The following is a 57,671-nucleotide window of genomic DNA, read 5'->3' on the forward strand; positions in this document are numbered from 1 at the left end:
TGCTACTATTTATCCCTTTTTAATTCCTTCCAATTATTTTGCGGTTACCAGCCTTAAACAAATGGCTGAAATGTATCGCACTATTGGTAAAGATACCGATACCGCTACTGAATGTGAGGCTTTAGCAACTGAAGTTGAAACAGCACTTCAAAAATACGCTACTGCACAGCACCCCGTTTATGGTAAAGTATTGGCTTATGAGGTTGATGGATATGGTAACCAGTTGTTTATGGATGATGCCAATGTGCCAAGCTTACTGGCTATGCCTTATTTAGGGACATTATCTGAGCACGATCAGATTTATCAAAATACAAGGAAGATGGTTTTGAGTTTAGATAATCCTTACTTTTTTAAAGGTAAAGCTGCTGAAGGAATTGGTGGCCCGCATGTTGGGATGAATTATATATGGCCTATGAGTATTATTATGCGTGCATTAACATCAACTGATAAAGCTGAGATTGTGAAATGTATCGGATGGCTTAAAAATACACACGCAAATACAGGTTTTATGCACGAATCTTTTAATAAAGACGATGCTTCCGACTTTACACGCAAATGGTTTGCGTGGGCTAATACCTTATTTGGCGAATTAATAATTAAAATTCATAAGTATTATCCTGAAATATTGTAAAAAAAAACGCCCTATATAATTTTGTCTATTGATAACCTTAAATAATACAATTAATTAAGTATTAATGTTTTTTTGCGAATTAGTTTCGTTTTTTTTAATTATAGATTTATTTATGTGTAAATAGCTCAAGTATTTGTTTTTTTGTATTAATATTAATATTAAATATATTATTGTTTATGTTTATTTAATATGTATATCATAGGCATAATGGGTCTAAAATGTGGAAAAAAACCCTTTTTAAGGCATTATTTTTTATGCATCAAAAGTTTTTATTTTAGAAAAAACAGTTTAGATTAGCTCTATAAAACAATAAACCTCAATTTTAAAAGGAGTAACTGAAATGAAAAAATTTACTGAAGTAAAAGAACTAGTAGCTTCTTTGGAAGCAGATGCTGACAAGTTTTACAACAAAGGTAACAGCGCTGCTGGTACCCGTGTTCGTAAAGGAATGCAAGATCTTAAAAATTTAGCTCAGGCAATTCGTTTGGAAGTGCAAGACGCTAAAAACAAAGAGTAATCATAAGGAAAAGAAAATCTTTACTTTATTACAAGAAAAAGCCCTTCGCAGTATTTTGCTGAAGGGCTTTTTTAGTATGCCGGATTTGTGTGTCTTATTAAGATAGCTTATCCGTTTCCTGTATGATGCGTTGCGCTATTCCGCTGCTTACCTGAACTAATGCTAAGCGAACAGTATCTCCGCATATATTTAAATGCTTTAAGGCTGTTTTTACACCAGCCGGACTGCCTTCCACAAACATTAACCGGGTAAAATCAATTAATGCGGAGTGTGGTTTTTGAGCGGCTTTGAAATCGCCTGCAAGGCAAAGTCTTACCAGGTCTGATGTTTGGCGTGGTAAAGCATTTCCAACTACCGAAATTACACCTACTGCGCCTAAAGCCATCATGGGCAAGGTTACAGGGTCATCGCCTGATATCATTAAAAAACCCTCAGGCTTATCGCGCATAATCTGGTTGATCTGGTCAAAATTGCCTGATGCTTCTTTTATACCGATGATATTTTTAAAATCATTAGCCAGTCTGGTAACGGTATCAGCGTTTACATTGCTGCCTGTACGACTGGGTACATTATATAAAATTACAGGCAGGGGAGTGGCCTCTGCGATAGCTTTATAATGCTGATAAATACCTTCCTGCGTTGGTTTGGTATAGTTAGGACTTGCCGATAGTATGGCATCATAACCTGTAATATCAAATTGTTTTATGGTTTCAACCACTTCTGCAGTATTATTACCTCCAATACCCGCAATCAGTGCCACACGACCTTTAACTATTTTAGATGTGAACGCAAAAACCTGCTTTCGTTCTTCACTGCTTAAGGTGGCACTTTCACCTGTTGTACCCAATGATACAAGGTATTCAACGCCACCTGCAATTAAGTGATTGATCAGTTTTTCTAATCCTTCGTAGTCAATCTTTCCGTCAGCTTGAAAAGGGGTAACCATTGCTATCCCAGTTCCATAAAATTTATTCATCTTTATTATAAAAAGATGCTAATATAGTAATAGTTCATAGATCATGGTTCATAGCAGTACAGTAATTTGTCTGTTTGTAATATTGATTAATCTTAATTTCGTCTATGAACTATGAACAATCAACTAATCAAAAACTCACCCCAAGCCTGATGGCCGACTTTATATTACTGTTGCCGTTAAAGGAAGTGCCATACATTATTCTGAAATTTAAGTATTGCAGTCCGAAACCTAACTCGGTATAATTTTTTATGGTAGGAGTGCTCAGGTAATTTACATCAACAATTTCCTGTAGTTTCAGCTTTCGTATCAAGGGGATCTTATTCAATATAAAGCCCGAAAAATTATGCTCCAGGTGCCCTTCAATATATTGTGTGTAAGTACTGAAGTTGTAATAATTCAACAGTAAAAAACTATCAATTCCGCTTTTGTAAAATAATACCTCGTTGCCTGCAAATTGTTTATAATCAGGATAAAAAATACTGCTGTTATTCAAGAATTTGCCTGCCGCAATATAAAAGGATGTGCTTCCAAATACGCCCATGCTGATATCTGATTTAGATATATCGGCTGATATCTGATCGTAATTTACGTCAGACCCTAAAAAGTTGCTGATCCCTTTATCGTAATTAAAACCTACTGTTGGGTATGGCGATGGTAAATACCTTTTCCCGTTGGGATAAGTCTCGTATTTATCGCTGAAATCATAAGTGGTACGGAAGGTGATCTTGAACGATTGGTTTTCCTGGAATAAGGGGGCATCCTGATTAGGCAGCAGCGGGTTATTAGAAGTATAACTCCGGTTCGCCGGGTCAAAAAAACTATAGGCTGATGAATTTGGGAGCCACTTTCTATCTGCCCATTCTGCACCTGCTGTGGCAATCCAGCCACCAGTAATACGTTTGTTTACTGATGCTGATAGGAATTGTTTTTGATATAGTTTTTCATAGTTCTGCTTTTCAAACAAACTATAAAGTGTGTTGATAAACGGAGAAACCGGGTTGGTATTATTCAGATCAACGATGTCTGATCCGCCATTAAATCCAAGTGTAAATGAACCAACAGGTATACTGGTATTCACCACGCCCTTAAATTTATGATCCGAAAATCCATAACCTAACTTGGCGCCAATAGTGAGGTAACGGTTATTTACGGTATCAACCCGTTTGCGGTACGAAGCCCCGTAATTGAGGCTAAACCCTTCAACCGTGTTGAATTTTATGGAGGTTAAAAGTGGGTTGAGGTTATAATATTCATGATCATACCTGTTTGTATGCTGATAACCACCTAACAGAAACTTATTATTTACCTTATCAAGCGAATCAAGATATGGTTTTGATTCACGTTTTTGGGCTAGTATAGCTTTCTTTTGGTAGTCTGTTTTTTCTTCTTCGGTTAATGGGATGGGTCTTTCTTGTTCCCAAAAAGCAGAATCTTTTTTATTAACGCCTTTAGTGATGCGCAATACTTCCGTAAATTCATTTTTAGTAAAAACCGGGTTAAGGTCATAATCTTTATAGATAGAAATAAAATATCCGCCAATTTTAAATCCAAATAATCCCCCGGTAAATTCAAACTTTACTGATGATGGCATCCACACTTTTTGACTAACCGGGAAAAATTGTTCATTTACCCTAAGGGTGTCTACAAAGTTGATGTTCTGTTTTTTGGTGATGAAAAGATCGAACCCGTAAATGCGCCAGCTATCTTCCAGAATGTAAATATAGCCCTGGAAACAAGCATCATAGCTTCGTTTAGGGATGACTTTTATTTTGTCGATGGTTTCACCATTTTCAACCGAAAAACCAATGTATTTGTAGTTGTAATAAAACAAGGCGTTATCAGCAATAGGTGATATTACGGGCCTGTTGCTCAGGCCACCCCAGTTTTGGAAATTCTCATAAAAATCAACTTTTACATCCGAAGCCCTGTTGTAACTGAATGCCCGGTTATTACCGGATACTTTAGATGAAATGAGTTCTTCATGCACATTATTAGGCCGTTTAAAACTATATTTTGATTCAGATTCTGATAAATATATTATCCCTTTCCTGTTGGAGTCCAATCCGTTTTCGCGTGCTGCTTTCTGAACATCAAAACCCATGAATTTTTTAGGAGCAGCTAGTAGTTTTTGTAATCCCTTAATGTATACCTCGCAGGTGTAGGCATCAACCTCGTTTAAATGAGCTTTTCGTTTTTTAATAGCCTTGCGGATAATGGCATAAGCCGGATCTTCGCCGCCACCTTTTACAACAACATCATTTAACTGATAGGACTCTGCCTTCAGTGTAACATTAACCGATTGATTGGCATTGATGTTCAACTTTCTGCTTTGCTGCCCATAGCCAACTGCTTTATATTGAACTTCGTATGTGCCTGGTTTTATCTGCAAAGTATATTCACCATCACTGTTTGCTGATGTGCCTTTGGTTGTGTTTTTAATATAAACACTGGCAAACGGAATAGCTTTGTTTTGATCATCAGTTATCTTTCCGCTGAGAATAACTTGTTGCGAAAATGCGCCAATACTGATAAAGAGTAATAGTATAAAAGGTAAAGTAAATTTCATTTAGCAGGTGTTTATGCTAAGATGAATTTTATTTGTTGAAAGTTACAGCAGCTTTACGTTAATTATTGTTAAAGTGCGCAATACAATTAACCATCAGATACTTTTGGTGCTTCCTCAGTAAATTAAGTACCTATCATTGTTAGCAATTCTTCGTCACTAATAATCGGAATACTTAGTTTCTGGGCTTTTTCCAGTTTGGCAGGACCCATATTATCGCCAGCTACCAGGTAATTCAATTTGGCCGAAATGCTGCTTACTATTTTACCTCCGTTTTGCTCAATAATGTCCTTTAGTTCGTCCCTCGAGTATTTTTCAAATACGCCTGATATAATAAAGGTTTTACCACTAAGACTTTCACTGGCAAGAGTTACTTCTTTTTCCTCCATCTCAAACTGCAGCCCCTGTGCTTTTAGCTTTTCAATTTCAGCTTTATGTTGCTCATCGGCAAAGTATGTGGTTATACTGTAGGCTATACGTTCGCCTATTTCTTCTGCGGTAACCAACTCTTCCAGGCTGGCATCAGCTAGGTTATCAATGTTTTTAAAATGTACTGCCAACTTTTTAGCTACTGTTGCGCCTACATACCGGATGCCCAAACCAAACAATACCTTATCAAAAGGCATTTGCTTTGATTTTTCGATGCCATCCAGCATGTTATTGATGGATTTTTCGCCAAAACGGCCTAATTTCTTTAACTCATCACCATGTAAGTGCAAATCATAAATATCACTGATGCGATGGATAAACTCTTTTTGATATAGCGTTTCTATCGTTTCATCGCCCAAGCCATCAATATTCATGGCTTTACGGTTAATAAAATGCTGCATTTTGCCCACAATTTGCGGCGGGCAGCCATCTTCATTAGGGCAATAAAAGGCAGCTTCGCCTTCTTTACGCTCTAAGGTGGTTCCGCAGGCTGGGCAGGTGGTACGGTAAAATATAGGTTGGGCTCCGGGCTTGCGCTTGGCTAAGTTAACGCTGATTATTTTAGGAATAATTTCACCGCCTTTTTCAACATATACCCAGTCTCCTTCATGTAACTTAAGGCGTTTTTCTATTTCATCTGCATTGTGCAGGGTGGCCCTTTTTACGGTAGTACCGGCCAATTGCACTGGTTGTAAATTGGCCACAGGAGTTACAGCTCCTGTACGGCCCACCTGATAGCTTACGTTAAGTAATTCGGTTTCGGCCTGCTCGGCTTTATATTTATAAGCAATGGCCCACCTTGGTGATTTGGCTGTAAAACCCAACTCTTGTTGCTGAGCATAGCTGTTTACTTTTATAACTATACCATCAATATCATAGCTCAGATCAAAGCGTTTTTTATCCCATTGCTTAATAAATTCAAAGACCCCGTTAATATCATTACAAAGGCGGCTATGCTCATTGATATGAAAGCCCCATTCTTTTACGGCCTGCAGGCTTTCCCAATGTGTTTTAAATAAAAGCTTATCGGTATAAAGAAAATAAAGGAAGCAATCCAACGGACGCTTGGCAACTTCGCCCGAATCCTGCATTTTAATGGTGCCTGAGGCAAAATTACGCGGATTGGCATAAGGTGGCTCCCCATTTTCAATACGTTCAGCATTAAGGCGCTCAAAGGCCTTAAGGTGCATGAATACTTCACCGCGTATTTCAAAATGATCAGGATAGTTACCCGCTTGTAAACGTTTGGGTATGGTGTTGATGGTGCGCACATTGGTGGTTACGTCGTCGCCCTGAATACCATCGCCACGGGTTACAGCCCGCACCAGTTTGCCACCTTCATAAGTTAAGCTCATGGAAAGTCCGTCAAACTTAAGCTCGCACACATATTCAAAATTATCGCCAATGGCCTTGCGGATGCGTTGGTCAAAATCAAGCAGTTCCTGCTCATTATAGGTATTGCCTAATGAAAGCATGGGCCATTTATGCCTTACGGTAACAAACTCTTTGGTAATAAAGCCGCCTACTTTTTGTGTCGGCGAATCAGGATCAGCAAATTCAGGGAACTGCTTTTCAAGGGCAATTAACTCTTCCAGTTTTTTATCAAAATCAAAATCGGCTATAGTAGGCATAGCCAGTACATAATAGTTGTAATTATGCTGTTTTAATTCTGATGAAAGGGATTCAATCCGGTTTTTTGCTTCGGCAGGTGACATACAGCGAAGATAAGGATTTTATAAAATACTATAATAACCCTGGGATAGTTTGGTAATAATTGATATGATGAATTAAATATGGGCTGAATTGTTTGTGAATGTAATTGATTGATTTTTAGTGTGATGTAAGGAAATTGTAAGTTGCATTAAACCCGCCTGCCTTTTTTTTATCTTAATAACAAAACAAACACTAATACAATTATGAAAAAGTTAAGCAGAATTTTAATGTTGTTATCAATTTGCTCAGTATTTGCATTAAAAAGCAAAGCTCAGGAAATTGTAGTTAGAGCGCGTTTGGGTCGTCCGGCTGGGGTTGTTGTAGCAAGGCCTTACAGGCCATCACCAAACCATGTTTGGGTTGCAGAAGAGTGGACACCGGGTAGAGGCAGCTATGTTTATCATGCCGGTTATTGGGCATTGCCTCCTCATCCTCGTGCTATATGGATTGCAGGCCACTGGAGAGGTCGTCGTGGTGGTTATGTATGGATACCGGGACATTGGAGATAATTATAAAAAGAGAAAAGCCTCCGGTAGTTTTACTGGTGGCTTTTTGTTTACTTATCAGTAGTAATAATATCCGTATTAAAGGTCATCGGTATGGTCATTCCCCCTGGTAGCTGAGGGTTATCTTGTATCTCAATACTTCCTTTCATTATCTGCTTTAATTTTACTTCGCTAATCCAACCGGTATTCCTGTTTACTTTTATATCGGTTAGTAATGAGCCATTCAGATCATATTTCATTGGCATCCCGTTTATCTCTCCCGGTTTTGCGTTTTTATCCGTCGCTAATGTTCCATCCCCATGAATCAGATAAAAATCAGGTGTAATATCAGTTAGCTGATAAACCGTTTGCACGTCAGCTTTTGTTGGTGCTTCCATGTTGGTGTGAATGGTCCATTTCTCATCTTTACTTACAGCCCCCGACGGAAAAATGGCTGTCCCCATTTCCAGGCTTCCCCTGAAGGCATCGGCACCGAAAGATTGCATAAACTGTTTTTTAAGCTGCTCTTTTTTTGTTTGGTCAATTTTGGGAAATTCATCAAATACCGAGTTTATTATTTTTTCAATGTTATCAACAGATTGTACTTTACCTCTTTTGGTAAGGGTAATGTTAAATGGTTTGTTCATCATTGCTGCCATAAAAGATGACGGGATATCCAATGAGTCGGGTTTCAGGGAATTCAATTCGATAGACTTTCCACCGGTTTGTATTTTCATATCAATAGACTGATAGCTTACTTCCATATTGTAAACAGTATCTTTTATATCAATTACTTTAAAAGCCATTTTGAATGTAAAAGTCAGGTTTAACGTATTTTCTTCGCTGTTTAAAGTTTGTACTATAGCAGAATTAGCACTGCTTATCATATAATAGGTATTGCCTTTTTTTAAATTAAGTGCAGGCTTTACTTTTTGGGCAATTGAGGTACTAATGGTAATAAATAATAAAAACAGGATATAAGAGTATTTCATTGGGGAAATGTTAATCGCTTTAAAGATATGTAAAGTATAAGATTTAACGAATCATCAAATTTAAAGGCTGATGAATAATGCTGTTATTTAATTTAGGATTAAGAAGGGAGGCCTGAAATGCCAGGGTATTAGTTGATTGGAGTGATGTTTTCGAGGCGTTATAAAATGAGAATAGCCAGGCTCTCAACCCCGGCTACTACTCAAATTAGCATTATCATTAATTTTTCACTCACCTGCTTTTACGTAATTTTTTGTGATAGGTTACATTCCAAAAAAAATGCTCTTGCGTAAAACACAAGAGCAATACTTTTTCATAAATGAAAAGGTAATATCAGACGTTTTCTTATTTAAGAAAGTCTTTTACGCTTAATCATAGAAATACTTGTCTTAATGATAAAGAATACAGGGATTGCCTGAATTAAGATACCAACGATAGCTAATAAACTCATGATAATACTAATTTGAGAGTGAAATAATAACATGGAATTTAGTACAAAAATCATACCCCGTTCTGAAAAAACAGGTCTTTATTCTCTATTCTAAATATATAGCTTTATTTAGGGTTTTAAGTGATTAAAATTGAGTGTTTTATGTGTAAATATTTGCCCGAATTGCGCAAAGTTATGCCCTGTTTTGTGGACAATAAAACTGAGTTTTCTTTAACTGAATTTTAAAGGCAATACGTAAACTTAATTGCTAGTGTTATTTTCGCTATAATTAAAAGTTTCCTGTCGGTTTATGCGCTTTTTTGTCAGCTTTTTTACTGTTAACTTTTTATTATGAAGAAACCTGATAGCAAATTGCCGGCCAATTATGCCCGTATTGGGAAATTAATTGCCCGGCAATTGAATTTATAAAGCTTTTAGCTGATTTAATGACCCGTACTGCTATCCTTTTCTTTTGCTAACATGGCATCTTTAATCAATTTAACAGGGGCGCTGCCATAGCTTAAAAATTTCTCATTGAAATCCTTCAATTTATATTTATCGCCCATCTTTTTCTTATACTCTTCGCGCAGATTTGTTATTTCTTTATAGCCTGTAAAATAGCTGTCCAATTGTACGCTGGTAACACTTACCCGCTTCCATTTACCCTCAGCTTCTGCCTGTTGCTGAAAAGCTTCGTGGGTAAGTAACTTTAAAGCATCTTGTTTTTGCATATTTTGAGTATGAACGCCATAATCCAGAATAGTATTACAAACAGAACGTAAATGCCATTTATACCACATCAGTCTTATTTCCGGGCTATCGCTATCATAGCCATTATCCAGCATCATTTCTTCGCTATAAACTGCCCATCCTTCAATCATGGCACCATTTCCAAAAATGGACTTAATTAAGCTTGGTGCTTTATTAGCATAAATTAATTGAACATAGTGACCCGGGATAGCTTCATGAATACAAAGTATCTGCAACGTGTATTGGTTGTATTCGCGCAAATAGCTTTCGGCTTTTTCTGCAGGCCACCCGGCAAGGCTGCCCACATTAAAGTAAGAGTTGCCATCCTTGTCATATGGGCCAGGCGAGCTCATTGATGCTCCGGCTACACCAGCCATATATCCAGGTTCTTTACGTACAACCAATGGTTTGGTTGGATCCATAGTCAACAGATCTTTATTGGTTACAAAAGAAGTTAATTTAGGAATCAGATTCTGTATGGCTGATTGAAACTCGTCAGGAGCTACGTGTTTGGACGAAAGGGTATCAATTACCTGTGCAATTAAATCTAACGAATCAGCAGGCATTGGCTTTGTTCCAAAATATTTTGGCCAAAGCTTTTTACTGATTTGTGCCATAGCATGATGGACATATTTTTTACGTTCAACAGCAGCATTATAAATTTGCTGCGCTGTTTGTGCCGACTGGATATTAAATTTGAATTTGTCTTCATACAGTTCTTTACCCAGCCTGAAACTTCTTGGATGATCATTCTTTAATGCCTTTAACCATTCGGCATAGCCCTTTATAGCCTCGGCAGACAATCGTGCCCTTTCCAGCATTTGTTTTTGTTCAGCTTGTGGGATATTGGTCTTTTTTAATGAATCGGCAAAGTCTTTTTCTATTACACTAACTCCACCCAAATGCTGTTCAATGGCCAGGTTGGTTAATTCAACAACCGGATTTTTAACCTGCTTCTCTGCTTCTTTGTAATAAGCCGGAATATTGGCCATTTTTTGATAGAAATTACGCAGGCGCTTTGCCAATGGTTCGTAATGTTCATTAAGTATATACGCAAATGTGCCAATTACATTGTATTGAGATGGATCCCATTCATAGGCTTTTAACGATTGGTTGGTCCATTCGATTGATTCCATTTGATTTTGCATCAGGTGGTAATCAATTTTATTTGCTTCGCTCAATATGGTAGGGTCAAACCTGCTTAATGAGTCGAGTTGTACCTTTGCATAAGTAACTATTTTATCCCTTTGCTTATCATCAGGTACAAAAAGTAAACTATCATATTTATGATACCCAACAGATGTAGCCCAGTCGGGATTTAGTTTCCACAAACCATCCAGAAATGAGTTTTCATAGTTAGTAAATGCAGCATCGTCCTTGGCGCCATTGGGGCCTACTGAGCCATCCTTTTTGCATCCGATAAATGCAGTTGTAACTAAAAGTGCTGTGTATAATAGTTTTTTGATCACGGGGCTAATTGTTTAACTATGGAGGTATAAACTTAAAACATTTACCTGAAATAAATTAACAGAATGTTGATACATTATTATAACTGTTACAATTAAGATTTAGTTTAAGGCGATAAGATCGCTGTTTCAAAAGCGTTTCAGAGGTGTTCGCTCCTGAAACGAACGCAACAACACAAATATCCAACACGTCATCGCGAGGTACGAAGCGATCTCTACGGAGGACAATCGACAGCACTTTATTACGTCATTGAACAAAATCTATCTTCCCTGATCTGCATTAGCTTATAGATTGCTTTCCCGAAACAAGTTCGACACAGGCTGTTCCTCGCAAAGGCGCGCGGAGGAATTACTGTTTCAAAAGTGTTTCACAGGTGTTCGTTTCAGGAGCGAACAGTAGTGAAACAGTTTTGAAACACTTTCTCTCTTACAGAGATGACGCTAGGGAAGTGGCTTGTGTTTGTTTTTGTAGCGGCGCATAATTTGTGACAAATGGCAGAAAAATTATTCAACCATTTTGATTGATATTTGTTGATACATAAAACTTCACCTGATGAATTATCAGCATAAATTAATTACCAAAGAACTAACCAAATTGTTATTGGGCGGCAGTGCCCATGTTTCTTTAAAAGATGCGCTGGACAACCTTAAGCCTGAATTAAGGGGTATTAGACCTGAAAATATGCCTTATAGCATATGGCAATTAGTTGAACATATCAGAATAGCCCAATGGGATATGCTTCAGTTTAGCAAAGATGCAGAGCATAAATCGCCCAAATGGCCCGATGAGTACTGGCCAAAAGAAAATGCTCCTGAAGATGATGATGCCTGGAAAGGTTCATTAAAACAAATAAACAGCGATCTTGATGAATTTATTGAATTGCTGGAGCACAGTGATATATGCCAGGAAATACCGCACGGTGAGGGGCAAACTATTTTAAGGGAAGCGCTTCAACTAGCGGATCACAATGGATACCATATTGCAGAAATTGTTGCGCTAAGAAGAATGCTTAAAGATTGGAAATGAAACCCGTTACAGGTTTCATTTCAATTTAGTACTTATAAATTCAACTATGCCGTTAACCAATTCGGGCTTTAACGGCAGGTTGGGTTTATCATAAGTAGCCGTATTTTGATCGGGATCAGCAGGAGCATCTTTTAAAATATGGTTCATATTTTTTATCTGCATATAAGAAGCATCTGATTTTGCTTTTTTAAACCTGTCTCCATTGATTACCGGAACAGTTAAGTCTGTAGTTCCCTGTAAAATCAGTATCGGTACTTTAATTACTTTTAAGCTTTTAATAGGATCATAACGACAAAACGACATAACAAATGGCTGAATAGATGGCCTGGCTATATAATATAACGATGGGTCAACTTTATCGGTTGTTTTACCTTTTTTAAGGCTATCCATAATGGCTTTAAACTCATCGGCCAAAAACTTAGGCTTGTCTTTCATGGCATCGGTCATTATTTTTTCGCCTCTGTCGGCAAATCCTTCCGCTATAATAAATCCTTTTTCTGATTGATCGTAGCCAGCAAGCATCGCTACAAGTGCGCCTTCTCCGTGGCCAAATAAAACCACCTTCGAAAAACGTTGATCGTTATCTAATAAGTTTATTAAACTAACGGCGTCATCGCTATAGTCTTCAATATGCAATTGCGATTCTTTAATACTAGTTGTAGTTGCACCTACAAAACGTTTATCATAACGTACAGTGGCAATGCCTTTTTTTCCCAATTCAATTGCCAATAACTTATAAGTATTACCTGCAATACCAGTTTTTGCGTTGTTTCCATCGCGATCGGTAGGGCCTGCATCGCCAATTATTATTACCACCGGAATTTTATCTTTTACATTCTTTGGCATTACCAGTGAACCTGATATGGTGCTTGATAATGTTTTTGCCGAGATAGGCGTTTCAGTTAATGAGGCATCGATAGTTACATCCTGAGCAATAGCCTTTATACTGAAAATTATGAATGGGAGGATAAAAAAAGCAATTTTTTTCATTTAGTTATATTCAGGGGATATTATTAACGCTCCGAAATTAATAAAAAACATTTGATCGGCATTATGTTTCATTCAACCAATTGCTCAAACAGTTTGTTTAGCGTTTCCAGCGCATCAATGCAAAACCCCGGATGTACTTTTGAGGTTTGTACAATGGTGCTACGGGTTGCGGTAAGCCAACGAAATCTGGAAGCAATATCGAGCTTGCCTATTGGGCCGGCGTCTTTATCGCCAATGCAAATACGTTCAAGTGAACATACATGCTCTTTTAATTCGGTAATATCCAAATCAGCACAAAATGCCTGCAAACGCTGCTCATTTATTAAATACCTGGCTTGCAAAAATTTTTGTTTGGCACAATAAACAATCACCCCGATATTCAGAAACTCTTCGCGTTCAACCCTGGGCATTACACGAATAACGGCATATTCAAATAACTGTTTCTGCTGCATTTTTAGCTTCTTTTACAAAAATATCGGAATGTTCAATCCGGGTTAATAGAAATTTGATATAAGCCTCACGGTATTCCTGTGCATTTTGGAATGATGATTCACCGGTAAGCCACTCATCAGGCACCAAAGCCACAATGGACCTGATCACTTCTGCGCTTAAAATTGTTTTGGAAGTGGCATCAACTTCGTCCAGCTCGGTTGCCAGTGGCAATAGCACGTGGTCTTTAACCTGTACAAAAGGTCTTTTGGCCTGTTCTTCCCAATTATGCCAGCTATGATGAAAATAAAGCGCAGCACCGTGGTCAATCAACCATAATTCTTTATGCCAGGTAAGCATATTAGTATTGCGGGGCGTTCGGTCAACATTGGTAAGCAGGCAATCCAGCCATACAATTTGTGATGCCAGTTGATGATTGGGCTGATTAATAGTAGGATCAAAAGTTATGGCACCTGATAAATAATGAAGCGCCAGATTTAACCCCACGCTTGCTTTAAGCAGGTCTTGTATTTCTTCATCCGGTTCTGTGCGGCCAAAGGCTTCATCCAGGTTTGCAAAAACCAATTCCGGAACTTTTAAGCCCAGAGCCCTGGCAATTTCGCCACCAATAAGTTCGGCAATCAATGCTTTTGAACCCTGGCCGGCACCGCGAAACTTAAGTACATATAAAAAATTATCGTCAGCCTCGGCAATAGCCGGTAGTGAGCCTCCTTCACGTAAAGGCGTTACATATCGGATAACATTAACTGTGCGAAGTTGTGGCGGCCTGAAATCCATAAAATGTATTCAAACTAATTAAGTTTGTGTGCCGTAAAAGTACATCATAAAAAAAGAATGATTTATTATATTTTTTAAATTATCTTTACTGTTTAAGCCGCCTTATCGCAGTAATGCTAAAAACTAACTTGCAGGCAATAAATTCCATTTTAATGAAGGTTACTTTTTACATCCCATTAAGGAAATATTATTTCTCAATTTAATTATTGTTACTATATTGAGGCTCTTTTAATTTTAAATTAAGGTTATAGTAAAAATTCTACACCACCTATTAATGAGACTTATAATTGTATGCTTTTTTGTGGCGTTAATGGCCTGCTTATGCAATAATTTATATGGACAGGAAAAGTCAGCCGGCATACAAGGTAAAGTGTTAATTAATAGTCAATTGCCTGCAGAGTCATCCACTGTTATTTTATTAAATTACAACGATTCTTCAATCGTAAAATCTACGCTGGTAAATAAAGAAGGTCTTTATAAATTCTCCAACCTTGAGCCAGGTGATTACCTGTTAATGGTAACTAAAGTAGGGTACAGTAATGCATATTCCAGGCAGTACAAGCTCATTGCAGACCAAATAATTACTGCCGATGATGTTATAATCAGTCCTGCAACCCAACAGCTAAAAGAAGTTTCTGTAACAGCCAGTAGACCCCCGGTTGAAGTTCAGCCCGGTAAAATTATATTGAATATACAGAGCAGCATAATTGCCACTGGTTCGTCTGCACTTGATATATTAAGGCAATCGCCAGGGGTACGTGTTGATAATAACAATAGTATTAATATTATAGGGAGGCAAAATGCGCTCATTACTATTAATGGGAAACCCACTAATTTAACGGGCGAAGATTTGGCTACTATTTTAAGAAGCATTCCCGCAAGTACTATTGATCGTATTGAACTGATAACTGCCGGATCTGTAAAATATGATGCGTCATCAGGTGGTATTATTAATATAGTAACCAAAAAGGGAAACAATTATGGCGAAAACGTTACGGTAAGCGCCAGTGCTGGATATGGTAGATACTACAAGGCTTCAACTGGAATTGTTTTTAATGACCGTACTGATAAATTTAACATTTTTGGCAATTATAATTTTAGCAGTAACAAAACCTTTCATGATTTCAGCAATGACCGTATTATTGATTTTGATAACCTTCAAAGTGAATATAATGTAGCTTATAGTAGTGTTCAAACTAATAATAATAACTCATTTGGTTTTGGTACAGATTATTATGTATCCAAAAATAACACTATTGGCTTTTTAGTGAGCGGATCATTTGTAGGGGTTGATTTGACAAAAAATGATAACTTAAAAATATATAACCAGGCAGTATTTGATTCCACCATTACAGCCATGTCTGATGTTAGCAGGAATATCAGAAGGTTAAATTATAATGTAAATTACAACGGCAAACTGGGAAGTGGAGGGCAAACACTTACTGCTAATTTTGACTATAATACTTATAACCGTTCCTCTACAGAACATGTTACCAATAACTTTTATAATACCGATGGAAGTAAGTATAGCGATTCACTGCAACAACGAATTTTATCGCCCTCAAATATTCATATCTGGCTTTCAAAAATTGACTTTACCGATCCCCTTTCAAAAACTTCAAAGCTGGAAGCAGGCATAAAATATAGCAATGTAACCAGCAATAATGATTTGCTTTTTTACCGCCAGACGGGTAACGGTCCGTATATAGAGGATGCGTCATTTACCAATCATTTCATGTATACTGAAAATGTAAATGCTGCTTATATTAATTATGAAAACAATATTGATAAATTGAGCATTGATGCAGGTTTGAGGGTAGAACAAACTATTTCAAAAGGAAACTCTGTTACTTTAAACCAAACGGTTGACAATAAGTATACCGATCTTTTTCCTCATGTGCTGTTGTCTTATACTATTACTGATAAAAAGGAAATCAGCCTGAGTTTTAACCGGGGCATAACACGGCCCGGATATGAATTGCTTAATCCATTTTTATATTATGTTGATCTGTACGATTATCATTCAGGTAATCCTTATCTAAAGCCTGAGTATTCAAACTCCATTGAACTATCTTATACCTACAATAAAACTATTGTGGCTACTTTATATTCAAACGTTATAAGCGATGCTTATGAGCTTAATTTTTATGAGCAGAACGATACTTCAAAAGTGAATATTAATACCAATAGAAACTTTGGAAGAATTGAAAATTTTGGCATACGGTTTTTTGCACCGGTAACGTTCACAACCTGGTGGAATGCCAATTTTAACCTTGATGCAGCTTATCAGCGTTATATATCTTATCCGCAAAATGGTTATTTAAATAAAGGGACACAGGATGTTGTTTTAAAAACTACACAGTATTTTATTATAGGTAATGATTTTACAGCAGAACTTTCCGGCCGCTATGAAACGCCCAGCTATTATGGGTTAAATCAATATAAATCATACTATAATGTAGATGCTGGTATAAGTAAGAAATTGTTTAATAAAAACGGAAGTATAAGATTTGCAATGGTTGATATATTTAATACCATTCGAGACAGGAGCCGTACCAATTATGAGAACCTGAATATGACAGGGGTTGATAAGAGGGAATCGCAAATTGCTACACTCACCTTTACCTATCGTTTTGGTAAAATGTTAAAGTCAATTAGCCATCATACCGGGAATGAAGAGGAGGTGCGCAGAACCAACTCTACCAATTAATAGGTTTTAACCAGCGTGCCCATTTAGTAAGCTGATGAAAATGATCAACAAAACCAGTATGCTGATTGCAACGTACAGGTAATCTTTTTCCATAGCAAAGCCTATTGCAGAAAATACCACCCTCAAAACAGGTGTGGCAATTAAAAGAATAATACCCAATTGGATGATGGCTTGCCCCCTTAACGTAAAAGCCCCATAAATTAAACTGCCCGGATGCTGAACAAAATCTGGTATGCCGGTAAATACCTTATAATTGGCAATGGTTTGTCCGTGTCTGTACAGGTAAAATGCTCCGCCAATAAAAACTATGCTAACAGATATGATAGTGCCAATCCGCAGCACGTGTCCAATAAGTCCCTGTATATCTGTATCTTTAAATTTCGCCATAGTTCAATTATATTTTTCCTGTAACTCCATTATAAATCATCTGTCCGGCTAAAAAAGTAACCACAATGGCAAATGTCCACCTTAACCAACGTGATGAACTTGTATGTACCAATATTTTTGAGCCTGTAAATGCACCAAATAATACCCCTATAACCACCGGCATGGATAAGCCCGGACTAATGTATCCCCGCTGTAAGTAAACCACCGCACTTGCCGATGCTGTTACCCCGATCATAAAATTGCTGGTAGTAGTTGAAACCTTGAATGGTATACGCATTATAGTATCCATGGCAATCACCTTTAATGCACCCGATCCGATTCCCAGCAAGCCCGATATTACGCCAGCAAACAACATCATGAAAAAGCCGCCGCCTACTTTACTTACACCATACTCAACGGTGCCGTTTGCGGTAGGATAGCTGCTATTCAGCTTCAGTTTTTCGGCCAGGTAGCTTTTGTGCTGTACAATGTGTTCTGCTTTTTTTCGGAGTGATAATAGAGCCGAAGCGGTAAGGATCACCCCAAACAAAATGGCAATATAATGCGTAGGGATATAAACGGCCAGTACAGCACCGCACATGGCACCCAGGGTAGTGGCAATTTCCAAAAACATCCCTAAACGCATATTGGTAATGCCCTCTTTAACATAAGCCGCTGCAGAGCCCGATGATGTGGCTATAACCGACACCAGCGATGCCCCGATGGCGTAATGGATATCAACCTTAAGCAATATAGTTAATAGCGGGATAATGACTACACCACCCCCCAAACCTGTTAACGAACCCAATAAACCTGCAAAATAGGAGCCTATTAATATAATAATGGTGAATACGAGTATCGTCATTGGGCTGATTTGCTAACGCGGTAAAAGTAATAATAACTTTTTTCAGGTACTTACTTTAATGTTTATCTATGGATTTAGTTGAGAATAACACCATTCTTTTAAAGAAGGAAACCGATAACATAAAGTTTTAAGATTACAGACTATTAAGGAAAAATAATTACTTTCAAGCCGTAATAAAAACCTTATGGCTAAAAAAATTTACTTATTTATTATTCTCCTTTTTCCCTTATTTCTAAAGGCTCAAAATAAACTACCTAACAATATTTTTCTGCACAAACTTCCTAACGGACTTGATGTATTGGTTGTTGAAGATAACAGTGTTCCGCTGGCAACAATAACAATGACATTTAAAACCGGAGGGTTTATTGAGTCAGAAAAATTTGCCGGACTTACCGGAATATATCAGGAAATGCTTTTGAAGGGTAATAAAGATTATTCGAATGAACAAGATTTGCATTATCATGCAGGTGCATTAGGAATATTAAATATGGATTACCAAACAACTGAAGAGTATTCAAAAAACTATTTTACATTACCTAAATCAAACCTTCAAGCCGGATTAAAGTTTATGAATTCGATGATCCGCTTTGCTAAATTTAGCTCTGATGAATTTGTAAAAGAGAAAGAAGCAAATGATAATCAATTAAAACAAAAAGAATCATATCCTGCATTTGCATTAACTGTAGCTATGATTCATCATTTATGGGGAAATCTTTATAACCGGAAATTAGGCATAGGAAATCATCAAAACATACAGCATGCAACTCTTGCATTGATGGATTCTATAAGAAATAAATATTATTACCCTAACAATGCCATTCTGATAATTGGCGGCGATGTTGCTCATGAAGCTGTATTTAAATCGGTAGAGAATATTTATGGCGATTGGAAAGCAAGCAGTTTTGATCCTTTTAAAAAATGGCCGATTCCTGAATTTGCGCCCCTTGCTAAAACCGATTATTTTATTGTTGAGTCACCCCTTGCCACTGTACCATTAATAAGGGTTGACTGGCACGGACCTGATACACGAAACGATATAAGCTCAACTTACTGTGCCGACGTGTTTTCTTATATCGTAAATCAAAAATCATCAAAATTAAACAATGCGCTGGTACAATCGGGATTAGCACTGGCAACAAATTTGGGGTATTTAACGCTTAAATACGTTGGCCCAATTAATCTGACAATAAACCCTTATCCATCAAAAGTAAAAGAATGCGTTGAAGAACTTAAAAAGCAAATTGATTTAATGGGAGAGGATGATTATATAACGGATGAACAAATAGAAACGGCAAAAAGAATGCTGGAAATAACAAAGACCCGCGAAGAAGAAATAACATCTGTTTATGTAAATTCATTATCCTTCTGGTGGGCATCTGCATCCCTTAATTATTTTGCCACATACAATGAAAACTTAAAAAAAGTAACACGGGCCGATCTTAAAAAATACATAAATAAGTATATCAGAAATAAGCCTTATTGCGCAGGCTTGCTTATAAATCCGGAGTTAAATGAACAAATTAATGCAACATCATTTTTTACACCTAACAATTAATATACGAACCATGAAAAAAATAATTTTCACTTTAATTATTTCCTGTGTTTGTATTTCAATAGCAAATGCGCAGTCAGAAACACAATCATTTGCTGCCGATGGGATTAAAGTTATTTTTAAACCAACCACAAAGAATGTAGTTAATGTAATGGTGTTTTTTAGAGGAGGAGTAACTAATTATCCGGCAAATAAAGCCGGAATTGAGATGCTTGCCCTTGAAGCAACAGAACAATGCGGTACCAAAAAATATCCGGCAACAGCATTCAGGGATACATCTGATAAATATGGGGTATTGATGTACGGAGCATCAGGCCGCGATTATGGTTTTATACAAATGAATTGCATTTCTAAATATTTTGAAAAAGGTTGGGATTTATTTTCAGATGCAATAATGAATCCTGTTTTTGAAGCTAGTGAAGTGAATTTATTAAAAGGCAAGGCACTGGCAGCTAACAGAAATCGTCTTTCTAATCCTGATAACCATTTATTTGAATTAGAGATGCAAAATGCGTTCAAGAATACACCATATGCCGTTGATCCTGGCGGAAATGAACAAACAATAAGAGACTTATCAGCTACAGACCTGGCTGATTATTATAAAACATTATTAAGTAAAAATAGAATATTTATAGTGGTAGTTGGCAACGTTAGTAAGCAGGATATTTTTGAAAAGATCTTATTGGCTTTTGGCAATATCCCCTCAAAGCCGTACACTGAAGTTGAAATGAAAACGCCTGTTTTTAATGATAATAAGTTACTTGCAGAAAAACGCAATACTAAACTTAATTATATTGGGGCAATAGTGAATTCTCCCCAATTTACAGATGTAAATTATGTGCCTTTCCGGTTAGGTATTTCTGCTCTTGGCGGAAGCCTTTATGCTGCTTTATCCACACAATCTAATTTGGTTTACACTAGCAGCGCAAGTGCCTTGCAATTAAAAATGCCCATTGCTATGATGGCCGCAAGTTCAACACATGTTCAGGAAACTATGTTAGTTATGATGAGGAAGCTAAAGGAGATTCAGGCTAATGGGGCTGATGGTGAATGGCTTCAGCATATCAAAAATAGTTATCTTACTCAAAGCTATATTAATAGTCAAAGTGCCGCCAGTATAGCTGTAGGGCTTGGCCAGGCAGAAGTACTGGGTAACTGGCAATATGCTGATGATCTTACAAAATTGGTAGATATGGCCACCGCCGAGCAAATTAGCAGTGCGTTAAATTTTTATATAACAGGGTTAAGATGGACATACCTCGGCAATACCGATGTATTTGAAGATTTTAAACCACCTGTTTACTAAATTTCGGCATAACCGGCAGGCTTGTAATTTAACTTTTATACTTTTGGCGAAAGTTTTATTATTTGCTAATGGGTTACCCAAGTTTACAAGCCTGCATTACTGATCTGGAAAAACACGGACATTTGGTCCGCATAAAAGAAGAGGTTGACCCTTATCTGCAAATGGCCGCAATTCACTTGCGCGTGTTTGAAAATGAAGGTCCTGCTATACTTTTCGAAAATGTAAAGGGCAGTAAGTTCCCGGCAGTATCAAACCTGTTTGGTACGCTCGATAGGTCGAGGTTTATTTTTAGGGATACGTTAGATAAGATCAAAACACTGGTCGACATTAAATCCGATCCTATAAAAGCTATTAAGCATCCTTTTAAGTATGCTAATGTAGCCATGACGGCTTTATCGGCCCTGCCGATGAAAACCGGGAAAAGTGCGCCCATAAACTTTGCCAAATGTCAGATCAGTGATATACCGCAGATAGTAAACTGGCCAAAAGACGGTGGTCCCTTTGTGACCATGCCGCAGGTGTATACCGAAGATGCCGATAAACCCGGCATTATGAATGCCAATTTGGGTATGTACCGTATCCAGTTAGCCGGTAATGATTATATTCTGAATAAAGAAATAGGCTTGCATTACCAGTTGCACCGTGGTATCGGTGTTCATCAGGCTAAAGCAAATGCAAAAGGACTACCCTTAAAAGTAAGCATATTTGTTGGTGGCCCGCCATCACACCCGGTAGCTGCGGTGATGCCGCTGCCTGAGGGACTTTCAGAAATGACCTTTGCCGGGGCATTAGGTAACCGCCGTTTCCGTTATTTTTATGATGATGAGGGCTTTTGTATTTCTGCTGATGCTGACTTTGTGATCACCGGAACCGTAATGCCGCATGATAATAAACCCGAGGGCCCTTTTGGCGATCATTTAGGATATTACAGCCTGGTACACCCGTTTCCGTTACTAAAAGTGCATAATGTTTATCACCGTAAGGATGCCATTTGGTCGTTTACGGTAGTAGGCAGGCCACCACAGGAAGATACCAGCTTTGGCGCCCTCATCCACGAGATTACCGGATCGGCCATACCAAAGGAAATTCCAGGTCTTCATGCTGTAAATGCGGTTGATGCTGCCGGGGTTCACCCTTTGCTGTTTGCTATTGGCAGCGAACGTTATACGCCTTATATTAAGGAACGCGAACCACAGGAGATCTTAACCATTGCCAATCATATATTCGGTAAAAGTCAGCTAAGCCTTGCCAAATACCTGTTTATTGCTGCTAAAGAAGATGATGCCAAACTGAATGTAAATGACATTGGCGGTTTCTTAAAACACATGCTGCAACGGATTGACCTCGGCAGAGATTTACACTTCTACACCAAAACCACCATTGATACGCTTGATTATAGCGGTAGCTCGCTAAACTCGGGCAGTAAAGTAGCCATTGCAGCAGCCGGAGATATAAAGCGTGAACTTTGGACCGAATTACCATCAACCTTTGATTTGCCTCGCCCGTTTGAAAAGTATAAAATGGCTATACCTGGCGTACTGGCTGTTGAAGTACCTAAAAACATCAAGAGCAGCGATATCCCTTTAATAATGGAAATATTACAGGAGCATTTGGAAAACGCCGAACTGGATGGCTTACCGCTAATAGTTTTGTGTGATGATGCCGATTTTACTGCGCAAAATACCAATAATTTGGTATGGGTAACCTTTACCCGCAGCAATCCATCGCACGATATTTATGGAATAAACAGCTTTACCGAGCATAAACATTGGGGCTGTAAAGGTCCGCTGATTATTGATGCGCGCATTAAACCGCACCATGCACCGGTATTGATAAAAGACCCCGAAGTAGAAAAGCTGGTAGACAAGATGGGAGAGCCGGGCGGTGCCCTGTACGGAATTATTTAAATTAAAATTATTGATATATAGCTTGTTATGGTATTTGTAATATAATGTGACTGTATTGCTTAATGTTATGAGCAGAAGTTGATATATTTAGTGCTTATACATGCAACCGACTTATTACATTGAAATTTATATTGTTTAAGAAGAAATTATTTCTTTTTATCTTGTTTCTCGCCTTTTCTGTTAAATCATTTAGTCAGCAGTTTTATGCTTGTGATTCAAATGGCAAGCTCGCTTTAATTACGTTAACCAATAGCGGCCCTCAGTATCAATATTTACAAGGCTGTGGTACGTACTTTTCAATAGCTATATCCGGCAATAAGCTGTATTATATTGATTCTTACGCTAATCTTTTTTCGGCTGATATTACAACGGGTGCAACCCCCACAATTACCAATTGTACACTCATTACAACCGGTATTGCCGGCGATGCCCTTACTGTTGACACCAAGGGATTGTTATATTACGTTAATGGTTATCAGCTTTATTCAGTTAACCCCAATAGCCCCAATCCAACATCTCAATACTTAGGCACAATGCCCTATAGTGCTGCGGGCGATGTAGCATTTTATAATAACCAATTGTATATGGCTGCTCCCGAAGGTATCGTTACCGTAAATTTAAGTAACCCGGCTTTAAGCACCCTATCTATTCCTATGTATAATGTAGACGTTTTTGGCTTGGCAAATGTTTTGGTAAACGGGGTCAAAACATTATACGCATTAGATGTAAATCAGCAAGCAAACTCAACCAGTATTATTCAGCTCGATATGCAAAATATGACTCAGGTGGGTTCAGTAGGAACTGTACCATTTGTAATTTATGATGCAGGAAGCGCTACAGAAGCGGGTGTGGTGCAAAGAATCAATATTGTTAACTTTACTACTACCCAGGAGTGTAACGCATATAACCAGGCAAGCGTTGCTATAGTTTGCTCACCCGGTACCAATCAATACACATTTACGCTTGGTAATGGCCAGAGCAATACTACCGGAACCTTTGATAATTTGCCACCAGGTACTTATAATCTTACCATCAAATCAAACGGGCCGGAAATACCAACAGATACAGCTTTTGTTATACCGGATTATACGGTTAATAGCCCGGCAATTACCGAAACTCAAATAAATCCTGTATGTAATAATAGCGGTCAGATTAAGCTTGATGTGGGGGCTTCTGACGCATTGTACAGCATAGCGTTTCAAAATAGTGTTTATGGCTTCGACCATATCTTTACAGGTTTAAGTACAGGGACTTATAGTTTTACTATTCTAAATAAAAGTGGTTGTATAATTGACCAGAAATCCTACTATCTGCCACAAGATCCATGTGTTTCTGTTGTGATTGATAGTATTAATGTTACCAGGGAATGTAACGCATTGAATAAGGGGCAGGTTAAAATTGTGTGCGAACCCAATACCGATCAGTTTACATTTACCCTAGGTAATGGCCAATCCAATACAACGGGTATTTTTGATAATCTTTTGCCGGGTACCTATCAGCTTAATGTTACATCAAACGGAGGGCAATTCCCTACCAATACAACCTTTATAGTGCCCGATTTTAGCTTGAGTGACCCAATCATAAATGCAACACTCAATGAACCGATATGCAATTTAACCGGTACTATTAAGCTTGATGCAGGAAGCGCAGATGCTGCATACCGTATACAATACAACAATAATACCTTTGGTTTTGATAATAGTTTTACCGGGCTTACTGCAGGCACCTATCACTTTACTATTGTTAACACAGCCGGTTGCATTATTGAGGAAAAGGATTATGTGCTAACGCAAAATGTTTGCCCCCCAATAACCATTGGCAATATTGATGTAGCCCCCGAGTGCACTGTTTACGGACAAGCCAGCATAACAATAACAACGCAACCTCATCCTGATCAGTACACTTATACATTAAATAATGTGAGCGATACTACCGGTGTTTTTGATTTTGTGCCTCCTGGTACTTATAATCTGGTTATTACTTCATCTGGCGGAGACAAGTTAGAACAGCAGGTAATAGTGCCCGACTATACGCTTGATAAACCAGATATTGCCCTTACTATTAAAAGTGCAGAATGTGAATTACCAGGCAGCGTAAAAATTTCTGCCAATGGCGATAGTAAAGGTGCGGCAACTATTAAACACGGTACTGATGTTTTTCCTTTTAATTCAACTATTAATAATTTGAAACCTGGCATTAATTATTTTAATATATTTAACGGGCAAGGTTGTATTATTGATACACTTGCCGTCAATATTCCGCATGATGAGTGTTTTATTGTAAGCTTCCCAAATGCTTTCACACCAAATGGCGATGGTATAAATGACGTTTTTAGGGCGAATCAAAATAGTAATCCCATAGTTTTTAAGCTTTTCGTTTATGATCGCTGGGGCAGTTTGGTATTTCAATCAAAAAGTGTTTTTGATGGCTGGGACGGAACCGTTAATAATAACCCCGCACCATTTGGCGTGTATTATTACGTAGCATCCTTTACCATGCCCGATAACAAGAGCAGTACAAAAAGCGGATATGTAACACTTATAAGGTAGTTGCTAAACAACATATTTACATTATTCTACTCGAAAATAAAATACATTTGCAGGTAATTGCGGTTAGCCATAAAAGGCTTTCAGCCGCATTGATTGTATGACTAAACGTATTAATTTTTTAGCGCTTTGCTTTTTAACGTTCATTTTTTTTGCCTGCAAAAAGCCACAGCCTGTTCCGCATTATACTATATCAAAAGTTTTTAAAACAGATACCCTTACTACTGTTGATGTTCACATTAACCACAGGATGACCGCACAGCAACTATTGCTGATAGCCGGCAAAGTGAAAACCGACAGTGCCAAAATTGAGCACCTGGCTATCCATTACCTGTTGCCCGGCAATACTGATTTTAGCGCAGGCGATAACAGCTATTACGCAGCCGCTAAGTTTATTAAAGAAAGCGATGTAAAACCAACCGATACTTTAAAGGACGATAACGGCAACGTATTCAGGGTGAAGATTTATGGATTGGATAGCGCAAAAGTGAAAATACTACTGAGCCTTCAGCCTAAAGAAATTACCAATAAGAATGTGCTGGGCAGGTTTATTGATGATTATAATCATACGGTAATTATTCCCTTTACCGATCCGCTGGATGAAAAGAATGACCTCTATATTATTGAGCTCGATTCTACCGCCAAAATAGTATCTGCCACCATGCCGCAAAAGGTAAATGATGGTTTTGAAAAATGGCTGGTAAGCCCCAATGGCGATTACATCACCCTAAAAGATAGTGTGCTTACCCAATATGCTGCCGATGGTTTGGGCGTGCCGTTTAACAGTATAAAATCAGGAAGGTAAAAAATCTCTCCCCCATGTCATTGCGAGGTACGAAGCAATCTATAAGCTATGCAAATCAATGGCGAAGGATTTCTGTTCAATAAAGAGAATACCGTTCCGTTGATTGTCCTTTGTAGAGGTTGCTTCGTACCTCGCAATGACGCTTGGTAATTTTTACGATTCCCTCTTACTTCAACTCATCCAATACCCCAAACATCTTCTCCTTAATAGCGTGACTCGATCCGTTGAAGTTGTTTACCATGATGGAGAAACATAGCTCCCTGCCCTTATATGTTTGATAACCGGCATAAGTGAGCACATTAATAATGCTGCCGCTTTTCATTTTCATGTTGTTGTAGGTGGGCAAGCTCTCGTAAAAATCAACGAACCAATCTGTCCCTTTTGCTGATTTCAGGATGGTGGCCATGGTTAAGGTAGTTACCCTGTCGGTAGGGGATAGACCACTGCCATCAACAATGTTTAGTGAGTGTGGGTCAATACCCCGGGCTTTCCAAAAATCCTGCTCTACTTGTACGCCGTTGGTGGTTGAGGGTTGTTTACCTGCTTTCCAGGCTATGGTTTTTAATAATTGCTCGGCATACAGGTTAATGCTTTTCTGGTTGAGCCAGTAAATAATCTGGCTTAAACGTGGCGATGGTATGCTGGTTAAATTAGTGGCTATCTGTGGTGTTTGCAGGCCCTTAGCCGCTAATGTTCCGGTTGATTCGGGTTCATTGCTTACCAAAATACCTAATCGTTTCAGGGTATCGGTAAGATGGTAGGCGGCATCATAAGCCGGATCGGGGAGGGCCGCTGCTATGCTTTTTTTAGTTTGATCAATGGCATAGGTACCCCGCAGGTACATGGTTTTACCGCCTATGGGTAAAAAGGCATAAGCATTGTCGCCGGTACCTGATGGCGCATTGGTCAGCTCGCTTTTAAAGTTCAGGTAGGGCACATTGGGCACGGTACGCGTTACACTTACCGGACTATCAACCCCACCGGTATGCAGCTTAATATCAAACTGGTTTTCGCGCCAGCAAAGTCCCGATGTTCCTGCGCCGTAGTAATTGCCTACATCCATCCAGATCCACCCCTCAGGAATTGACTGCGAACCAAATATGCTGTCATCGCCAATAACCCTGCCGTTTACCTTTTTTATGCCTGCTTTTTGCAGGGCAGTAACCATCAGGCTAAGGATATGATCCTCGTGCATGCTTTCATAGCGCCAGCTGCCCAGGGTAGGGTCGCCGGCACCTTTAATAATGATATCACCGTTAAGGGTACCATCGGCAGTAATAATACCTGTGTAGCCAAACTGGGTTTGGTATTGAAAATCCTTCCCTAATAAATTGAAGGCCGTAATAGTAGTAACTGTTTTTAAGGTTGATGCCGTAGCCAGACCCATATTAGGATTGGCGGAAAACACCGTTTCACCCGTTTTAGCATCCAGCACGGTTAATGATACCGAGGCATAACGGCACTGTGTATCGCTTTGCAGACGGTTAAATGCCGATTGCAGGTTTTGCTGTAAGGATTGCCCCGAAGCATCGACCCCTAAAAAAAATAAACTAACTAAGCAGATCTGCCTGATCTTCATTTGTTGAATTACGTTGCGTAAAATAATAAATAGGGATACCAATCAATACAATAATTAAGCCTGGCCATGTAAAGTTTGGCTTATAGATAATCAATAAGATACAAAAAACAACCCCCATAATCATATAAATAGCTGGCAATACAGGGTATCCGAATGCTTTATAGGGCCTTTCGGCATTGGGGCGCTTAACGCGGAGTATGTAAATGCCTAAAATGGTTAATACATAAAATATCACCACTACAAAAGATATCATGTCCAGCAAATCGCCATATCTGCCGCTCAGGCAAAGAATAGAAGCTACTACGGCTTGTATCCACAAACCAAATTCGGGTACGGCAAACTTGTTTAAAGTGCCGGTACGTTTAAAGAATAAACCATCTTTAGCCATGCTGTAGTAAACCCTTGCACCTGCCATAATTAAACCATTGTTACAGCCAAAGGTGGAGATCATGATCATTACGGCGATAATATAAGTGCCTAAATCACCGAATATTACATGTGATGCAGCCACGGCAACACGGTCTTTATCGGCAGTGGCAATATCATGCATTGATAGTACGCCTGTATACATCACATTGGCCGAAACATAAATAATGGTAACTATCAATGTACCAAAAAATAAGCTTAGGCCGATGTTACGCTTCGGGTTGCTCATTTCGCCTGCAATAAAGGTTACATTGTTCCAGGCATCACTGCTAAAAATAGAACCCACCATAGCGGCAGCAATTGCACCCATAGCAGCAGCAAGCGTATAACTTCCGAAAGAACCATCGGCATTGAGCTTGTGCATACTCCAGGCATTTGTCCAGTTGGCATGCCATACATCGCCCTTAAGGGCAAAAAAACCAAATATAATCAACCCGAATAAACTGAGTAGTTTGGTAATGGTAAATATATTTTGGATGATTTTACCGCTTTTAACACCTTTGGTATTGATAAAAGTAAGCAGCACAATTACTACGATAGAAACCAGTTGCGCTGCGCTGATATTGACCAGGCTGCTGTGAAAAAGAATATTATCCTCGCTAAGCGGATGAAAAAGGTACGCAGCAAATTTAGAAAATGCCACCCCTACGGCAGCAATGGTGCCGGTTTGTATTACGGCAAAAAAGCTCCATCCGTATAAAAAAGCAATTAGTTTGTTGTAAGCTTCTTTAAGGTAGATGTACTGACCACCTGCTTTGGGGAACATGGCACTCAGCTCGCCATAGCTTACGGCTGCGGTAAGGGTCATAAAGCCGGTTATGAGCCAAACGGCTATGAGCCAGCCCGCCGAGCCCACATCGCGGGTAATATCGGCACTAACAATAAATATACCTGAGCCTATCATGGAGCCTGCTACCAGCATAGTGCCGTCAAGCAAACCCAGTTCGTGCTTCAATTTTGGTTGTTCCTGTTTCTCAGTCATCAATAGTGAGGTGTTTAAGCTTCTAAACTATTCAAAAAACTTTATAATTGACACGCTATTGTAAATAAATTAATTTGCTAATTTGCAGAACCAATTATTTTAATCATCTAAGGGATTAATAACAAAAAACTTACACCAATTATTGAATATGGATTTTTTAAACACTTACTTAATTTATTTGATTCCTGTATTTGGACTTATTGGAATTATCGCCATGGCTATAAAGGCTGCATGGGTTACTAAACAGGAAACCGGCGATGCAGGGATGAACCAGTTAGCAGGCTACATTGCCGATGGTGCAATGGCTTTTTTACGTGCCGAGTGGAAAATACTCAGCTACTTTGTAGTATTAGCCATGATATTGCTGGCATGGTCGGGCACAACGGTGACTACATCGAGCCCGGTAATTGCGGTATCATTTTTAGTGGGCGCTTTCCTATCGGCCTTTGCAGGCTTTTTGGGGATGCGTATTGCTACCAAAGCCAACGTGCGCACCACGCAGGCAGCTAAAACCAGTTTGGCCAAAGCCCTAAAAGTATCGTTTACAGGCGGTACGGTAATGGGTTTGGGCGTTGCCGGTTTGGCGGTTATTGGTTTAGGTTCCTTGTTTATTGTGTTTTATACGGTTTACGTGGTAAATACAGGCAGCAGCGTTAACGGCGAAGCCATGGCAAGAGCCCTGGATGTTTTGGCCGGATTTTCATTAGGTGCTGAATCCATAGCGTTATTTGCCCGTGTTGGCGGTGGTATTTATACCAAAGCTGCCGACGTAGGTGCCGACCTGGTAGGTAAGGTTGAAGCCGGGATCCCTGAGGATGATGTGCGTAACCCCGCCACCATTGCCGATAACGTAGGCGATAACGTGGGTGACGTAGCCGGTATGGGTGCCGATTTATTCGGATCGTATGTGGCTACTATGCTGGCGACTATGGTATTGGGTAGAGAAATAGTATCTGACGATAAATTTGGTGGTATAGCCCCGGTATTGTTGCCGATGGTTATTGCAGGCTTAGGTTTGGTATTCTCTATTGTTGGTGCCGCCTTCGTTAAAATAAAAACAGAAACCTCCAGCGTACAAAAAGCATTGAATTTAGGCAACTGGATGTCGATTATATTAACTGCAATAGCTACTTATTTTGTGGTGATGTGGATGCTGCCCGATGGTGAGTTCCACATGTCGAGAGATTTGGCTAACGGTGTTTTAAAAGAGGGGTCATCGCACTTTACTAAAAACGGGGTGTTTATGGCTATCCTGGTAGGCTTGGTAGTAGGTACGCTGATGTCTATGATTACAGAGTATTATACCGCTATGGGCAAGCGCCCGGTGCTGAGCATCATCAGGCAATCGTCAACGGGCCATGCAACCAATATTATTGGTGGTTTGGCTGTGGGCATGGAGTCGACAGTGGCCCCGATATTAGTTTTGGCAGCCGGTATTTATGGCGCCCATTACTTTGCAGGCTTATACGGCGTGGCTATTGCTGCTGCCGGTATGATGGCCACCACCGCTATGCAATTGGCTATTGATGCCTTCGGACCTATTGCCGATAACGCAGGTGGTATTGCCGAAATGAGCCGCTTACCCGAAGAAGTTAGGCACCGTACCGATAACCTTGATGCTGTGGGTAACACTACCGCAGCAACCGGTAAAGGTTTCGCCATTGCTTCGGCAGCGCTAACCTCACTGGCCTTGTTTGCAGCCTTTGTGGGTGTTGCAGGTATTGAGCATATTGATATTTATAAAGCAAATGTACTGGCTGGCTTATTTGTTGGCGGTATGATCCCATTCATCTTCTCTGCGCTGTGTATCTCTGCCGTTGGTAGAGCAGCTATGGCGATGGTGGAAGAAGTACGACGTCAGTTCCGTGAGATACCGGGCATTATGGAGTATACCGGTAAGCCCGAGTACGAAAAATGCGTAGCCATATCAACCAAAGCATCTATCCGCGAGATGGTTGCCCCGGGATTGATTGCCCTGATTACGCCAATTATTATCGGCTTTGCTTTTGGTCCGGAGGTTTTGGGTGGATTATTGGCAGGCGTAACCGTATCGGGTGTATTGATGGGAATTTTCCAGAGCAATGCCGGTGGTGCCTGGGATAATGCCAAAAAATCATTCGAAAAAGGATGCGAGATAAACGGAGAGATCTATTACAAAAAATCAGAACCGCATAAAGCATCCGTAACCGGCGATACCGTAGGCGATCCGTTTAAAGATACCTCAGGTCCGTCGATGAATATTTTAATTAAGCTGATGTCTATCGTATCACTGGTAATAGCCCCGCACTTAAATGCAAGCGATGCCAAACCAAGTGCGATAAATCATCACCCAGCACCAAAAGAGATCAGGATGCAAGCCGTAAACACGCATGTAACGCTGATCAGCAAAAAAGGATAATTCAACCTTATAAATATAGATGAAAAGGGCTTCCAGGGATGGAGGCCTTTTTTGTGCTCATTTCTCTGCGCCACGTCATTGCGAGGTACGAAGCAATCTATAAGCTATGCAAATCAATGGAGATAGATTTTTGTTCAAATAACATAATGCCGTGCTGTTGATTGTCCGCTGTAGAGGTTGCTTTCCCGAAACAAGTTCGGGACAGGCAATACCTCGCAATGACGCGCGGTGATTAGTTTCTTGTTTGTCCGTCCGGTTTTTAGGAGCGGGTATGGTGGACAAGGGCGGACGAATCTCTCTTCTCATCCCACGATGGATGTTGAATATATTTGCACTGTTGCGTTCGTTTCAGGAGCGAACAGGGGTGAAACACTTTTGAAACAGTAAACATCCATCCACATGCATTCCTGCTCCCCCTTCAGGGGGGTGGGGGTTATAAATGCGTATTACTCCTAAACAACTTTATCGCGATAGCTAATAAAATAATACCGAAGGCTTTACGCAGTATGGCTAATCCGGTTTGGCCCAGCAGGCGCTCCAGCCATTTTACATTTTTTAGTACGAGGTAAACAAACAGGGTATTCAATATAATGCCTACTACAATATCCTGCGTTTGGTATTGTGTTTTGAGGGATAGCAGGGTGGTCATGGTACCGGCTCCGGCTATAAGCGGGAAAGCCAGGGGGACGATAGATACCGTTGCAGGGATATGATCTTCCTTAAAAAGGGTGATGCCCATTATCATTTCCATCGCTATAATAAAGATCACCAGCGAACCGGCTATGGCAAATGAAGATACATCCAAACCGATAATGCTCAATAACTTTTCGCCCACAAACAGAAAAACAATCATCAGTACCAGTACGGCTATACTTGCTTTTTCCGATTGGATATGCCCGGCCCGTTGGCGCAGCTGGATAATTACGGGTATGGCTCCTATAATATCAATGATCGCAAAAAGGATCATGGTAACGGAAATTATCTCTCTGAAGATAAATGGATGCATGGCATTAATTTTTTAAGCGTTCGACTTTAACCTAAAACTTAACAAAAATGCAACTAAAATATAGAAAGACGACAAAAAGAATATACTATGTATAGAAATAACTGCAATAAGGCCCGCGGTTATGGGCCCTAATGTTTGCCCTATAGAGGCGTACGACTGATTGATCCCCAGTATTTTACCCTGTTCTGATTTGTCAATATTATCGGCTATAATGGCGTTAAGCATGGGGTTGCGTAAACCATTAAACAAGCCATAGATACAAAGCCAGATGGCAAAAGGGATCAGCAGGGAATTAAGTCCAGAAAGGAACATCGCTGCAAAACATAATAGGGTGGAGATCATCAGGATCAAAGGCTTCGACTTAAATACTTTGATAAAGAAAGGCACACAAAGCTGCATTATGATGCCACAGATGCCAAATCCCGCCAGGAAAATACCCATTTGGGTAGGGCTTATCTTCAACACATCAACGCTAAAGGTTTGGAATCCTATAACCATGGTGAACTGAGCCATGGTAAGTATAAAGCCGATAAATACTGCCGTACCTACTGTTTTTCTTTTTAGCGTGGTAAGCATGGTGCTGAACTTGAAGTGATACTGCTTTTTTGACCGGGTTTCTTTATTGGTAGGGTTGGTTTCTTTGAGTAAAAAGGCTGCGCATAAGGTGCCTAATAAGGAGATTCCCGCTGCAAAAAAGAAAGGTGCCTGCGCACTCAAAGCACTGAACGAACCACCTACCACCGGCCCTATTACAAAGCCAAATGCAAAGGCCGAGCCTAAAATACCAAAACGTTTTGCCCTGTTCTGTGCATTAGCGGTATCGGCTACCATGGCCTGTGCAACGGATACATTGCCGCCCGTTAAGCCATCCAATATCCGCGCAGCAAAAAGAACTATTAAGCTTCGTGCCTCGGCAAACATGAGGAAAGAGATACAAGTACCTGCCAGGCTGATGACCAGTAAAGGTTTGCGCCCCCATTTGTCTGACAGGGAGCCTAAAACAGGCGTTGCAAAAAACTGCGCTATGGAAAATGTAGCCGTTAATATACCCAGTGTAGTACCCGTAAGTCCGAAGGTTTTACCATAGGTATACAGCACCGGCACAATGATGCCAAAGCCGAGCGAGTTAATAACACAAACAAATACTAATATCCAGAGGTTTTTATCGGCCTTCATGCAGATGGTGCGGGTTTTCGGGATTTAAGGTAACAAAAAAGGCTCTGATAAATCAGAACCCTTTCAACAATTCGGTTATATTATTCAACCAATGGCAACAAATAGTGCCCTGGTTAGTTATATTATTCTACAAATTTAGGATTAATCGGATCCTCTGCAGGCTCAACAATACCGTGCCTTACTTTTGAGTGTTTAATACTATAGCCAAAGAATACAATAAAGCCAATCAGCAACCAAACAATTAACCTTGCCCAGTTACCAATGCCTTCGCTGGCAATCATAAACAGGCAGATTAACGCACCCAGCGGACAAACCAACCAGTAAAGCGGCGTTTTAAACGGCCTAACCAGGTCAGGATCTGTTCTGCGCAGAATAAGGATACCTAATGATACCAGCACGAATGCGAATAAAGTACCTATACTTACCATATCTCCCACTATGGTATCAGGTATAAATCCGGCAAAAATCGATACAAATACAAAGAACAACCATTGTGATTTATATGGTGTACGATGTTTTGGATGTAACTTTGAAAATACCGGCGGTATTAAACCGTCGATGCTCATGGTATAAAATACCCTTGTTTGGCCCAATAACATCACCAGGATAACTGATGAAAATCCGGCTAAAATAGCGATAGTAACCAACGAAGCTAACCAACCATAACCCGGCATAAACTGGGTAATAGCATACGTTACCGAAGCTTCTTTACCTTTAATCAAAAAGTCTTTGTATGGTGCTAAACCTGTTAATACGTGCGAGAAAAGGATGTAAAGTAAAGTACAGAAAGCCAATGAAATCAGGATACCTTTTGGCATATCTTTCTGCGGATTTTTAGCTTCCTGAGCGGCAGTTGAAACGGCATCAAAACCAATAAAGGCAAAGAATACCACACTGGCACCACGCAACACACCCAGCCATCCGTGGTTAAACGTATCGGCATAATTAATTACCCCGGTGCTGGTTTTAACGATACCGGCATTAGCAGGAATTAAATAAGGTGTATGGTTAGCAGGGTTGATGAACTGCCAGCCTAAAGTAATGATCATTAATACGATAGCTACTTTAACTACCACAATAACGTTGTTTACAATAGCTGATTCGGCCGTACCGCGGATAAGCAGCAAGGTAAGCATCAACACAATAAATATAGCCGGAAGGTTAACTATACCGTGGCCATGGGCCTCGTTAATATACAATCCGGTTTGTGATATATTGGTTTCCCATGGGGCATGCGACCATACAAATGGAATATGCACATGGAAAAAAGTGTTCAGAAACTCGTTAAAATACTGCGACCAGCCAATGGCTACCGTAGCAGCGCCTAAAGCGTATTCCAGTACCAAATCCCAGCCGATGATCCAGGCAATAAACTCGCCCATGGTGGCATAAGAGTAAGTATAGGCCGATCCGGCGATAGGGATCATACTGGCAAACTCCGCATAACACAAACCTGCAAGCGCACAACCTGACGCTGCGATAAGGAATGAAATGGTTACGGCAGGCCCGGCATGTTCACCGGCTGCTGCTGCTGTACGCACAAAAATACCGGCACCAATAATGGCTCCGACACCCAATGCAATAAGCGACCCGACACCCAGCGTTCGTTTTAAGGTTTTTTCCGTCTCCTTCGACGCAGCCATGAGCTGCGCTATAGGTTTCTTAATAAATAACTTCATTTTAAATTAATAAGATCAGTTTTAAAAGTTTAAATCACATTTCCCCAAACGTAGTTAAATTTATTGAAATGATAAAGAGCAGATTGTAACAATAAAAGCACTTATACATTTTTATTTATAGTTTGATAAACAGTGAGTTAATGGCCCATAAAACATTAGCCCCAACACACTAAGAACCGCTCAATTACCCCGAAATATTCGCGCCGGAAGGAAAAATTCACGTTTATTTAACGTACTGTGCATTTGGGATTTATTTCTACACGTCATCGCGAGGAACGAAGCGATCTATAAGCAATGCAGATCAATGGAGATAGATTTTATTAAATGACGAAATACCGTGCTGTTGATTGTCCAGCGTAGAGATTGCTTCGTACCTCGCAATGACGCTTGGTAAGTGCAAAGTGTTTCAAAACTGTTTCACCCCTGTTCGCTCCTGAAACGAACGCAACACCCACAACCAACGATCATCGCTCGCAGAGGGAGTATTCCAGGGCTAAACTGTAACCTAAGAGTAAATAGTACAGTCATAGTTTTAAATCAAAAAAAATGAACATACAATTTGCCATCCTAAATTTACGGACTTGTTTAATAGCGCTTTTTTTGCTTTTAACTTCAATTGTTACTAAAGGGCAGAATAAAGATAGCGTATACTATAAAAAACAACATGAGCAGGGAGTAAAGAAAATATTGATAAACGGAAAGTTTTGGGTTTGGACTCAAAAAATCGGAGATGGAAAAATTAATGTTTTGTTATTGCATGGCGGTCCCGCTCAATCGCATGAATATTTTGAAATATTTTCAAAGTACCTCCCAAACAATGGAATAACAATTTATTATTATGACCAATTTGGGTCTTACTTTTCTGAGCAACCAACAAAGCAGCAATTAAATGACACTACTCTTTGGAAGGTGTCTCGTTATGTTGAAGAAATAGAACAAGTGCGGAAGGGATTAAAGCTCAGTAAACTTTTCATATACGGACACTCATATGGTGGTTTGCTTGCTCTTGCTTATAGTTACAAATATCAAACCCACGTTAAAGGGATGATATTTTCAGATATGAACCCCTTTCCAAAAGATTTCGATCAAAGAATTTCTTTTATTAATAATCAAACCGACAGTATACTAAATGCGACAAAAAAATATAATAGCCTTATCCAAAGGAAGCTGCAAGGATCATCTTATGATAAAAAGGTATATCAGGAAGCATTCGATAGCACATTTACCAGAAACTTTGTACTTAGACTGGACACATTGCCCGATGCAATTTTAAGAACAAAAGTCCATAAGAATTTTGAGGTTGCCCAAAAGATAGGACCGTCGACCTTTTCACTGAATTATGCTGATATGATACCGAAAATAAACATCCCTGTTTTGCTAATAAGTGGAGAATATGATTTTATTATAAGTACTAAACAGATTGAAACGCTAAGCAAATTGTTTCCTAATGCTCAATATTATATAGTGCCAAATGCAGGTCATATCTGTTTTATCGACAACCCTAATCAATATTTCCCAGGTTTGATAGATTTTATTAAACGCAATAACTAATGGAATATTGACAACAAAAATAGCTAAGCAGATCTTATGTAATCTGCCGCACTGTTTCAAAACAGTTTCACCCCTGTTCGCTCCTGAAACGAACGCAACAGCACAGCAATATCTCCTTGCTGATAATCAACATTTTTACTCCCTGATCTTCACAGTTTGTACAACTGGTTTTCAAATTGTTATATTAGGGGTATAAATCATTCGTCAATATGCTGCGTAACATGCTGTTGGTTACTTATCGTAACCTGATCAAAAACAAATTTTACACTTTTATAAATGTAGCCGGACTTGCTTTGGGTATTGCTGCCTTTGTTTTGATAAGTGCCTACGTGCATTTTGAAAAAAGCTACGACCACATGAATGCCGACGCTGATAATATTTACCGCGTGGAAAGTCAGTTTTATAAAGGTGATGTTTTGAACGATAGCTGGGCCACCAGTACCAATGGTTATGCCACTGCCATGAAGGCCAATTTTCCGGAAATAGCATCATTTACGCGGATAAACTGGAACAATTCTGAAAGGGTAGTAAGGTATCAGAACATAAAATACAGGGAAGAGCATGTTTGCTTTGCTGATACTAACTTCTTTAAATTCTTCACTTATAAACTAATAAAAGGCGATGCCTCAACGGTATTGAACCGGCCCAATACCATAGCCATATCGCAATCGTCGGCACTAAAGTTTTTCGGCAATGCCGACCCAATGGGTAAGTTTGTTGATGTAACCAATTATAATGGCACTTTTCATTGTATGGTAACGGGTGTTTTTGCAGATGTGCCCCCAAATACTACCATAAAGTTCAGCTTTTTAATATCATGGGATACTCAGCCCCGGTTTCTTAAAGATTTTTGGTACATACACGAGAGTTACACTTTTGTAAAGCTAAAGCCCAATACCAATATAGCCGCCGTTGAAGCGAAGTTTCCGGCCCTTGCAGAGCGGTATAAAACAGCTCAGTCGCTTAAAGATTTAAAATGGGCCATCCGGCTGATTCCGTTAACCAGTATCCACTTAAATCCGGCAAAGCCTTATGAAATTGAAACCAAAGGAAACGCCCTTGCCGTTAGCTTTTTAAATATAATGGCCTTTGTTATATTGATAATAGCCTGCGTAAACTATATTAACCTGGCAACAACCAAAGCTGCCGACAGGGCACGTGAAATTGGTATCCGTAAAGTTAACGGGGCAAGGATAGGGCAGTTATTGGCTCAATTTTTAATAGAATCGGGTATTATTAACCTGGCAGCGTTAGTTATAGCCATAGTAATTGTGAATGTTTCGGTTTACTACCTGCCTTCTTTTACCGGCAAAAGTGCAACCGAAAGTCTTTTATTTGATTTGCCCTTGTATCTGCAAACCGGGGCAGTGTTATTGGCGGTTATGTTTTTATCGGGCTTTTACCCGGCTTTAGTATTGGCCAATGTGAACCCGGTGCGGGTATTAAAGGGCCGCTATACCTTTTCAAAAGGAGGCATTATCCTTCGGAAAGGAATGGTTGCCTTCCAGTTTACCGCTTCACTATTACTTATTGCAGGTACCATTGCTATTTACAGGCAGCTTCATTATATGAATAATGTTGATACGGGGATCAATATGGATCAAACCCTTGTGCTGAAAGCACCTGTGAGTACCGATAATTATGCATCAAAACTCAGCAGCTTTAAAGCCGATGTGAAAAACATTAACGGTGTGAAAAACATTACAGGTTCAGCAGCGGTACCCGGTAAAGAGGTTGGCGGATTTTCGGCCGACAGAAGGTTTGGAGCATCAAAAGCCGAAGAACGGTTGTATGAGCTGCAACGGGTTGATTTTGATTTTATTAATGCCTATGATTTGAAAGTTATTGCAGGCAGGGCATTTGATGCAAGCCGTCCTTCAGACTCTACCGGCGTTGTGTTAAATGAAGCCGCAGTAAAACAATTTGGCTTTGCCTCAGTAAATGATGCAGTAGGTAAAAAAGTATGGCTGGAAACGCTTGACAAAAAGCCTAATGAGGTAATAGGGGTGGTGAAAAACTATCATCAGCAATCATTACAGCGTAACTACACCCCGGTAATTCTTTTTATGGATCCTAAATTAGGATGGGTGGGCATCAATTATTATTCTATTAAAACCAGTACCAATAATAACCGCCAGATAGTTGATGAGGTGAAAAGCATCTGGAACCGGTATTTCCCCGAATCATCCTTTGATTTCTTTTTCCTGGATGATTTTTACAACCAGCAATACCAGCAAGAAACACAATTTGGAGGCACCTTTATGCTTTTCTCTGTATTGGCAATTATTATTGCCTGTATGGGGCTGTTTGGTCTTACTGCTTATAATACCTCACGCCGTACAAAGGAAATTGGTGTGCGTAAGGTTTTGGGCGCATCTGTGCAAAGCATCGTATCCATATTAACATGGGATATTATCAGGCTGATACTGGTTTGCAGTTTAATAGCTATTCCGCTTGCCTTTGTGTTGGTAAATCAATGGTTAAATGGCTATGCCTTCAGGGTTCAGCTAAGTTTGTGGCAGTTTATTTTACCTATACTAACGCTTATTTTACTAACGCTTGCTACAATCAGTTACCTTACCGTTAAAGCAGCCATGAGCAACCCAGCCAGAACGTTAAAAGATGAGTAAGGTCAATGATAAATCAAAAATCCCCCTTCAGGAGGCTAGGGGAACAGGAACGCGTAATTCTACACCTTGTCATTTCGAACGAGGGTACCGAGGGGAAACTATCTCTTGAGCGCAGCGAAAAAACTTTTACGTGTGATAGGCAAAGCGTAAAGCTTGTACGGCGCAAAAGCTTTCTCGTTATTACTCGAAATGACATGCTGGATGGGTTAATACGTTACTGTTTCAAAAGTGTTTCACAGGTGTTCGCTCCTGAAACGAACGCAACAGCATATTGAAAAGAGATACTGCACCGCGCGTCATTGCGAGGTACGAAGCAATCTCTACTGCAGACGATTAATGGACCAATATTATTTTATTCTTCCATTAACTTATCATATAAATCAATCCATTCAGGATTTATGGATTCAACTAATTGCTTTTTATATTTCCGATTACCTCCTTTTATTGCCTTTTCAGAAGCAATAGCTTCCTCTATGCTCGAATAAAAAAAGTAGTAAACTAATTTATCGCAATTGTATTTCGCCGTAAAGCTATTGGGGTGTATTTTGTTTTTATGCTCCCATATTCTACCTGTAATGTCAGAAGTAACACCAGTGTAAAGCACCGTATGTAATTTGTTTGTGGTGATATAAACACATCCACCTCTTTGAAAAACCATATTATCAAATAAACATTAAAACCACATCCCATCACCGCGCGTCATTGCGAAGAATGAAGCAATCTCTACTGTGGACAATCAGCAGCACGGTATTACGTTATTGAACAAAAATCAATCTCCATTGATTTGCATAGCTTATAGATTGCTTCGTACCTCGCAATGACGTGGCGGAGAAAGCTTTGTCCACTCTTGTCCACCATACCCACTCCTAAAAACCGGACGGACAAACAAGAAACTAACCACCAGGCGTCATCGTGAGGAACGAAACGATCTCTACGTAGGACAATCAACAGCCCGGTATTACGTCATTGAACAAAACCTATCTCCATTGATCTGCATAGTATAGAGATTGCTTCGTACCTCGCAATGACGTGGTGCAGAAAGAGTAAGGGGCTAGGGGGTTAGCCTTGCCACAAACATGGTATCGGCTTTGTTCTCGTAACCCTTTAAAACTTTTTGCTCTTGCAGTTTAAGGCCAAGTTCTTTTACAATAAAGTTCACTACCTCTTCATTCTCTGCTTTAAATGCTGAGCAGGTAATATAGATAAGCGGTTTGCCGGGTTTAAGGTGTTTTACCACATTGCGCACAATGCTCTGCTGTAGCCGCTGAAAGAATTCAATCTTATAGGTATCAAACTGACTGATCATTTCGGGCGTACGTCCCCAGGTGCCTGAGCCGCTGCAGGGGGCATCAAGTATAATACCATCAAAGGTATAGTCGTGTAACAGGAGGTCGTTATTTTGAGTTAGGTCGAGGATCTTTTTCTGGTACTTGATGAGGCCTGCCTGCTGGAAGCGTTCATCCAGGTTGGTGAGGATAGATTCGCGGATATCAGAAACCACCAGTTTTAAATTTGGTTCGATGTCATGCAGCAGGAGGGATTTACCACCGGAGGCAGCACAGGCATCCCACCAGGCATCCCACTTTTGTGGTTTAAAAAACTGAGCCGTTTGCTGTGAGGAATAATCCTGCACTTCGTACCAGTTAACGTTGGGGATCAGGGTTTCTAAACGGGTGCCATTAGGCAATGAGAAACAGCCATTGCCTTCATCCTTAAAAGCAATTTCGGCGGTGGTCAGGATAATTTTTACCTGCTGCTCATATCGCTTATAAACGCGGATAAAAAGATCGGGCTGAATAAAAAACGAACGTAAAAAGGCTTCTTTATCAATACTTCCCGAAAGCTGACTAACCCATGGGAAAACATCATCCAACTTAAATTCGGGATGGGTGCTTTTAACTATGGCCAGCTTTTCATCAATCCCAAAACCTATGCAGGCAGCCCATTCAGGCTTAAAATGCTGTAAAAAGGAGTTGACCTGGGTATTGCATAAAAACTCGGCAATAAACAGGCGTTCATCGGCAGATAAATTGGGCAATGCTTTACCTAAACGGAAGTAATTGTACACCAACCTACCGGCAATGCGCCTGTCGGTTGAGCCCATTTGCTTGTTTTGACGGTAAAAACCCGGTAAAAACTTGCTTAGAGGCGTCTCTGCCGGATATTCATCCAAAATTCGCTGAAACGTTTTAAGCTGGTTTATTGCCTTCATTCTACCTTTTTAAGTTCAAAGTTAGCATATTTATAGATGTTCACATGGGTGTTTATCCAACCAATGCCCGGTTTCTTCTGAAATTCAAAATCATTATGCAATCCGGTAAAATCAGCTTTGCTTAGTCCATTTATACTATCATTAGCAAGCAGCTTGCCCAGATACAGGCCTTCGTCAAAACCTTTAATAGCATAATTGGTTGGTTCTGTATGATATACGTTACGGTACTGGCGTACAAAGGCTATGGTGTTTTCGGCTTTATAATCCACATGGTCGGAAGAAGTTATGTGGGTATCCAGGCGTTGCAGCAGTTCAGCTTTTAAGAAAGTGAAGTTTACCCAGCTAGGGTGACCAAAAACGGTTACCGGATAACTTTTGTTCAAGCTATCCAGCGCACGCAGCGTAGTGGTTAAGAACCGCTGATCTGTTGCCGGAACAATGAACACGTTTTTACCACCGGGATTAAGCTGATTGATGATTGGACCTAACTGCCCGTGAATAACGGTAAGTTCCACCACTTTTATGTGCCTTTTACCCAAACTGTCAATAGCTCTTTTAAAAGGGCCTATGTATTCATTTTCTTCGCTAAAGCCTGAACGCAGGATAAATATTTTATCGGGATGCAGCTTATTGCTGATGTACCTGGCTGCGCTCCATGCATGATATTCAAGCGGAGGTATTATGGTAATTAACTCGGGATTTTTAAAAGTAGCAGGGGAGGCAGGGGATAGCGGAGAAACAATAGGCTGTTTTCCATTGGTATAAGCAGCGGTAAATGCCTTTATGTCGTCAGGGAAAACCGGACCAACAATCAGGTCGCTGTTTTTTATAGCCGGATTAAATGCCAGGCTATGCACCTGCGCATTCTGATCTCTTGAATCATAAACCTGTAGTTTATAATTATAGCCAGCAGCGGTTAAAGAATCGAGCGCCAGTTTAAAGCCCCGGTAATAGCCCAGGGCAATATCTGCTTCTTTTAACGATACCGAAGTATAGTTTGCACCGGGAGCCAAATGATCCAACCCAAAAGGCAGCAACAAAGATATGGTTGATACTTTTGGTGCTACAGGTTTTACTACAATAGGCTTAGCCGGTTGATTTTCAACAGGCTTTGGAGCGCTTTTTACAGGCTGATTTGCTACCGGCAGCACCTTTGGTGAACATGCGGCCGTTAGCAGTGCCAGTGTTAAAAATAAGAACCACCTATTCCCACTCAATAGTAGCAGGCGGTTTTGAGCTGATATCATATACTACCCGGTTAATTCCTTTTACGTTGTTAATGATTTCGTTACTGATTTTAGCAAGCAGATCATATGGCAGGTGGCACCAGTCGGCGGTCATCCCATCTAATGATTCTACGGCCCGCAGGCAAATAACGTTTTCATAAGTTCTTTCATCGCCCATAACCCCTACCGATTGTACCGGTAAAAATATGGACCCTGCCTGCCAAACTTTATCATAAACATCAGCCGAGCGCAAATTGTTGATATAAATTGCATCAGCCTCTTGTAATATATGAACTTTTTCCGGAGTTACCTCACCTAAAATTCTGATAGCCAAACCCGGACCCGGGAATGGATGTCTGCCTAAAATATTCGGATCAATGCCCAAAGCCTTACCAACACGCCTAACTTCGTCTTTAAACAAGGTATTTAGCGGTTCAACCACCTTCAGCTTCATAAAATCGGGCAAACCGCCAACGTTATGGTGCGATTTAATAGTTGCCGACGGACCTTTTACCGATACTGATTCAATAACATCGGGATAAATAGTGCCTTGCCCTAACCATTTAACGTTCTGTACCTCATGTGCGGCATCATCAAATACTTCGATAAATACGCGGCCAATAGCCTTACGTTTTTTCTCCGGATCAGTTAAGCCTGCAAGTGCATCGTAAAAACGTTGTTTGGCATCAATACCTTTTATATTTAAACCCATGTGCTGGTATGAATCCAGTACGGATTGATATTCGTCTTTACGCAGTAAGCCGTTATCCACAAATATGCAATGCAGGTTTTTGCCGATAGCATGGTGCAATAACACTGCCGCAACGGATGAATCTACACCGCCCGAAAGACCAAGTACTACTTTATCATCGCCCAGTTTTTCTTTCAAAGCAGCAATGGTAGTTTCAACAAATGAATCAGGGGTCCAGTCTTGCTTGCATCCGCAGATATCAACCAAAAAGTTGAACATTAATTGTTTACCGTCTGAGCTGTGGGTAACCTCCGGGTGAAACTGGATACCATAAGTATGGGTGCCTTTTACATGGTAAGCGGCTACTTTAACGGTATCGGTACTGGCAATTACTTCAAAGTTGCTGCCAATGCGAGATATGGTATCGGCATGCGACATCCACACCTGTGAGCCTGGTGTTATCAGCTTAAAAAGTGGATTATGCTCTTCAATATATTGCAGGTTGGCACGGCCATATTCACGGGTGCTTGATGGCAATACCTCACCGCCATGAAAATGCGCCATATACTGTGCACCATAGCAAACGCCTAAAATAGGCAGGGTACCATGATACTTTTTAAAATCGAAATGGGGGGCATCGTCCTGTCTAACAGAATAAGGACTGCCCGAAAGGATAATACCTTTTACACTGCTGTCAACTTCGGGAAATTTATTGAAGGGATGGATCTCGCAGTAAATATTGAGCTCTCTGACACGGCGCGCAATTAACTGAGTAAACTGCGAACCAAAATCAAGAATAAGGATTTTTTCTTGCATGGGCAAAGATAGGATTTGATTTCGGATTTCGAAAGTTGTATTTCGGAATTATTAAAGCTATCTTAATTAATAAAAAGCATATTAGCTTGAAAGCTATCATCAACTTTCGTAATATCGTGTTCCAATTTATTCCATTATGCAAAAAATCACCAACTTTTTAATGTTTAACGGTAAGGCAGAGGAGGCCATGAATTTTTATGTTTCCTTATTTAGTAATGCCGGAATAGTTAGCATTACGCATTATGGCGCAAACGAAGCGGGTGTTAAAGGTACGGTGATGCATGCTACATTTAAGCTTCAGGGGCAGTTGTTTATGTGCATTGATAGTTCGGCGCAGCATTCATTTACCTTTACACCGGCCATGTCACTTTATATCGGTTGTGAATCAGACAGGGAGATTGATAAATTATTTAGTGCTTTATCTGCAAACGGCAATATACTATGCCTTTAAGTGCCTATCCTTTCAGTAAAAAGTATGGCTGGCTTACAGATCAGTTCGGGGTTTCGTGGCAATTGAATTATAATCAGTAAACTGTTTATTATCAAATACGGATTTGCTTTATTTGTAACATGTCAATAACTACACGCCTTGCCAAATTTGAAGATATCCCGCAGTTGAATGAAATGATAGCACTTTCTGTTCGCGGGTTAAGTACTGATTATTATACCCCAGCACAGATAGAACGTTCTATTAAATACATTTTTGGGGTAGATACGCAATTGATTACTGATGGTACCTATTATATTGCTGAAAAGGATGGAATGCTTGCAGGCTGCGGTGGGTGGAGTAAACGTAATACCCTTTATGGCGGCGATCAGCATAAAGAGGTAGAAGATCCTCTGCTCGACCCTGAAAAAGATGCTGCCAGGATAAGGGCATTCTTTGTTCATCCGGATCATGCACGGCAGGGGGTAGGCCGGCATATTATAAACGTTTGTGAAACTGCTGCACAACAGCACGGTTTTACCAGCTTTGAGTTAGGCGCTACTTTACCAGGCGTACCGCTTTATAAAGCTATGGGATATGAGGCGATTGAAAGGATAGATGCACCAATGCCCGATGGGGAGCTTTTAGGCATAGTAAAGATGAGAAAGGTTTTGAGTTGAATGCTTTTAAACCTTGTAATTCATTAGTTGTCAATTGATTTTAAATCAATTCATTTTATGAGAAACGTAGCTTTATTGATTTTTTCCATCATTACCTTATCCATATCGGCTCAGCCAAAACAAAAAAAAGAGCAGATAATGGTTGATGGTATAGCCAGGGAATTTATTGTTTATGTTCCTCAGTTAGCTAATATTTCTGACAAGCTTCCTGTTATAATTTCACTGCATGGCAGATTAGGCACAGGAGAGGGTATGATGAATTTTGCTGATTTTAAACCGATAGCCGACAAAGAGAAATTTATTATTGTATGCCCAAGCGGGATTGATAAGAGTTGGAACGATGGCCGCGAAACACCTGCTCACAAAAAAGGGATTAATGATGTGAAATTTATTGACCAGTTGATTACTTATATCTTAAACACTTATCATGGTGATGATAGGAGGGTTTATGTTACCGGTATGTCAAACGGTGGTTTTATGGCTTCGCGACTGGCCTGTGAGTTGAGCAATAGGATAGCTGCGATAGCGGTGGTTGGGGCCTCGATGGATAAGAATATGGATTATCACCCGGTAAAATCATTGCCGGTAATGTATATACAGGGAACAAAAGATCCTTTGGTGCCTTACAACGGAGGAACTATGAAAGGCGCAGGAGGTGATATTTACAGCCATACCGATGTTTTAAAGCTGTGGGCCGTAATGGGGCATTGTCAGGATAATTTGGATTATACCAATATGCCCGATAATGCTAATGATGGCACCAGTATTAAAAAAGAGCAGTACAGCAACGCTGCAACCGGGGTTAGAGTTGTTGGCTATACCGTAATAGATGGAGGGCATACCTGGCCCGGAGGAACACAGTACCTACCCAAATTTATAGTAGGTACTGTGTCACATAATCTGAATGCCTGTGAGGCAATCTGGGCCTTTTTTAAAGATTGTAGGTTGGATAAAAACTAGAAGGTAAAACCAACGTTAATGCTTGAACGTTCAGTTTGAACTGATGAGCCATCAGTATTACCTGCTACAAGGTTAGTTATACCTGCTTGTCCGTCAAACTCAATAAAGAATTTTGCAGTATTGGATACCGGGAATTTAAAGCCGATTCCAACGTCAAGACCAGCATCAGTGCTACTGAAATATGGTTTCAAATCAGTATCGCCAACGTTATCTTTAGCATTTAACAGGAAGCCAACATAGGGCCCAAAGTTTAAATATACATTTTTGGTTCTTCCAAAATGCCAGTTGGCTAATACCGGTACGGTAATGTAATTTAGTTTGTAGTTAACACCATAAGCAGTATTTCCCTGGTCGTCAACTAAGTAGCCATCTCCCCAGCCTTTTTGGTCATAAATGGCTTTTACTTTAAGGCTCCAGCTTGGGTTAAAATAATAATCGGCAGATACACCAACGTTAAATCCGCCCACCCATGAGCTATTAGCGCCCGAATAAGAATCAATAACATATGATTCATTGTAGCCAACATTTACGCCGAATTCGACATTGCCTTTTGTTTGTGCAGACGCTATAGTAGCAACGCCCATAATGATTAGTAGTGTAGTAAGAATTTTTTTCATCGATGTGATTTTAAGGTGCGGCAAAAATAGCAACTTCAAGTAATGGTTAAGTATATTTATAAAATAAGCTTAAACGTTATAATTGCGTTAAAGGTTATTTTGATTATCAATCGTTAGTATAAATGAGGGATGTTTGAAACTTAAACCAGGTAAATAAATTTATATTTGAAACATGCTTAAAAAGGTTTTTTTATTGTTGTTTTTTATATCGGTGTATGTGGCTGCTAAAGCTCAATCTGCCGATGTTGTTTATAATCAGTACCTTGATTTTAACCTGGCAAGGTTTCAGGGCGAGCAGGAAAAAACGTTAGAGCTGGGTGAAAGTATATTACCCAATGCTGATAAGCTGCCTGAAAAAACAAGGGTTAATTTTTATTTCGGTGTAGGTAAAATGTACGAGGATAATGAACAGGCCGACAAGGCAATCACCTATTATGAAATAGTTGCAAAAGCAGTTCCAGATTATTATGTAGTACACCGGGCTTTAGGCTATTTATACCTGGATAAGGCAAAGCAATTAGAAAAGCAACTAAGTGCTTCTGCCGGAGATAAAACAATGGAAGCTCAACTTTCATCAGCTTATAACTTAAATGTGAAAATGGTGCTTCCTCATCTTGAAAAGGCCCAGGCCTGTGACCCAAGTGATGATACGCTTGCTATTATAAAATCGCTTTACAATAGTATTAATGATGCCGATGGATTAAGCACTTTAGATAGTCGCTTAAAACAACTGAGCAAGAATTGTATTGATATTTTGACCGACCGATAAATAAATTTTCCTTTATTTTGGCTTGTAATGAAAGTAAGCAAGTTTGTAACCAAAATATTCGTCCGTATTTTCTTTATACTGGTTTTTGTAGCCATGATCCCTTTTTTACAGGGCGATCAGAGTAAATGGCAGCATATTTATTTTGTATTTAATCACAAGTGGGAGATGATTTTCCCTATTGTATTAATATTAGGCTTTATAAGCTTGCTCATAATATGTGCCGCAAAAAAATATGCAGAGCCTGACCTTAACTGGCTATTGGTTTTAAATACCGTAATATTACTAGCCTACGGAATTGCAGTATTTATCCGTGTTGCTCATATGGCGTAGCAATTGTATAATCATTAACTTCTATCGGCAACAGCGGGCTTCATTTTTTTCATTGATGATTTTTTTCTGGGCTCACCACTGCCGAATAAAAAGCCCCATGGCTTGAGGGTTTCAACCCTGTCGAAAACAATTTTAAGAATAGCCAATACAGGGATAGACAAAAACATACCCGAAAGGCCCCATATCATTTCACCAATAATAATACCTAAAAAGGTTATCAATGCATTAAGTTTTACCTTTGAACCAACAATAGTAGGCAATAATATATTCGAATCTATAGCATGTATAGCCAGTACGCTAACGGCTACTTTTACGGCATCGCCAACGCTTCCGGTAGCAAATGTGATAAGGGTACTTAATAGCAAGGCAGTAAAAATACCGATGTAAGGTATCAGGTTAAACAGGGCTACAATAATACCCAGCAGAACGGCATATTTTACACCTATCATCCAAAATGCAGTGCAGGCCAAACAGGCAACCACAAACATTTCTAACAATAGCCCCAATATGTATTGCCTTAAAATTTTTTGAATGTTTTCAACTATGTCATGAACAACAGCTGCATACTCATCACTAAAAACCCACTCAATAAAGCGGATGAGCAGGCTGCGGTAAAGCAATATAAAGAAGGTGAATATCAGAATAAATACGTAGAACAGCATTAATGAAGATATGGCACCAAACGTTTGCCCCAAAACATCGCCTCCGGAAGCCATAATTTTTGTGGTAGTTTCATGTACATAGGTTAATTGTTTGCTGGTATTTATATGGAATACATGCTGAATATATTCGGAAAGATCATCTAAGGATTGACTCACCTGGGTTTTCAGCATGGGCCAGTCTGTCGCCAGCTTTGATATTTGTGAGCCAACCAGATACAGGATTCCGCCTACAAATGATAAAAGCAATAGAATAGACACCAACGAGGAAATACTACGGGGCAGACGAAGCTTTTTTTCAAGGAAATTAGCAATCGGATATAATAAGATGGCAAATAAAAATCCAAAAATTAATGGATCCAGTACTTCTTTCCCTAAAATTATGAGGTAGCCAAGGGCAATGAGGCCGATAAGTACCAATGATAATTTTTCGTAAAAAGGGTGTGTGTTTTGTTTTACAGTCATATTAACAGATGCTTAAAAATAATCCGGTTGTATAAACACCCGTTATTTATATTGGTTTGAAGATACTAATAATCGGTAGATTATAATTTAAAAATGAAAAATGTGTACAGCTTTTGTGTAGTAAGATTATATAAATTTACAAGCTTTCTTGCTTAATAAATAAAAATATCTACCTAAAGAAAATAATATTACAACAAAGTATCAGAAGAGGGGAAAGATCCCTAAAAGAAACATAATGCTGGAGGTGCAATGAGTGATCGCACCCCTGTTATTTTTTCGTAAATGCATCCATTATATCCATTAATGTTATGGCTTCATCAATTGAGCAAGGATTTGGCCCTTCATCATTAAAATAGGCTACAATTTTTTCAATCATAGGCTGCTGGATATGTTCAGGGTGGATAAACTTGATGGTTTGTTCATCATCGTCTGTTTTCCAGCTGATGTAGTCACCAAAAAATGGGAAGATAATGCGCCCTTTTGTGCCAATGACCTCACAGGTATCAGTAGTTTGGTTATCGGCCACATTAAAACACCAGGAGCCGTTTACTACTACCTTATTTTTAAATAATATTTGCCCGCAAACATGATCGTCTGCCGGAGTATTGCCTGATTGGTTTAACGAAAAACCATTATAATATTCAGGCTCGCCAAAGTAATAAAGCATTAAATCCAATTGGTGAGGAGCCAGGTCATGAAAATAGCCACCACCCGATAATTCTGGCTGTACGCGCCAGTTTTCTTCCACCTTTGCTATTAATGCTGGTTTACGGCTTTGCCACATCCTGATCTGTACAGTTCGTACTTCGCCAATCAGTTTACTTTCCAGTAGTTCTTTTACTTTTAAAAACATAGGTACCGCACGCCTATAGTGCGCAACGGTAAGCTTTTGTTCAGGATGGTGCTTAACTGCCTCAGCAATTTGCCGGGCTTCATCAGCATTACGCGTAACCGGTTTTTCTACATAAACATTAAAGCCTTTACTAAGTGCTTCAATAGCATAATCCATATGCGATGCCGGTGGGGTAGCAATATAAATAGCGTTGATGTTTTTATTATTCATCAATTCGCTTGCATCGCTATACCAGTTGGCTACATTGTGACGCTGTGCATAATCTGCTGCTTTAGTGGCATCACGGCGCATCACACCGAGGAGGCTGCTGCCAGAAACTTTGCTAAATGCCGGTCCACTTTTTTTTTCGGTTACATCGCCGCAACCAATAATACCCCAGTTAATTTTGCTCATCATATGTTTTACAGTATTGCTTCAATTTGTGCCAATTCTTCTTTAGAGAATTCAATATTGTCCAGGCATTTTAATGAATCAGTTAATTGCTCGGGTCTGCTGGCGCCTATTAATACAGATGTTACACGATGATCTTTCAACAGCCAGGCCAAAGCCATTTGTGCCAGTGTTTGACCACGTTTTACTGCAATATTGTTTAATTGGTTTATCTGACTGATTCTTTCTTCTGTTACATGGTCTTTTTTAAGAAAGCCTGTTGGTTTTGCAGCTCTTGAATCTTCTGGTATACCATGTAGGTATTTGTTGGTGAGCAGTCCCTGGGCTAATGGTGAAAAAGGGATACAGCCTACACCATTTTTTTCTAAAACATCCAGCAAGCCACCTTCAACCCAGCGCTCAAACATAGAATATTTAGGTTGATGAATAAGGCAAGGCGTTTCTAAACGCTTTAAAATGGCAATAGCCTCATCAGCTTTTTGAGCCGGGTAGTTTGATATGCCCACATATAATGCTTTTCCCTGGCGGACAATCAGATCCAGTGCAGCCATAGTTTCTTCCAATGGTGTTTCAGGATCCGGACGATGATGATAGAAAATATCAACATAATCCAGTTTCATCCGTTTCAGGCTTTGATCCAAACTGGATACCAAATATTTTTTGGAACCCCAATCGCCATATGGGCCATCCCACATAGTATAGCCAGCTTTGCTGCTGATAATCAACTCATCGCGATAGCCGCTGAAATCGGATTCAAGGATTCGACCGAAATTCTCTTCGGCTGATCCCGGAGGAGGGCCGTAATTATTGGCTAAGTCAAAGTGGGTAATGCCGCTATCAAATGCGGTATGCAAGATCTTACGATAATTTTCTGCAACATCAACACCGCCGAAATTGTGCCATAAGCCTAATGAAACAACTGGTAATTTAATACCGCTTTTACCGCAGCGGCGGTATTGCATATTTTTGTATCTTTCTGAAGATGGAAGGTATGTCATAATTTATTATAGGTAGCGTTGGTTTTAACGGGAGTAAAAATAACTTTTTTTAGTTAGCGTGAAGCTTCCATTTTAATGTACACATAATTTTTACATCCCATCGTCGTATGCTTTTTTAAAGATGTAACATTTTAAAAGTCGCCGTATCTAACGCAGCATAAATAGGAAACAGGTAAATCATATATGCCCTTTTAATGGAGTTTGAAGAAATCTATTTAAAATATTCTCCCCAGATATTCAGGGTATGTATGGGCTATATTAATGATTATGAGGCAGCCAAAGATCTTACCCAGGAAACTTTTATCTCTGTTTGGAAAAACCTCGATTCGTTTAAAAATCAATCTAAAATAAGTACCTGGATATTCCGTATTGCAACCAATAATTGCTTACGGGCTATTGAAAAGTCAAAGCGGGTTACTACTGAAGAGTTACCGCTAAACCTGGCGGATAAGCTGGAGGAAAATAATGATGAGAAGCTGGCTTTTTTATATAACTGTATTGCCGAACTGGAAGAAACTGAAAGGATTATTATTTCATTAGTACTGGAAGATTTATCGCGTGATGAGATTGCCTCCATTGTGGGTTTAAGCAGTGTGAATACCCGGGTGAAAATTCATAGGATAAAAGACAAACTGGCACAAAAATTTAAGCAGCATGGACAATTTGAATAACCTAAAACAGATCTGGCTGAGTGCTGATACAAGCAGTTTACCAAATTCGGCTGAAATTGTGCGAATGGCAAAAAGATTCCGTAATGAAAAGCTAAGGCAAAAGGTGCTGGTAATTGTGACTGCGATAATACTAACAGCAATGATGGTGTTGGTGATGTTTATATACAAATCAGCAATGGTTACCACCAAGATTGGAGAGGTTTGTATGCTGATTACCAGTGGTATATTGATTTATACCAATGTCAATTCTATCGGCAGGTTTTTGCGGTATAAGGATTTTAATAATAAAGAGTTCCTGGCGTTTTTGGAGCAAACCCGTGCCAATCAAATATATTTTTATCAAAAAACACAAGTGTGGGGATTGATCTTTTGTTCGGTAGGCTTAGCATTTTATTTGTTTGAAACGGCCTGTGCTAATTTAATGGCTGGCCTTATTCTGTATTTGTTTACAGGAGGATTTCTGCTGATCAATGGGTTTGTGATCAGACCGAGGAAGTTTAAAAAACAAAAGGAAAAGTTGGAAAAAACGATAGCCCAATTACATAAAGTAGCTGATCAGCTTTAAAAATAAGTAATATGAAATTTAAAAATGCACCAAAAACGGCCAGGCAGCTTTTAGCCATCGGGCTGTTATTAACGGCATTATCGGGTATTATTAATGATTTTATTCATATCCCCGACTTTTTCCGTGGTTTTATGGCAGGTATCGGATTGGGCCTTGAAATTATGGGTATTATACTGTTAAGGAAGGGTAACAAGTCAAGCTTTAAAAGCAGGAGCAATGAAGCTACTCTGAACGACTAAACCGCTTCGGCAACTACAAATGTGCTACCACCCACAAATACAAGGTCGTTTCCTGCTGCTGCTTTTTGTGCTGCTTGCAACGCAATTTTTACCGAGGTATAAGTTTGTCCGTGCAGGTTAAATCCTTCAGCAGTCTCTTTTAAATTTTCTGCATCTAAACCACGAGGGATATCAGGTTTACAGAAATAATAGGTAGCCTTTTGAGGGAGCATTGCCAGTATTTTACTGATATCTTTATCGTTAACTACTCCCAAAACAAAGTGCAGATGAGTGTATTTTACCGATGTGATATTTTGCAGCACTTCTTTAATACCTTCCGGATTATGCCCTGTATCGCATATGGTTAAGGGTTGTTTATTTAAAACTTCCCAGCGGCCATGCAAACCAGTTAATGTTTTCACCTGGCTTAATGCTGTTTTTAAATGCTCATCGGTTATTTTAAAGCCCTGTAAGCGCAATTCATCAACAGCGGCCAAAACCGTTTTTATATTTTTAAGCTGATAAGTTCCCGTTAGGTCAAGACTTAAATCGATGCTCTTAGATTCCGATTGAGTAACTTTAATATCCAATAATTCATTAGGATTACGATTCTCCGACTCCAGACTTCCGACTCCAGACTTCCAACTCCGAACTTCCGACTTCCCATCGGATGCAAAAGAGATCCGGCTGTTTTCTTTTTTTGCTTTTTCGATAAAGACAGACGATACCTCAGGCTGGTTTTCTCCGATGATAACCGGAATACCGGGTTTAATAATACCAGCTTTTTCGCTTGCTATTAGCGGCAAGGTATTGCCCAAAATATTCATGTGATCCCAACCAATATTCGTAATTACCGACAGGAGCGGGGTAATGATATTGGTTGAGTCTAATCTGCCTCCCAGGCCGACTTCCACAATGGCTATATCAACTTTTTCCTTCGCAAAAATATCAAATGCCAGGGCAACAGTCATTTCAAAAAAGGAAGGTTTTATATCTTCAAAATCAGCGCGGTGAGCGGCTACAAAATCAATAACACTTTGCTCGCTTATCATTGCTCCGTTGATGCGGATACGCTCCCTGAAATCTTTTAAATGGGGTGATGTATATAAGCCAGTTTTGTATCCAGCAGTTTGTAGTACGGCTGCCAGCATGTGCGAGGTTGAGCCTTTTCCATTGGTACCGCCAATATGTACACTTTTAAATTTATGCTGCGGGTTATCTAAAAGCGCACATAAAGCAAGGGTATTCGTTAAATCAGCTTTATAGGCCGAAGCACCATCGCGGGTAAATAATGGCAGCTGGCTGAATAGATATTGGATGGTTTCCTGGTAGTTCATTTGTAGAAGGATTTCGGAATTCGGCTATTCGATTTTTAACGAGTTAATTATTTTTGGTGTTAAAGAGGGTTACACCGTTTCGAATTTGGTTATTATAAAAACTTTCGAACGTAAAGTCTAATCAACCTTAAACCTGAAAGTATACTGGCCTTTTTGATTACCTGTTGCCTGGGTTGATGAAATGAATTTGGTATTTCGTATAGCATCAATACAACTCTGAACAAGGCTTATATCGGCAGTAGTTTTTCTGGATGCGCTTGCTGATATCACATTGCCATTTTGATCAACAATAAAGTCAATAATTACCACTCCGGGTACACGGTGTATATTTTGAGGATCAGGAGCACTTACAAATTTCCAGTTAGGCATATTGAGGCCGTTACCTGAACCACCCGGTCCATAGTTATTACTCAAGGTTGATCCGTTAGGACTGCCCTGATTACCGGGTGTACCTGTTGTTCCATCACCAGCACCAGTGCCTTTGCTTGAGGGACCGTGATATAGTGCGTTAGCATTTACCACTTCTTTTTTAACCGGTTTAGTTACGGTTGCAGCAACAGTAGTACTTGTTTTTTTGGAATTAGCAGCTACTTGAGGTGCGTCTTCAGCTTCCTGGGTAACTACTTTTTGGGGACTATTATCAACCTGTGTTTTTTCTTCGGTTGGTTTGGCATCAGTTACTTTGTCTGGTGGGGTTTGATTGGCTTTTTCTGCTACTGATGGCGCTTCGGTGCTGGTAATATCTTTGCCAGAGCCTGCATCAGTAGTGCCATAGTTTACCAGTATGCCGCCTGTGCCCATTTCCTGTTCTGGTGGGTTTTGAAAAACAATTAAATAGGCCAAAGCAATCAGCACGGCCAATATGATGCCTGTTGCCAAAAATGCTTTTGGATAATTATTTTCTTCCCGGTAGTTCATTATTCAGTTTGCCGTTATTGGTTTGCAGTATGCAGATGATGTGGTATAAGCCCACTGCAAACTGCCTACTGTTAACTTTTTATTTAGGTACCGTTGCCAGCACCAGTTTAATATTCAGTTTTTGGGCTATATCCATTATCTGTACAACATCTTGTATAGCCACTGTTTTATCAACGTATAAAATAATGGTTAGCTCTGCAGTTTTGCTTTTATACCCGGTTAAAACAGTTGAAAGATCAGCCAATGCCACTGGTTTTTTATCAACCGTGTATTGCAGATCTTTATTAATGGTTACGTTGATAGTTTTTTTGGATATTGATTTTCCGGATTGTGATTTTGGCAATAGCAACTTAATCACGTTAGGGTTGGTTAACGTTGATGCAATCAGGAAAAACAGCAACAGGAAAAACATAATGTCGTTCATTGCCGAGGTATGTACTTCGGCCGACACTCCTTTTTTTCTATTTCTTAAATTCATTTGCTTGGCTCCTCTAACAGGTCAATAAATTCAATAGCATCAGTTTCCAGGTTTAATATTAACCGCTCAACCATCATGTTTAAAATGTGATAGCCCACATAAGCAACAATACCAACCGTTAAACCTGCTGCAGAGGTAATCATTTTTACGTAAAGCCCACCTGATATAACGCCTATGCTAAAGTTATCTGTTTTAGAGATATCAAAAAATATTTTAATAACCCCGATAATAGTTCCTAAGAAACCAAACATGGGTGCAATACCAGCCACAATGCCTAATATGCCTATGTTTTTTTCGAGTTTTGAAACTTCCAGTTTGCCTACATTTTCAATAGCGCCTTCAATATCTTTTATAGGACGACCTATTCTCAATAATCCTTTTTGCAGCATACGGCCAAGTGGGGTATTGCTGTTACGGCAAATAGCAATGGCCGATTCAAGGTTACCGGTATGAATGCTCGAACGAACCTGGATCATTAGGTTTGATTCATTTTTTGAAGCCTTGCGAATAGTAAAATACCGTTCGAAAAATATAACCAATCCTAATACAGCCAGGATACCAATGGGGATCATTACCCAACCACCTTTTATAATCAGATCGCCAAAGTGAATTTCCTGATCAGGTGCCTGGGCCATTTGAACGCCGGCATGTTTAGCAGTGTCTATTATTTTATTTACTGAATCTGTTGTCTGAAAGAATAATAATGTCATTGTTGGGCGTTTATTTGTATAATTTCCGAATTCGGGCTAATCATTTTCGCTTTGATCAGATAATCTTTTTTTGCTTCTGCTTCATTTTCAGTCGGAAAAGTTCCAACCGAAACCCGGTATAAAGGTCCGGGTATTTCTCCGCGGGGAACTATTTCAGCATTAACGCCTTTATCCTGGAAGCGCTTTCTCTCATCTGTTGCCAGTTTTTTTAGCCTGTTTTTGTAGGCGATTACTGCCCACTGGATTGTTGGTTTAACTGTATCGAGAGGTATAGCCGTTGCTGTAAGGGTTGTAGTGTCTTTTTTAGGTATAGGTTTCTTGATGCTGTCAGCTTTTATTTCGTGCCTGTAAACAGGGACTATACTATCTTCTTTTTTATTGATGATTTTATGATAGGTAGCATTTATTTTATCAAATACAGATGGGTAGAACTTATAAACCCCAAACAGGGCTAATGCGATAACCGCCAGACTAATTAAAATAATAAGCCAAACGTTTGTGGTTTTTCTTTCCTCTGAATCTTCTTCAAAGTATTGCTGATTTTCCACGGTCTGAATGGGGTGTTCTGATATTGTAACCGGTGTAGTTACTACAGGCTCGGCATAAACTGATTTTATATCACCACCAGATGGTTTGTTTAACCGGTTGATATCAATAGCAGGATATCCATAAAAGGATGGATCAGCTGCTACTTTTTCATGTGCTTTAAAAACAAGATTATGGTCATTATCCGTTTGAAAAATGCCCAAATCAGCAAACAGATACTTACCTTTTGATGCTTCTTCCTTTAACTTAAGGATAAATTTTTCGGCGAAATATTTGGATGAAGCCAGCGAAATGTTTTTCTTATCAGCGACATATTGAACAAAGGTATCATCTTCTTTTTGCTGTGATACGAACCTTATTTTGTGGTGAGGCGGATAAAATTTAGCTTCTCTGTCGTTATAAAATCCACTTACACGTTCGCGCACAAAATAGCCCAGACCTGGTACGCTTACCTCAT

Annotated in this window: 50 protein-coding genes (2 of these 50 cut by a window edge); 22 read left to right on the plus strand and 28 right to left on the minus strand. The window is 39.6% G+C overall.

The window, feature by feature from the left end:
• Together JN11_RS00225 and JN11_RS00230 are read left to right on the plus strand one after the other, a co-directional pair.
• Positions 1 to 631, plus strand: partial view of a glycoside hydrolase family 125 protein gene (locus JN11_RS00225; RefSeq protein ID WP_144908480.1) — the final stretch only. 785 nt of this gene lie to the left of the window's left edge; only the last 631 of its 1,416 coding nucleotides appear in the window; its start codon lies beyond the left edge, outside the window; the stop codon is at positions 629 to 631.
• Positions 632 to 971: 340 nt separating this feature from the next.
• Entirely contained in the window at positions 972 to 1,148 is a 177-nt protein-coding gene (locus JN11_RS00230; RefSeq protein WP_144908482.1) for a histone H1, read from the plus strand.
• 97 nt (positions 1,149 to 1,245) lie between these two features.
• Here the strand turns inward: JN11_RS00230 and dapA are convergent, their stop codons facing one another.
• From dapA to ligA, 3 genes are all read right to left on the minus strand, one after another.
• Entirely contained in the window at positions 1,246 to 2,124 is an 879-nt protein-coding gene (gene dapA / locus JN11_RS00235; protein WP_144908484.1) for a 4-hydroxy-tetrahydrodipicolinate synthase, read from the minus strand.
• Positions 2,125 to 2,251: 127 nt separating this feature from the next.
• A complete protein-coding gene (locus JN11_RS00240; protein WP_144908486.1) occupies positions 2,252 to 4,690 on the minus strand; it encodes a DUF5686 and carboxypeptidase regulatory-like domain-containing protein in 2,439 nt (812 codons plus the stop codon).
• 122 nt (positions 4,691 to 4,812) lie between these two features.
• Positions 4,813 to 6,831: an NAD-dependent DNA ligase LigA gene (gene ligA / locus JN11_RS00245; protein ID WP_144908487.1), complete on the minus strand. Its 2,019-nt coding sequence runs from the start codon at positions 6,829 to 6,831 to the stop codon at positions 4,813 to 4,815.
• 201 nt (positions 6,832 to 7,032) lie between these two features.
• Between ligA and JN11_RS00250 the strand changes: the two genes are divergently transcribed.
• Complete coding sequence (locus tag JN11_RS00250; protein ID WP_144908489.1) at positions 7,033 to 7,338, plus strand: YXWGXW repeat-containing protein; 306 nt, start codon at positions 7,033 to 7,035, stop codon at positions 7,336 to 7,338.
• 47 nt (positions 7,339 to 7,385) lie between these two features.
• Here JN11_RS00250 and JN11_RS00255 read toward each other — a convergent pair whose 3' ends face one another.
• A complete protein-coding gene (locus JN11_RS00255) occupies positions 7,386 to 8,306 on the minus strand; it encodes a DUF6263 family protein (RefSeq protein ID WP_144908491.1) in 921 nt (306 codons plus the stop codon).
• 871 nt (positions 8,307 to 9,177) lie between these two features.
• Positions 9,178 to 10,953, minus strand: coding sequence for a DUF885 domain-containing protein (locus tag JN11_RS00260; protein ID WP_246138917.1), 1,776 nt, complete (start codon positions 10,951 to 10,953; stop codon positions 9,178 to 9,180).
• A gap of 550 nt (positions 10,954 to 11,503) precedes the next feature.
• Between JN11_RS00260 and JN11_RS00265 the strand changes: the two genes are divergently transcribed.
• Positions 11,504 to 11,977: a DinB family protein gene (locus tag JN11_RS00265; RefSeq protein WP_144908493.1), complete on the plus strand. Its 474-nt coding sequence runs from the start codon at positions 11,504 to 11,506 to the stop codon at positions 11,975 to 11,977.
• Positions 11,978 to 11,992: 15 nt separating this feature from the next.
• Here the strand turns inward: JN11_RS00265 and JN11_RS00270 are convergent, their stop codons facing one another.
• From JN11_RS00270 to JN11_RS00280, 3 genes are all read right to left on the minus strand, one after another.
• A complete protein-coding gene (locus JN11_RS00270) occupies positions 11,993 to 12,967 on the minus strand; it encodes an alpha/beta hydrolase (RefSeq protein WP_144908495.1) in 975 nt (324 codons plus the stop codon).
• Positions 12,968 to 13,035: 68 nt separating this feature from the next.
• The gene (locus JN11_RS00275) at positions 13,036 to 13,419 is read right to left on the minus strand and encodes a DUF3037 domain-containing protein (RefSeq protein WP_144908497.1); all 384 of its coding nucleotides are present in this window, start codon (positions 13,417 to 13,419) and stop codon (positions 13,036 to 13,038) included.
• Entirely contained in the window at positions 13,397 to 14,194 is a 798-nt protein-coding gene (locus tag JN11_RS00280; RefSeq protein WP_144908499.1) for a HipA family kinase, read from the minus strand. The genes JN11_RS00275 and JN11_RS00280 overlap by 23 nt, the downstream gene beginning before the upstream one ends.
• A 274-nt stretch (positions 14,195 to 14,468) precedes the next feature.
• Here JN11_RS00280 and JN11_RS00285 point away from each other — a divergent pair, with 274 nt between their 5' ends.
• Positions 14,469 to 16,904: a TonB-dependent receptor domain-containing protein gene (locus JN11_RS00285; protein WP_144908501.1), complete on the plus strand. Its 2,436-nt coding sequence runs from the start codon at positions 14,469 to 14,471 to the stop codon at positions 16,902 to 16,904.
• A 6-nt stretch (positions 16,905 to 16,910) separates the two neighbouring features.
• Here JN11_RS00285 and JN11_RS00290 read toward each other — a convergent pair whose 3' ends face one another.
• Both JN11_RS00290 and JN11_RS00295 read right to left on the minus strand, forming a co-directional pair.
• Entirely contained in the window at positions 16,911 to 17,291 is a 381-nt protein-coding gene (locus JN11_RS00290; RefSeq protein WP_144908503.1) for a DUF1634 domain-containing protein, read from the minus strand.
• Between the two features lie 7 nt (positions 17,292 to 17,298).
• Complete coding sequence (locus JN11_RS00295) at positions 17,299 to 18,135, minus strand: sulfite exporter TauE/SafE family protein (RefSeq protein WP_144908504.1); 837 nt, start codon at positions 18,133 to 18,135, stop codon at positions 17,299 to 17,301.
• A 184-nt stretch (positions 18,136 to 18,319) separates the two neighbouring features.
• On the opposite strand from JN11_RS00295, the gene JN11_RS00300 reads away from it, so the two are divergent.
• From JN11_RS00300 to JN11_RS00320, 5 genes are all read left to right on the plus strand, one after another.
• Positions 18,320 to 19,690, plus strand: a complete 1,371-nt coding sequence (locus JN11_RS00300; protein ID WP_144908507.1) for a M16 family metallopeptidase — start codon at positions 18,320 to 18,322, stop codon at positions 19,688 to 19,690.
• Positions 19,691 to 19,700: 10 nt separating this feature from the next.
• The gene (locus JN11_RS00305; RefSeq protein ID WP_170227664.1) at positions 19,701 to 20,993 is read left to right on the plus strand and encodes a M16 family metallopeptidase; all 1,293 of its coding nucleotides are present in this window, start codon (positions 19,701 to 19,703) and stop codon (positions 20,991 to 20,993) included.
• A gap of 68 nt (positions 20,994 to 21,061) precedes the next feature.
• Complete coding sequence (locus JN11_RS00310; RefSeq protein WP_144908511.1) at positions 21,062 to 22,900, plus strand: UbiD family decarboxylase; 1,839 nt, start codon at positions 21,062 to 21,064, stop codon at positions 22,898 to 22,900.
• Between the two features lie 119 nt (positions 22,901 to 23,019).
• A complete protein-coding gene (locus JN11_RS00315; protein WP_144908513.1) occupies positions 23,020 to 25,449 on the plus strand; it encodes a T9SS type B sorting domain-containing protein in 2,430 nt (809 codons plus the stop codon).
• Positions 25,450 to 25,546: 97 nt separating this feature from the next.
• Positions 25,547 to 26,251 carry a hypothetical protein gene (locus JN11_RS00320; protein WP_144908515.1) on the plus strand — a complete coding sequence of 235 codons (705 nt, stop codon included), beginning with the start codon at positions 25,547 to 25,549 and terminating at the stop codon, positions 26,249 to 26,251.
• Between the two features lie 166 nt (positions 26,252 to 26,417).
• Here JN11_RS00320 and dacB read toward each other — a convergent pair whose 3' ends face one another.
• Both dacB and JN11_RS00330 read right to left on the minus strand, forming a co-directional pair.
• Positions 26,418 to 27,830: a D-alanyl-D-alanine carboxypeptidase/D-alanyl-D-alanine endopeptidase gene (gene dacB, locus JN11_RS00325; RefSeq protein ID WP_144908517.1), complete on the minus strand. Its 1,413-nt coding sequence runs from the start codon at positions 27,828 to 27,830 to the stop codon at positions 26,418 to 26,420.
• Positions 27,802 to 29,238, minus strand: a complete 1,437-nt coding sequence (locus JN11_RS00330) for an APC family permease (RefSeq protein WP_144908519.1) — start codon at positions 29,236 to 29,238, stop codon at positions 27,802 to 27,804. Before JN11_RS00330 ends, dacB begins: the two co-directional genes overlap by 29 nt.
• Positions 29,239 to 29,386: 148 nt before the next feature.
• Here JN11_RS00330 and JN11_RS00335 point away from each other — a divergent pair, with 148 nt between their 5' ends.
• Positions 29,387 to 31,636: a sodium-translocating pyrophosphatase gene (locus JN11_RS00335; RefSeq protein ID WP_144908521.1), complete on the plus strand. Its 2,250-nt coding sequence runs from the start codon at positions 29,387 to 29,389 to the stop codon at positions 31,634 to 31,636.
• Between the two features lie 433 nt (positions 31,637 to 32,069).
• Here JN11_RS00335 and JN11_RS00340 read toward each other — a convergent pair whose 3' ends face one another.
• The 3 genes from JN11_RS00340 to JN11_RS00350 form a co-directional block, all read right to left on the minus strand.
• Entirely contained in the window at positions 32,070 to 32,642 is a 573-nt protein-coding gene (locus JN11_RS00340) for a MarC family protein (RefSeq protein WP_144908522.1), read from the minus strand.
• A gap of 12 nt (positions 32,643 to 32,654) precedes the next feature.
• Entirely contained in the window at positions 32,655 to 33,818 is a 1,164-nt protein-coding gene (locus JN11_RS00345) for an MFS transporter (protein ID WP_144908524.1), read from the minus strand.
• A 122-nt stretch (positions 33,819 to 33,940) separates the two neighbouring features.
• Positions 33,941 to 35,497 (minus strand): amino acid permease, encoded by a 1,557-nt coding sequence (locus JN11_RS00350; protein WP_144908526.1) that lies wholly within the window; start codon positions 35,495 to 35,497, stop codon positions 33,941 to 33,943.
• Positions 35,498 to 36,043: 546 nt separating this feature from the next.
• Between JN11_RS00350 and JN11_RS00355 the strand changes: the two genes are divergently transcribed.
• Both JN11_RS00355 and JN11_RS00360 read left to right on the plus strand, forming a co-directional pair.
• Entirely contained in the window at positions 36,044 to 37,048 is a 1,005-nt protein-coding gene (locus tag JN11_RS00355) for a proline iminopeptidase-family hydrolase (protein WP_144908528.1), read from the plus strand.
• 209 nt (positions 37,049 to 37,257) lie between these two features.
• Positions 37,258 to 39,678, plus strand: coding sequence for an ABC transporter permease (locus tag JN11_RS00360; protein WP_144908530.1), 2,421 nt, complete (start codon positions 37,258 to 37,260; stop codon positions 39,676 to 39,678).
• Positions 39,679 to 40,030: 352 nt separating this feature from the next.
• Here the strand turns inward: JN11_RS00360 and JN11_RS00365 are convergent, their stop codons facing one another.
• The 4 genes from JN11_RS00365 to guaA all read right to left on the minus strand — a co-directional run bounded on the left by JN11_RS00365 (position 40,031) and on the right by guaA (position 44,623).
• Complete coding sequence (locus JN11_RS00365; RefSeq protein ID WP_144908532.1) at positions 40,031 to 40,336, minus strand: GIY-YIG nuclease family protein; 306 nt, start codon at positions 40,334 to 40,336, stop codon at positions 40,031 to 40,033.
• A gap of 393 nt (positions 40,337 to 40,729) precedes the next feature.
• On the minus strand, positions 40,730 to 41,890 hold the full coding sequence (locus JN11_RS00370) for an RsmB/NOP family class I SAM-dependent RNA methyltransferase (RefSeq protein WP_144908534.1): 1,161 nt from the start codon (positions 41,888 to 41,890) through the stop codon (positions 40,730 to 40,732).
• Entirely contained in the window at positions 41,887 to 43,137 is a 1,251-nt protein-coding gene (locus JN11_RS00375) for an ABC transporter substrate-binding protein (protein ID WP_144908536.1), read from the minus strand. Before JN11_RS00375 ends, JN11_RS00370 begins: the two co-directional genes overlap by 4 nt.
• Complete coding sequence (gene guaA, locus JN11_RS00380) at positions 43,094 to 44,623, minus strand: glutamine-hydrolyzing GMP synthase (protein ID WP_144908538.1); 1,530 nt, start codon at positions 44,621 to 44,623, stop codon at positions 43,094 to 43,096. The genes JN11_RS00375 and guaA overlap by 44 nt, the downstream gene beginning before the upstream one ends.
• Before the next feature lie 136 nt (positions 44,624 to 44,759).
• On the opposite strand from guaA, the gene JN11_RS00385 reads away from it, so the two are divergent.
• From JN11_RS00385 to JN11_RS00395, 4 genes are read left to right on the plus strand one after another with little or no spacing between them, the layout of a single operon-like run.
• Positions 44,760 to 45,074 (plus strand): VOC family protein, encoded by a 315-nt coding sequence (locus tag JN11_RS00385; RefSeq protein WP_211360609.1) that lies wholly within the window; start codon positions 44,760 to 44,762, stop codon positions 45,072 to 45,074.
• On the plus strand, positions 45,065 to 45,154 hold the full coding sequence (locus JN11_RS24940; protein WP_211360610.1) for a VOC family protein: 90 nt from the start codon (positions 45,065 to 45,067) through the stop codon (positions 45,152 to 45,154). Before JN11_RS00385 ends, JN11_RS24940 begins: the two co-directional genes overlap by 10 nt.
• 39 nt (positions 45,155 to 45,193) lie before the next feature.
• Positions 45,194 to 45,730 (plus strand): GNAT family N-acetyltransferase, encoded by a 537-nt coding sequence (locus JN11_RS00390; protein WP_144908540.1) that lies wholly within the window; start codon positions 45,194 to 45,196, stop codon positions 45,728 to 45,730.
• Positions 45,731 to 45,787: 57 nt separating this feature from the next.
• A complete protein-coding gene (locus JN11_RS00395; RefSeq protein WP_144908541.1) occupies positions 45,788 to 46,690 on the plus strand; it encodes an alpha/beta hydrolase family esterase in 903 nt (300 codons plus the stop codon).
• On the opposite strand, the gene JN11_RS00400 is transcribed toward JN11_RS00395, so the two are convergent.
• Positions 46,687 to 47,307, minus strand: coding sequence for a porin family protein (locus JN11_RS00400; RefSeq protein WP_144908543.1), 621 nt, complete (start codon positions 47,305 to 47,307; stop codon positions 46,687 to 46,689). The two genes, JN11_RS00395 and JN11_RS00400, sit on opposite strands and share 4 nt — an antisense overlap.
• A 172-nt stretch (positions 47,308 to 47,479) precedes the next feature.
• On the opposite strand from JN11_RS00400, the gene JN11_RS00405 reads away from it, so the two are divergent.
• The gene (locus tag JN11_RS00405; RefSeq protein ID WP_144908545.1) at positions 47,480 to 48,076 is read left to right on the plus strand and encodes a tetratricopeptide repeat protein; all 597 of its coding nucleotides are present in this window, start codon (positions 47,480 to 47,482) and stop codon (positions 48,074 to 48,076) included.
• A gap of 27 nt (positions 48,077 to 48,103) precedes the next feature.
• Entirely contained in the window at positions 48,104 to 48,406 is a 303-nt protein-coding gene (locus tag JN11_RS00410; protein WP_144908547.1) for a hypothetical protein, read from the plus strand.
• A gap of 14 nt (positions 48,407 to 48,420) precedes the next feature.
• Here JN11_RS00410 and JN11_RS00415 read toward each other — a convergent pair whose 3' ends face one another.
• The 3 genes from JN11_RS00415 to mgrA form a co-directional block, all read right to left on the minus strand.
• Positions 48,421 to 49,530, minus strand: coding sequence for an AI-2E family transporter (locus tag JN11_RS00415; RefSeq protein ID WP_144908549.1), 1,110 nt, complete (start codon positions 49,528 to 49,530; stop codon positions 48,421 to 48,423).
• Between the two features lie 268 nt (positions 49,531 to 49,798).
• Complete coding sequence (locus JN11_RS00420) at positions 49,799 to 50,779, minus strand: Gfo/Idh/MocA family protein (RefSeq protein WP_317131260.1); 981 nt, start codon at positions 50,777 to 50,779, stop codon at positions 49,799 to 49,801.
• A gap of 5 nt (positions 50,780 to 50,784) precedes the next feature.
• On the minus strand, positions 50,785 to 51,771 hold the full coding sequence (gene mgrA / locus JN11_RS00425) for an L-glyceraldehyde 3-phosphate reductase (protein WP_144908550.1): 987 nt from the start codon (positions 51,769 to 51,771) through the stop codon (positions 50,785 to 50,787).
• A 194-nt stretch (positions 51,772 to 51,965) separates the two neighbouring features.
• On the opposite strand from mgrA, the gene JN11_RS00430 reads away from it, so the two are divergent.
• From JN11_RS00430 to JN11_RS00440, 3 genes are read left to right on the plus strand one after another with little or no spacing between them, the layout of a single operon-like run.
• Complete coding sequence (locus JN11_RS00430) at positions 51,966 to 52,442, plus strand: RNA polymerase sigma factor (protein ID WP_144908552.1); 477 nt, start codon at positions 51,966 to 51,968, stop codon at positions 52,440 to 52,442.
• On the plus strand, positions 52,426 to 53,007 hold the full coding sequence (locus JN11_RS00435; RefSeq protein WP_144908554.1) for a hypothetical protein: 582 nt from the start codon (positions 52,426 to 52,428) through the stop codon (positions 53,005 to 53,007). Before JN11_RS00430 ends, JN11_RS00435 begins: the two co-directional genes overlap by 17 nt.
• An 11-nt stretch (positions 53,008 to 53,018) precedes the next feature.
• Positions 53,019 to 53,246 carry a hypothetical protein gene (locus JN11_RS00440; RefSeq protein ID WP_144908556.1) on the plus strand — a complete coding sequence of 76 codons (228 nt, stop codon included), beginning with the start codon at positions 53,019 to 53,021 and terminating at the stop codon, positions 53,244 to 53,246.
• Here the strand turns inward: JN11_RS00440 and JN11_RS00445 are convergent.
• The 5 genes from JN11_RS00445 to JN11_RS00465 form a co-directional block, all read right to left on the minus strand.
• Positions 53,243 to 54,562, minus strand: a complete 1,320-nt coding sequence (locus JN11_RS00445) for a bifunctional folylpolyglutamate synthase/dihydrofolate synthase (protein WP_144908558.1) — start codon at positions 54,560 to 54,562, stop codon at positions 53,243 to 53,245. The genes JN11_RS00440 and JN11_RS00445 overlap by 4 nt on opposite strands.
• Positions 54,563 to 54,679: 117 nt before the next feature.
• On the minus strand, positions 54,680 to 55,480 hold the full coding sequence (locus JN11_RS00450; RefSeq protein WP_144908560.1) for an energy transducer TonB family protein: 801 nt from the start codon (positions 55,478 to 55,480) through the stop codon (positions 54,680 to 54,682).
• Between the two features lie 79 nt (positions 55,481 to 55,559).
• Positions 55,560 to 55,958, minus strand: coding sequence for an ExbD/TolR family protein (locus tag JN11_RS00455; RefSeq protein WP_144908561.1), 399 nt, complete (start codon positions 55,956 to 55,958; stop codon positions 55,560 to 55,562).
• Entirely contained in the window at positions 55,955 to 56,668 is a 714-nt protein-coding gene (locus tag JN11_RS00460) for a MotA/TolQ/ExbB proton channel family protein (protein ID WP_211360611.1), read from the minus strand. The genes JN11_RS00455 and JN11_RS00460 overlap by 4 nt, the downstream gene beginning before the upstream one ends.
• On the minus strand, positions 56,665 to 57,671 hold the 3' portion of the coding sequence (locus JN11_RS00465) for an HU domain-containing protein (RefSeq protein WP_144908563.1). 43 nt of this gene lie beyond the right edge of the window; only the last 1,007 of its 1,050 coding nucleotides appear in the window; the start codon falls outside the window, past its right edge; the stop codon is at positions 56,665 to 56,667. Before JN11_RS00465 ends, JN11_RS00460 begins: the two co-directional genes overlap by 4 nt.

The organism is Mucilaginibacter frigoritolerans (genome assembly GCF_007830615.1).
GTDB classification, from domain to species: Bacteria; Bacteroidota; Bacteroidia; order Sphingobacteriales; family Sphingobacteriaceae; genus Mucilaginibacter; species Mucilaginibacter frigoritolerans.

Bases quoted from the DNA above. Each gene is read 5' to 3' on its own strand.
- JN11_RS00375 (WP_144908536.1), bottom strand. From the start codon at position 43,137: ATGATATCAGCTCAAAACCGCCTGCTACTATTGAGTGGGAATAGGTGG.
- JN11_RS00410 (WP_144908547.1), top strand. From the start codon at position 48,104: ATGAAAGTAAGCAAGTTTGTAACCAAAATATTCGTCCGTATTTTCTTT.
- JN11_RS00405 (WP_144908545.1), top strand. From the start codon at position 47,480: ATGCTTAAAAAGGTTTTTTTATTGTTGTTTTTTATATCGGTGTATGTG.
- JN11_RS00255 (WP_144908491.1), bottom strand. From the start codon at position 8,306: ATGAAATACTCTTATATCCTGTTTTTATTATTTATTACCATTAGTACC.
- JN11_RS00285 (WP_144908501.1), top strand. From the start codon at position 14,469: ATGAGACTTATAATTGTATGCTTTTTTGTGGCGTTAATGGCCTGCTTA.
- JN11_RS00365 (WP_144908532.1), bottom strand. From the start codon at position 40,336: ATGGTTTTTCAAAGAGGTGGATGTGTTTATATCACCACAAACAAATTA.
- JN11_RS00310 (WP_144908511.1), top strand. From the start codon at position 21,062: ATGGGTTACCCAAGTTTACAAGCCTGCATTACTGATCTGGAAAAACAC.
- JN11_RS00275 (WP_144908497.1), bottom strand. From the start codon at position 13,419: ATGCAGCAGAAACAGTTATTTGAATATGCCGTTATTCGTGTAATGCCC.
- JN11_RS00370 (WP_144908534.1), bottom strand. From the start codon at position 41,890: ATGAAGGCAATAAACCAGCTTAAAACGTTTCAGCGAATTTTGGATGAA.
- dapA (WP_144908484.1), bottom strand. From the start codon at position 2,124: ATGAATAAATTTTATGGAACTGGGATAGCAATGGTTACCCCTTTTCAA.
- JN11_RS00450 (WP_144908560.1), bottom strand. From the start codon at position 55,480: ATGAACTACCGGGAAGAAAATAATTATCCAAAAGCATTTTTGGCAACA.
- JN11_RS00305 (WP_170227664.1), top strand. From the start codon at position 19,701: ATGAAAAAAATAATTTTCACTTTAATTATTTCCTGTGTTTGTATTTCA.
- JN11_RS00435 (WP_144908554.1), top strand. From the start codon at position 52,426: ATGGACAATTTGAATAACCTAAAACAGATCTGGCTGAGTGCTGATACA.
- JN11_RS00295 (WP_144908504.1), bottom strand. From the start codon at position 18,135: ATGACGATACTCGTATTCACCATTATTATATTAATAGGCTCCTATTTT.
- JN11_RS00340 (WP_144908522.1), bottom strand. From the start codon at position 32,642: ATGCATCCATTTATCTTCAGAGAGATAATTTCCGTTACCATGATCCTT.
- JN11_RS00265 (WP_144908493.1), top strand. From the start codon at position 11,504: ATGAATTATCAGCATAAATTAATTACCAAAGAACTAACCAAATTGTTA.
- JN11_RS00415 (WP_144908549.1), bottom strand. From the start codon at position 49,530: ATGACTGTAAAACAAAACACACACCCTTTTTACGAAAAATTATCATTG.
- dacB (WP_144908517.1), bottom strand. From the start codon at position 27,830: ATGAAGATCAGGCAGATCTGCTTAGTTAGTTTATTTTTTTTAGGGGTC.
- JN11_RS00400 (WP_144908543.1), bottom strand. From the start codon at position 47,307: ATGAAAAAAATTCTTACTACACTACTAATCATTATGGGCGTTGCTACT.
- JN11_RS00300 (WP_144908507.1), top strand. From the start codon at position 18,320: ATGGCTAAAAAAATTTACTTATTTATTATTCTCCTTTTTCCCTTATTT.
- JN11_RS00460 (WP_211360611.1), bottom strand. From the start codon at position 56,668: ATGACATTATTATTCTTTCAGACAACAGATTCAGTAAATAAAATAATA.
- JN11_RS00390 (WP_144908540.1), top strand. From the start codon at position 45,194: ATGTCAATAACTACACGCCTTGCCAAATTTGAAGATATCCCGCAGTTG.
- JN11_RS00430 (WP_144908552.1), top strand. From the start codon at position 51,966: ATGGAGTTTGAAGAAATCTATTTAAAATATTCTCCCCAGATATTCAGG.
- JN11_RS00250 (WP_144908489.1), top strand. From the start codon at position 7,033: ATGAAAAAGTTAAGCAGAATTTTAATGTTGTTATCAATTTGCTCAGTA.
- JN11_RS00345 (WP_144908524.1), bottom strand. From the start codon at position 33,818: ATGAAGGCCGATAAAAACCTCTGGATATTAGTATTTGTTTGTGTTATT.
- JN11_RS00350 (WP_144908526.1), bottom strand. From the start codon at position 35,497: ATGAAGTTATTTATTAAGAAACCTATAGCGCAGCTCATGGCTGCGTCG.
- JN11_RS00330 (WP_144908519.1), bottom strand. From the start codon at position 29,238: ATGACTGAGAAACAGGAACAACCAAAATTGAAGCACGAACTGGGTTTG.
- JN11_RS00270 (WP_144908495.1), bottom strand. From the start codon at position 12,967: ATGAAAAAAATTGCTTTTTTTATCCTCCCATTCATAATTTTCAGTATA.
- JN11_RS00445 (WP_144908558.1), bottom strand. From the start codon at position 54,562: ATGAACTACCAGGAAACCATCCAATATCTATTCAGCCAGCTGCCATTA.
- JN11_RS00355 (WP_144908528.1), top strand. From the start codon at position 36,044: ATGAACATACAATTTGCCATCCTAAATTTACGGACTTGTTTAATAGCG.
- JN11_RS00240 (WP_144908486.1), bottom strand. From the start codon at position 4,690: ATGAAATTTACTTTACCTTTTATACTATTACTCTTTATCAGTATTGGC.
- JN11_RS00385 (WP_211360609.1), top strand. From the start codon at position 44,760: ATGCAAAAAATCACCAACTTTTTAATGTTTAACGGTAAGGCAGAGGAG.
- JN11_RS00230 (WP_144908482.1), top strand. From the start codon at position 972: ATGAAAAAATTTACTGAAGTAAAAGAACTAGTAGCTTCTTTGGAAGCA.
- JN11_RS00320 (WP_144908515.1), top strand. From the start codon at position 25,547: ATGACTAAACGTATTAATTTTTTAGCGCTTTGCTTTTTAACGTTCATT.
- JN11_RS00420 (WP_317131260.1), bottom strand. From the start codon at position 50,779: ATGATGAGCAAAATTAACTGGGGTATTATTGGTTGCGGCGATGTAACC.
- JN11_RS00440 (WP_144908556.1), top strand. From the start codon at position 53,019: ATGAAATTTAAAAATGCACCAAAAACGGCCAGGCAGCTTTTAGCCATC.
- guaA (WP_144908538.1), bottom strand. From the start codon at position 44,623: ATGCAAGAAAAAATCCTTATTCTTGATTTTGGTTCGCAGTTTACTCAG.
- JN11_RS00395 (WP_144908541.1), top strand. From the start codon at position 45,788: ATGAGAAACGTAGCTTTATTGATTTTTTCCATCATTACCTTATCCATA.
- JN11_RS00360 (WP_144908530.1), top strand. From the start codon at position 37,258: ATGCTGCGTAACATGCTGTTGGTTACTTATCGTAACCTGATCAAAAAC.
- JN11_RS00280 (WP_144908499.1), bottom strand. From the start codon at position 14,194: ATGGATTTCAGGCCGCCACAACTTCGCACAGTTAATGTTATCCGATAT.
- ligA (WP_144908487.1), bottom strand. From the start codon at position 6,831: ATGTCACCTGCCGAAGCAAAAAACCGGATTGAATCCCTTTCATCAGAA.
- JN11_RS00335 (WP_144908521.1), top strand. From the start codon at position 29,387: ATGGATTTTTTAAACACTTACTTAATTTATTTGATTCCTGTATTTGGA.
- JN11_RS00455 (WP_144908561.1), bottom strand. From the start codon at position 55,958: ATGAATTTAAGAAATAGAAAAAAAGGAGTGTCGGCCGAAGTACATACC.
- JN11_RS24940 (WP_211360610.1), top strand. From the start codon at position 45,065: ATGCCTTTAAGTGCCTATCCTTTCAGTAAAAAGTATGGCTGGCTTACA.
- mgrA (WP_144908550.1), bottom strand. From the start codon at position 51,771: ATGACATACCTTCCATCTTCAGAAAGATACAAAAATATGCAATACCGC.
- JN11_RS00290 (WP_144908503.1), bottom strand. From the start codon at position 17,291: ATGGCGAAATTTAAAGATACAGATATACAGGGACTTATTGGACACGTG.